We start from the raw sequence: 49,756 nt of genomic DNA on the forward strand, positions 1-49,756 counted from the left end.
CCTCGGCGCCGCTGAAACCGACTCTGCCCTCCGCCTCCGACTCCGCGAAGTACACGGCGGCACGATCGACGGCGACGAAGACGCCGCCCAGCACCACAGCGACGATCAGCAGTATTCGCAGTGCGCGCATACCCGTTGCTCCCCCACTCCCACGGCCGGGCCCTTGGTGCCCGTGAGCCTACTGCCGCTGTACGGCGCGCCCGGAGTGATCGACGTGGAACAGGCCCGGCCGGTTCCGTTCCCTCCGCACGCGATCGCGGGGAGGGGACTCGGAACCGGCCGGGGAACGCGGGTGGTCAGGCGAGGGCGCGGCCGATCAGATAGACCGCGGGAGCCGCGGCGGTGAGTGGCAGCGCCACACCGGCCGTCATGTGCACGAAGCGGGACGGGTAGTCGTAGCTCGCCACCCGCAGCCCGATCAGTGCGCAGCCGCCGGCCGCGAAACCGAGGAACGCGGCCTGCGCGCCGAAGTCCGTGAACCCGCCGGCTAGAGCACCGGCCCCTGCCGAGGCGAGCAGCGCCACCACGACCGAGACGGGGCCCGGCAGCGGCAGGGCCCGGACGAGCACGGCCACGGCGACCGCGATCCCCCCGACCGTCACCGCGTCCGGCACCGCGGCCAGATGCCCGGCGGCCAGCACGGCGAGCGCGGCCGAGGCGACGGTGGCCGTCAGGCCGTACATCCGCTCGTCGGCCCCGGCGTGGCTGCGCAGCTGGAGCACGAGGGTCAGCAGGACCCAGACGCCGAGCGTGCCGAGGATCGCCGCCGGGGCGTTGTCACGGCCCGCCACGAGCAGGACGGCATCGGCGACGAACCCGCCCGCGAACGCGAGCGCGATGCCCTGCCTGGCCGGCCACATGCCGTTGAGCCGGAACCAGCCGGCGGCCGTCACGGCCTGGAGCAGGACCAGCGGCACGAGCAGGGCGTACGGTCCGATCGCGGAACCGAGCGCGAGGAGCAGGCCGAGACCCGCGGTGACGGCGGCCGGCTGCATCCCGGGCGCGATGATCGGCGAACGCCCTTCGGCGCGGGCCCGCTGGGCGTCGGTGATCCGGCTGTTGCCCAGGGTGGTCGGGGCGCTGTACCCGGAGTCGTCCGCAGCGCCGGCCCGCGCCGCCTGCGCCCCCTGCCCGGCCTGAGCCGCCGGGGCGTCCGGAGTGCCCGGAGTGCCCGGAGCCTCGGGCGGCAAGGGGTACGTGGCCGGGGCGCCGCCCTGCACGGGATCGGGCTGCGGCGCCGGGCGGTACACGGCCTGCTGGTCGGGCCGGCCCTGCTGCTGCGGCTCGTCCACCGGCCGGTAGGCGGCCTGCTGCGGCTGGATCGCCGGCTGGTAACGGGTGTCCCAGGTCTGGCCCTGCCACGTCTGGGTCGCGCCGGGATCGGGGGCTCCCTGGGCGTGGCCCTGCGGGGCGTGCGCGGCGGGCTGCTGCGTCGCCTGCCCCTCCGGCCAGGCGACCGGGTCCGGCGTGCCCGCGTACGGCGCGGCATGGGCGTCGTAGGAGGGAGAAGGCCGGTCACCGGCCCCGAAGGGCTGCCCCTGCTGCGGGTACGGCTGCCCCTGCTGGCCGTAGGGCTGGCTGTGCTGCGGGTACTGCTGGCCCTGCTGCGGGTGGGGCTGGCCGTACTGCTGTCCCTGCTGCGGGTGGGGCTGGCCCTGCTGACCGTAGGGCTGCCCCTGCTGCGGGTGGGACTGGCCCTGCTGACCGTAGGGCTGCCCCTGCTGCGGGTGGGACTGGCCCTCATGCCCGTACCGCGGGTCGTACGGGTACGGATACTGCTGATCGCTGTCGCTCATGGTCTGCGGTTCACCCTCCTGCGAACGGCGGGAGCACCTCGACCGTGCCGCCCTCGGCAAGCCGTACGGTCTCATGCCCGCGGGTCCCCACGGGGTTCCCGTCGACGAGGAACGAGCATCGGAGCAGGACGCGCGTCAGCTCACCGGGGTGCCGTTCGCGCACCCCGTCGAGTGCCTCGGCCAGCGTCCGGGCCGTGTACGGCTCCTCGGCGGTCCCTGCGGCGGCCTTAGCCGCGGCCCAGTAGCGGATCGTCCCCGCTGCCATGGCGGCACCCCTTTCGTCGTGCGTCAGCTGTCCATGATGAATCACGCCGGAGCCGTCCAGTCGGCGATGCGCGTGAGCAGGGCGTCGTCCGCCGCGTTCTCGGCGTGGCCCATTCCCCGTTCGATCCAGAGCTCCGCGCCGCCCCCGGCGGCGGCCGCCAGCATCCGCGGATGGTCCAGGGGGAAGTACGGGTCCCGGTCGCCGTGCACGATCAGCAGCGGGGCGTCGATCAGGGGGGCCGCCTCGACCGGGGAGAGCGGGACGGGGTCCCAGTCCTCCCGGTGGATCCTGGTGCGGAAGCCGTACCAGCCGACGAGCCGGCCCGCGGGGCGGGTGACCACCCAGTGCAGGCGCCGCATCGGCGCCGTGCCCCGGTAGTACCAGCGGGCGGGGGCGCTCACCGCGACCACCGCGTCCGTATGCGCCCCTGCGCGCCTCTTGTGCGCCGCTGTGCGCCCGCCCACCCGTTCGGCCCCAGGAGCGGCGGAATCCTTTACGGCGGTCTCCCGCACCTCTCGCTCCGTATACAGCGCGGCGTGCCGCAACACCACGGAGCCGCCCATCGAGAAGCCGACCGTAACGACACGCCGGTGCCCCAGCGACCGCGCCCAGGTGACCGCGGCGGCCAGATCCAGCACCTCCCGGTCGCCCACCGTCGACCGTCCGCCGGACCTCCCGTGACCCCTGAAGGAGAACGTGATCACGGCCGCACGCTGGGCGAACACCGAAGCGGCCCGCTGCACGGCCGGCCGGTCGACGGAGCCGGTGAAACCGTGTGCGACGACCACGGCCGTCCGGTCGGCGACACCGCCGTCCCCGGGTGCGGAACCCGCCGTACACGGGGTGTACACCGCCTCGATCCGGACCCCGTCACCGGTCAGCAATGTGGTGCGGCGGGGGATCGGCGTGATCGAGGGAACAGAAGAACTCAGGAAACGACCCTCGGACACAGAACTCATGTGGGCTATTCTGCTGCGAAGAGGATCCGGGCAATGCAGCCCCCGGGTCCTTTTGTGCTTTCCGGGTGTTGTTACGGCGACGTTTCGACAACCTCAGCGGACCCTTGGACAGGGGGCCGCACCGTAAGAACCGTATGACGGTCGCCGCAAGGTGAACGGCCGTACGGGAGTACGAAGTAGTGCCGCATACTCCCCCGGGTCCGACCCGGGAGTGCCCCTCTCGCAGGGAACGAGGAGGACCGACGTAATGGGCGAGCGAACCGTGCACGATCGACCGACGACCCAGGCAGGTGGGCGGCGATGAGTTCACTGCTGCTTCTGACAAATGCCCTTCAACCGTCGACGGAGGTGCTCCCCGCCCTCGGCCTTCTGCTGCACAGCGTGCGGGTCGCCCCCGCCGAGGGCCCCGCGCTCGTCGACACCCCCGGTGCCGACGTCATTCTCGTCGACGGCCGACGTGACCTTCCCCAGGTGCGGTCGCTCTGCCAGCTGCTGCGGTCCACCGGACCGGGCTGTCCGCTGATCCTCGTGGTCACGGAGGGCGGCCTGGCGGCCGTCACCGCCGACTGGGGCATCGACGACGTCCTTCTGGACACGGCGGGCCCCGCCGAGGTCGAGGCCCGTCTGCGGCTGGCCACCGGCCGCCAGCAGATCACCGCCGACGACTCCCCGATGGAGATCCGCAACGGCGACCTGTCGGTCGACGAGGCGACGTACAGCGCCAAGCTGAAGGGCCGGGTCCTCGACCTCACCTTCAAGGAGTTCGAACTGCTGAAATACCTCGCGCAGCACCCCGGCCGGGTCTTCACCCGCGCCCAGCTGCTGCAGGAGGTGTGGGGGTACGACTACTTCGGCGGCACCCGCACGGTCGACGTCCACGTACGGCGGCTGCGCGCCAAGCTCGGCCCCGAGCACGAGTCGCTGATCGGCACCGTCCGCAACGTCGGCTACCGCTTCGTCACCCCCGAGAAGGCGGAGCGCACGACCGACGAGACCAAGGCCAAGGCGGCGCCCAGGACGGCCGGGGAAGTCCACACCCGTTCGGAGCAGTCCCCGGAGGCCGAGGCCACGGAAGAAGCCCCGGTCCGGCCTGCCAAGCGGTAGGTCGATCCGCGTAGACTGCCGCGCGTGGCCAAGGTGACGCGGGACGATGTGGCGAGACTGGCGGGGACCTCGACAGCGGTCGTCAGCTACGTCATCAACAACGGACCGAGGCCGGTTGCCCCGGCCACGCGCGAGCGGGTACTCGCCGCCATCAAGGAGCTGGGCTACCGGCCCGACCGGGTCGCCCAGGCAATGGCGTCACGACGCACCGATCTCATAGGAATGATCGTGCCGGACGCCCGGCAGCCGTTCTTCGCGGAGATGGCGCACGCGGTCGAACAGGCCGCGGCCGAGCGCGGGAAAATGGTGCTGGTCGGTAATTCCGATTACCGCGACGAGCGCGAGGTCCACTATCTGCGGGCCTTTCTCGGCATGCGTGTCTCCGGTCTGATCCTGGTCAGCCAGGGCCCCAGCGAACGGGCGGCGGCCGAGATAGAGGCCTGGGACGCCCGTGTCGTCCTGCTGCACGAGCGCCCCGAGGCGATCGACGACGTCGCCGTCGTCACGGACGACATCGGCGGCGCCCAACTCGCCACCCGCCACCTGCTCGAGCACGGCAACGCCTACGTGGCCTGCCTCGGCGGCATGGAGTCGACCCCCGTGGTCGGTGACCCGGTCGCCGACCACATCGAGGGCTGGCGCCGCGCGATGCAGGAGGCGGGGCTGGCGACGGAGGGGCGGCTCTTCCACGCCCCGTACAACCGCTACGACGCCTACCAGGTGGCTCTCGGGCTGCTGGCCGGGCCCGACAGGCCCCCGGCGATCTTCTGCTCGACCGACGACCAGGCCATCGGGGTACTGCGGGCGGCACGCGAACTGCGTATCGACGTGCCCGGGGAGCTCGCGGTCGCGGGCTTCGACGACGTGAAGGAGGCGGGTCTGACCGATCCGCCGCTGACGACGGTCTTCTCGGACCGCCCGGCGATGGCCCGGGCGGCCGTCGACCTGGTCCTGGACGACTCGCTGCGGGTCTCGGGGTCGCGGCGCGAGCGCCTGAAGCAGTTCCCCTCCGCGCTGGTGGTGCGGCGGTCCTGCGGCTGCGGGGAGCCGACGGCTGCCGCCCGGTAGCGGCACGGCAGCTTCCGTACCCCGGCGAGTGCGCTTAACTACGCCGGCGAGCATGCTTCCGTACGCCGGCCCACACGCATTCGTGGCACCGGCACGGCACGCTTCCTTATATCGGGCATACGCGGTTCTGCCGGGCTTCTCAGGACGCACTCAGGCTGCTCTCATGTTCGCTGGCCACTCTCGTAGACATGACCGACAGCCACCGCCCGAGCGGCGAGTACCCGATGTACCCCTCGTACGGCAACGGCGAGGCGGCCTACCCGCCGCCGCCCGCGTACGACCCCGGCCCGCAGCACGCAGCGCCCGGCGTCCACGCCTGGCCCGCCCCGGAACCCGTAGGGACCGCACCGGCGGGCGCCCCGGCTCCCGAACGCCGGGTCAAGCGGCCCCTGGCCCTGCTGGCAGCCGTGGCGATCGCCGCGGCGGCGGTGGGCGGCGGCACCGCCACCCTCATCGGCGAGCTCGCCGGAGCTGGCTCGAACAGCACCGTCTCCACCGGTGTCGTCAACGGCACCACCGTCTCGCAGAGCAGCGCGGGCACGGTGTCCGGTGTCGCGGCGGCCGTGTCACCGGCGATCGTCGAGATCAGCGCGAGCTCCTCGGCCGGCGACGCCACCGGTTCCGGTGTCGTCATCACGTCGGACGGCGAGATCGTCACCAACAACCACGTCATCTCCGGCGCCTCCCAGATCAAGGTGGCCCTCAGCACCGGCAAGTCGTACACCGCCGACGTCGTCGGCACGGACGCCGACAAGGACCTGGCTCTCATCAAGCTCCAGGGCGCGAGCGGGCTCAAGACGGCCACGCTCGGCGACTCCTCATCGGTCAAGGTCGGCGACGAGGTCGTGGCGATCGGCTCCCCCGAAGGCCTCACCGGCACGGTCACCAGTGGCATCGTCTCCGCGCTGGACCGCGACGTCACGGTCGCCAAGGACGACGAGCAGGAACAGCAGCAGCAACAGCAGCAGGGCGGCGGGAACTGGCCGTTCGAGTTCGGCGGGCAGCAGTTCAACGGCGACACCGGTACGTCCAAGACCACGTACAAGGCCATCCAGACCGACGCCTCGCTCAATCCGGGCAACTCCGGTGGCGCGCTCATCAACATGAAGGGACAGATCATCGGCATCAACTCCGCGATGTACTCGCCCAGTTCGGCCAGCACCTCCGGAAGCTCGGCGGCAGGCAGCGTGGGCCTCGGCTTCGCCATCCCGGTCGACACCGTCAAGGCCGACCTGGACGCCCTGCGCGCCGGCGACGGCTCCTGACGAGGAGGCACCGATGACCAGCAGCACCGACGCCGGCCCGTCCGGCCTGGCCCTTCCCCTCGGCCTGGCCGCCGAACCGGCCGCCTCGGCTCAGGCCCCGGTCGTTCCCCGCCCGGCCGAGGTCCGCACCGGCGCCGGCCGCCGGCGCCGTGCCGCGCGACGCCGCGCGGCGGCCGTGCGAGGCTGAGACCCCGGACACCCCCGCAGCCCCATGCCCGGACCGGACACAGGACCGGGCACGAGACGGAAGAGGACGACGTAGCGATGAGCCCCGCCGAAGACGATCCCCAGCGCGTCCTGATCGTCGACGACGAGCCCGCCGTGCGCGAGGCCCTGCAGCGCAGCCTCGCCTTCGAGGGATACGGCACCCAGGTAGCCGTGGACGGCTACGACGCCCTCACCAAGGCCGAGTCGTACGCCCCCGACCTCATCGTCCTGGACATCCAGATGCCCCGCATGGACGGCCTCACCGCCGCCCGGCGCATCCGGTCCACCGGCTCCACCACGCCCATCCTGATGCTCACCGCCCGCGACACGGTCGGCGACCGGGTCACCGGCCTGGACGCCGGCGCCGACGACTACCTCGTCAAGCCCTTCGAGCTGGACGAGCTCTTCGCCCGCATCCGGGCCCTGCTCCGCCGCAGCTCGTACACGGTCACGGCGGGCGGCGGCGCCCCCGACGACGACGTGCTCTCCTTCGCCGACCTCCGCATGGACCTGAACACCCGCGAGGTCACCCGCGGCACCCGCCGGGTCGAACTGACCCGCACCGAATACACGCTGCTGGAGATGTTCCTGGCCCACCCCCGGCAGGTCCTGACCCGCGAACAGATCCTCAAGGCCGTCTGGGGCTTCGACTTCGAACCCAGCTCCAACTCCCTGGACGTGTACGTGATGTACCTGCGCCGCAAGACGGAAGCCGGCGGCGAGCCGCGCCTCGTCCACACGGTGCGGGGCGTCGGGTACGCGCTGCGTTCCGGCGGCGGTGAGGGGTGAGCGGACTGCCCCGCCGGCTCCGCGCCCTGCCGCTGCGCTCACGGCTGGCGCTGCTGGTCGCCATGGCCGTGGCCGTCGCGGTCGCTGCGGTCGCTGCGGCCTGCTGGTTCGTGACGCGCGAGCAGCTGGACGGCCGGCTGGACAGCTCCCTGCGCAACTCCCCCCAGGCCGACAGGTCCCTGGTGGAGAACCTGCTCGCCAACTGCCGGGGGACCGGCCGCGAACCGGTGCGGTCCCCCGGTTCGTACGCCCTCCAGATCATCGACGCCTCCGGCAAGGTCTGCGAGGCACCCGGCTCCACCCCCATCGGCCCGACGGACGCCGACCTGGCCGTGGCCGCCGGGGACCGCCGCGACGCCCTGCACTCCGCCACCGACACGGACGGCGAGAAGATGCGGGTCTTCACCTACGGCCTGGAACTGCGTCCCTCCGGTGAGATCTACGCCGTGTCCGTCGCCCGGCCGGAGAGCGAGGTCACCGCCCCGCTCTCCACACTCGCCTGGGTGCTGTTCCTCGTCTCCGGCATCGGCGTCCTCGGCGCGGGTGCCGCCGGGTTGTGGGTCGCCCGCACCGGCCTGCAGCCGGTCGACGAACTCGCCCTCACCGTCGAGCACGTCGCCCGCACCGAGGACCTGACGATCCGGATCCCGGCCGAGGGCGACGACGAGATCGCCCGGCTCTCCCGCTCCTTCAACTCCATGACCAGCTCCCTGGCCACCTCACGCGACCGCCAGTCGCAGCTCATCGCGGACGCCGGCCACGAGCTGCGCACGCCGCTCACCTCGCTCCGTACGAACATCGAGCTGCTCGCCCGCAGCGACGACACGGGCCGGGCCATCCCACCCGACGACCGCAAGGCGCTGATGGCCTCCGTCAAGGCCCAGATGACCGAGCTCGCCGCCCTCATCGGCGATCTCCAGGAGCTCTCCCGCCCCGATGCCGCCCAGCCCGGTCCCCTGCAGGTGGTCGCCCTGCACGACGTCACCCGTACCGCCCTGCGACGGGCCCGGCTGCGCGGCCCCGAGCTGACCGTCACCGCCGACCTGGCCCCCTGGTACGTCCGGGCCGAACCGGCGGCGCTGGAGCGGGCGGTCGTCAACGTCCTGGACAACGCGGTGAAGTTCAGCCCGCCCGGCGGGACGGTCGACGTCGTGCTGCACCGGGGCGAGCTGACCGTGCGCGACCACGGCCCCGGCATCCCGGCCGAGGAACTCCCGCACGTTTTCGAACGCTTCTGGCGCTCCCCATCGGCCCGCCAGCTCCCCGGTTCCGGCCTCGGCCTGTCCATCGTGGCCCGCACGATCCAGCAGGCGGGCGGTGAGGTCACGCTGCGGCCGGTGGAGCAGGGCGAGGGAACGGTGGCGTCCATCCGCCTCCCGGGAGCACCCCAGCCGCCCCCGGAGCTGTGAAGGGCGTCCTTCCCCCTCACACCGCCGGATTGTGCCGGATCAGTGACTCGACCAGCCCGGAGCGCGTGGCCGGATAGTCCAGGGGGACGATGCCGAGCCCTGTCCGGCCCGCCGCCCAGGCCCCGTCCAGGAAGGAGTGGACCTGGGGGTTGAGCCGGTCGGCATTCCACCGGGGCGGCATCAGCGCGGCAGTGGACACGTAGTTCATGAACAGCTTGCCCGGTTGCTCGGCCGCCCTGCGGAACTGCGCTTCTATCTTTGGGTACTTGGCGAACGGCTCGGCCATGTAGTCGTCCTGGATGTCGAACACCTGGGGGTCGGCGTACCGGACCCCTGGCAGGCCCCCGTTGTCGGCGAGCAGCACGACCTTGCCGCGGGCTCCGCCCAAGCCGGGCAGTGTGGGTTCGAGGTGGAAGAGGGACCGCCAGCCCTTGGTGTCGAGGTAGAGGTCGAAGATCCGGCGGAAGGCGGAGTCGCTCTCCTCGGAGTACTCCTGCTTGACCCGCATCAGCACCGTCTCGCTCGGCCGGGCCGCCAGGAAGTCCCGGCAGGCGATCAGGACGTCGCCGAACATCAGGTTCTGGAACGAGGCCCCGTGATGGATCGCGAAGGAGTCGCCGGTGATCCGGCACCGCACGTCGAGGAAGCGGATGCCGCTGTTCAGCTGCTCCGCGATCGTGGTGTTCTGGCACTCGGTCCAGGGGCCGCCGAATCGGGCACCGGAGTTGTGCGAGCCCGGGATCGTCAGGCGGTGCAGCCCGGTCGTGCCGGGGATCGCGCCCATCCAGTCCTGCGGCGTGCGGCGGGCCGTACGCGGGGCGGCGACGGCGTGGCCGGCGCCGGCGAGGGCGGTGGCGGAGACGGCGAAGGCGCCGGCGAGGAAGTGACGACGCGTTCCGGTGTACGGGCTCATGCGGGGGTGCCTCCGGCGGCTGTGGGGGGATCAGCCCTCCGAGTGTGGCCGGTACACGTCATCCTGGACAGAGGGCCGCGCCCCGGCGGCCGGAAGCAGTGGTGGGGGCGGCGGGCCCTCCGGCCCGCCGCCCCCACCGGTTCCCCGCGTGGGGACGTCACTGCACGATCGTGATCCGGCCCGTGGCCGGCGGTGCCAGCGGCGCGGAGGCCGTGGAGTGCTGTGCCAGATAGGCGTTGAACAGGTCCAGGTCGGACGGGCCGACCAGCTTGTTCGTGCCCTGGCCCAGGGCGGCGAAGCCGTCGCCGCCGCCCGCGAGGAACTCGTTCATCGCGACGCGGTACGTCTTCGCCGGGTCGATCGCCGCACCGTTCAGCAGGATGGAGTCCGTGACCACCCGGTCGGCGCCCGACTTCGTCATGTCCAGGGTGTAGGTGAGGCCCTTCGAGATCTGCAGGATCTTCGGGGACGCCTGGTTCGAGCCGCTGACCTGCTGCTGCAGCGCGGCGACCAGCTGGGCACCGGTCAGGTCGACGACGTTCATCATGTTGGTGAACGGCTGGACCGTGAACGCCTCGCCGTAGGTCACCACTCCGTCGCCCTCGCTGCCGGACGCCGCGTACACCAGGTCCGAACGGATGCCGCCCGGGTTCATGAACGCGACGACCGCGCCGCCCTTGTCGGCCGGGGCCAGACCCTCCAGCTGGGCATCGGCGATCAGGTTGCCGAGGGGCTTCTCCGGGGCCGTGGAACCGCGGCCGTTGATGTCGGCGGAGATGAAGCCCTGCGGACGGCCCGCGACGGGCGCGGCGAGCGTGTTCCAGCGGGCGATCAGCGCGGTCATGTCGGTGGCCTTGGCCTGGTCCCGGCTGACGATGTGGTTCGCCGACCGCACCGACGTACGCACGATGTCCTTGGTGCGCCGGTCGTAGGTGAGGGTCGTGTCCGTGTAGAGCTTGCCGAACGACGAGGCCGAGGTGACCATGCGCGGCTTCCCGGACGGGTCCGGGACCGTGCAGACGTACGCCTGGTGGGTGTGGCCGGTGACCAGGGCGTCGACCTTCGGGGTGATGCCCTCGGCGATGTCCACGATCGGCCCGGAGATGCCGTCACCGGCGCCGGGGCTGTCGCAGTCGTAGTTGTACGAGGAGGAGGCCGGCGCCCCGCCCTCGTGGATCAGCGCGACGATGGACTTGACGCCCTGGCGGTCCAGCTCCTTGGCGTACTTGTTGACCGTCTCGATCTCGTCGTGGAACTTCAGGCCCTTGACACCGTTGGCCGTGACGATGTTCGGCGTGCCCTCCAGGGTCACTCCGATGAAGCCGATCCTGACGCCGTTCTTCTTCCAGACCGTGTACGGCTTGAGGATCGGCTTGCCGGTCTTCTCGTCCGTCACGTTGGCCGCGAGGTAGGGGAAGTCCGCGCCCTCGAACTCCTTGCCCTTCTCGTAGCAGCCCTCGACCGGGTGGCAGCCGCCGTTCTGCAGACGGGCGAGCTCCGTGGCCCCCTCGTCGAACTCGTGGTTGCCCACGGCCGTCACGTCGAGGTCGAGCCCGTTGAGCGCCTCGATCGTGGGCTCGTCGTGGAAGAGTCCCGACAGCAGCGGGCTCGCGCCCACCATGTCGCCGCCGGCCGCGGTGACGGAGTACGGGTGGCCCTTGCGCGCGGTGCGCAGCGAGGTCGCGAGGTACTCGACGCCACCGGCCGGGACGGACTTCACCGTGCCGTCGGCCTGCGTCTCACCGACCGTCCCGGCGGAACCGGCCGGCGGCTCCAGATTGCCGTGAAGGTCGTTGAAGGAGAGCAGCTGGACGTCGACGGTACGGGCCGGCCGGCCGTGTCCGTGGCCGTTGCCGTGTCCGCGGTCCTGGGCACCGGCCGGCAGGGCGGCGACGAGCGCGCCCACGGTGGCCAGCCCGGCCGCGGCGGCAAGCACCCGCCGGGACACACGGTTCTTCTGCGGAGTCGCTGACATCGGTCCCCTTGTAAGTGGCTGGATCCTGCGTGCGGCAGCCTAGGGTCAACGCGCGTAGCGCGACAGATGTTTGTGGTTACGAACTGGTTGCCGCCCGATCAGAAAGGGGTCGATCACCCGGAGGGCCCACATATGCGAGCAGAAACGTCACCGCCCGCGAAACCGTTGCACCGTCGCCGCGCCCGCCGGCCGGTCCGCTCCCCGTACGCTCGTACCCATGACGACAGACGTACCCCTCCCCGCCCCCGGACGTGCGATCCAGACCCTCGACGCGCTCACCCACGAGCAGGCCGACGCCGTCCTGGCACTGCTCGGCGAGGCGGCGGGGACCGACGGCAGGCAGGCCGTCTCCGAGCAGGGCCGGCTCCAGCTCCGGGGCGGGCACCGCGAGGGTGTGCGGCATCTCCTGCTCACCGCCGACGGCGTGCTCGCCGGGTACGCGCAGCTGGAGGACACCGACCCCGTGGAAGCACCCGCCGCCGAGCTCGTCGTGCACCCGGCCCACCGCGGGCACGGGCACGGGCGGGCCCTGGGGGCGGCCCTCCTCGCCGTCACCGGAAAGCGGCTGCGGGTCTGGGCACACGGCGGCAAGTCCTCCGCCCGGCACCTCGCGCAGGTGCTCGGCCTGTCCCTCTTCCGCGAACTGCGCCAGCTGCGGCGCCCGTTGGGGTCGCTCGACATCGCGGAGCCGGTTCTGCCCCCGGGGGTCACCGTCCGCACCTTCGTGCCCGGTCAGGACGACGCGGCCTGGCTCGCCGCCAACAGCGCCGCTTTCGCCCACCACCCCGAGCAGGGCTCCCTCACCCAGCGGGACCTGGACGACCGCAAGGCCGAGCCGTGGTTCGACCCGAAGGGCTTCTTCCTCGCCGAGCGCGACGGCGAGATCATCGGCTTCCACTGGACGAAGGTCCACACCGAGGAGGACCTCGGCGAGGTCTACGTGGTCGGCATCCGGCCCGACGCCCAGGGCGGCGGGCTCGGCAAGGCGCTCACCGCGATCGGACTGCGGCATCTGGCCGCCCAGGGCCTGCCCACCGCGATGCTCTACGTCGACGCCGACAACGCGGCCGCCCTCGCGGTGTACGAGCGCATGGGCTTCACCACGCACGAGACGGACCTGATGTACCGCACCGAGTCCTGACGGCACGTCAGAACTGGTCGGGGCGGCGTCGCTTGACGCCGCCCCTCCTTTACGCCACCCTTTCACTACTCAATTAGTGAAAGGGTGGTGAACATGGCAGAGTCCGCAGCGGTCGAATTCCGCATCGACCGGCGCAGCGGCATCGCCACCTACCTCCAGATCGTGCAGCAGACCAAGCAGGCCCTGCGCCTGGGTGTGCTGGAGCCGGGTGACCGGCTGCCGACGGCCCGGGAGGTCGTGGAGGCCACGGCCATCAATCCCAACACCGTGCTCAAGGCCTACCGCGAACTGGAACGCGAAGGCCTCGTCGAGGCCCGCCGGGGCCTCGGCACCTTCGTCCGCCGCACGCTCGGCAGCGCCGCCGTCACCACCGACGCCCCGCTGCGCGACGAGCTGACCGACTGGACCCGCCGGGCGCGCGCGGCCGGACTCGACAAGGACGACGTGCACGCGCTCTTCACCGCCGTACTGGACAGCACGTTCAAGGGGGACACGAACGCATGACAGGCGCCGCGATCGAGGCGAACGGCCTCGGCATGACCTACGGGCGAAGGCGCGGGTGGGCGCTGCGCGACTGCTCGTTCCGGCTGCCCACCGGACGGATATGCGCCCTCGTCGGGCCCAACGGCGCCGGGAAGTCCACGCTGCTCTCCCTCGCGGCCGGCCTGCTCCGGCCGACCGAGGGCACGGTCCGCATCCTCGGCTCCACGGACCCCGCCGAGACCCGCACCCGCATCGCCTACGTGTCCCAGGACAAGCCCCTGTACCCACAGCTCACGGTGGCCGACACCCTGTGGGCCGGCGAGCAGCTCAACCCCGCCACCTGGGACCGCGCCGCCGCCGACCGGGTCGCCGGCTCCCTGCCGCAGGGCGCCAAGGTCCGTACCCTCTCGGGCGGCCGGCGCACCCGGCTCGCCCTCGCCCTCGCCCTGGGCAAGCGGCCCGAACTGATGCTGCTGGACGAGCCGATGGCCGACCTCGACCCGCTCGCCCGCCACCAGCTGATGGGCGTCCTGATGGCCGAGGCCGCAGAGCACGCCACCACCATCGTGATGTCCTCGCACATCCTCACCGAACTGGAGGGCGCCTGCGACTACGTCCTGCTCGTCGACGGCGGCCGGGTCCGGCTCGGCGGTGAGAGCGAGGACATCGTCGCCGCGCACGCCGTCCTCACCGGCCAGGTCCGTGACCTCGCCCCGCACACCGTCGTCGAGTCCCGCTCGACAGGACGTCAGCTCACCGCACTGGTACGGAAGGAAGGCCCGGTGGACCTCACCGCCTGGGACGTCACGAACCCCTCCCTCGAGGAACTGCTGCTGGCCCACCTCCGCTCCCCGGACGCACCGCCGCTGCTCACCCCGAGCGCCTGCGCCGCCGAGGAGGTGACTGCGGCATGACGACCCTCGCCACCACCCGCCCCTCGCTCCGCGGCCCCGTCCGGGTCCTGGTACGCCAGCACCGCACGGCACTGTGGGCGGCGCTCGCGCTGCTGCTCGCCGGCGTCGGAGCCGTGGTCGCCATGCGGGTCTGGATCGCCGTGCGCAGTTCCGAGGAACTGTGCGCGGACGGAGATGTGACCCCGTGCGGCGACACCACCTACCTGACCACCTACGCCCGGACGTCGACCGAGACCTTCCTGTCCGAGGGCGGGACGACCATGGTGCTGCTCGCCGCACTCGTCGGTGTCTTCGTGGCCGGTCCGCTGATCGCACGCGAACTGGACAGCGGGACGTTCAGACTCGCCTGGGTGCAGTCGGTCTCCCCCACCCGCTGGCTCGTGGCGCGCCTCGCCCTCCCCCTGGTCCTCGCGAGCGCCGGATGCGTCGTCCTGATGGCGGTCTACCACTGGGGCCGGGCGTTCGCGTCCGACTACCCGTACACCTACAACCTCCAGTGGTACGCGGAGGGCGTCTACCCGGGCCTCGGGCCCGTGCTGCTCGGGTACACCGTGCTCGCGGTGTCGCTCGGGGCGCTCTGTGCCGTGCTCCTGCGGCGCACCCTCCTCGCGGCATCGGCCACCGCCCTGCTGTACGGACTGACGTTCGTCACGATGACCAAGGTGCGGCACCACCTGTGGCAGCCCGTGCGGCTCACCGGGGACGTGAGGCCCGAGGGCGCCGCCTGGTACGTGCGGTCCGGCATGCTCACGTCGTCCGGCAAGGAAGTCGGAAGGGAGAACTGCTACACGGTGGACGGATTCGTCGACCCCACGGCCTGCATGCGCCACCGCGGCGGTGTCACGTTCTTCCTGGACCACCACCCCGCCTCCCATTTCTGGCCCCTCCAGCTCGTCGAGACGGGCATCCTCCTGGCCCTCGCCGCCCTGGCACTCGCGCTCGCCTTCCGGATGCTGCGCCGCCGCCACGGCTGAGAACCCCCGTTCGGGGTTCCGGCCTCCGGGGGGAGCCCGGAACCCCGAACGGGTCATCACGCACCGTGAGCAACAGCGGCCCCGCAGCCACACCGCTTCCTTCACGTCATGTCGCCGTTACCGGCTATTCAGACACGCTTGCGATTCTCACGGAATGCAGCCAGCTGTGCCCATCCCCCGCAACGGGAGAGGCCGGGGTTCGCCGACCGCGCCCGCTTCTTCCGCGATCTTTAACGGCTCCGACGCGCCTGAGGAGCCGAACGCGCGGAAGAATAGGTCCATGAGCCAGCAGCCCAGCTCCGAGGTCCCGGTCCAGCCCCTCCAGCCGTCCGTCGGCTCCCTCGCGGCCCACCGGCCCCAGGCCGTCGCCGGATCCTCGTCCGTGTCCGCCGGTCTCTCCACGGCCGCCGACCTGGACCCCGATCTCGACAACGACGCGGACGCCTACGAGCCCGAAGGCGACGGCGACGAGCTGCCGCAGGGCCGTTTCCTGGACCGCGAGCGCAGTTGGCTCGCGTTCAACGAACGCGTGCTGGAACTGGCCGAGGACCCCACGACGCCCCTTCTCGAGCGGGCCAACTTCCTCGCGATCTTCGCCTCGAACCTGGACGAGTTCTTCATGGTCCGGGTCGCCGGACTCAAACGCCGCATCGCCACCGGAGTCGCCACCCGCTCCGCGTCCGGGCTGCAGCCCCGCGAGGTCCTCGACCTGATCTGGACCCGCTCCCGCGAGCTCATGGCCCGCCACGCCGCCTGCTACCAGCAGGACGTCGCGCCCGCCCTGTCCGACGAGGGCATCCAGCTGATCCGCTGGCCGGAGCTGACCGAGAAGGAACAGGCACGGCTCTTCACCTTCTTCCGCCAGCGGGTCTTCCCCGTACTGACCCCGCTGGCCGTGGACCCGGCCCACCCCTTCCCGTACATCTCCGGGCTCTCGCTCAACCTCGCCGTCGTCGTACGCAATCCGGTCAGCGGTCACCGCCACTTCGCCCGGGTCAAGGTGCCGCCGCTGCTGACCCGTTTCCTGGAGGCGTCCCCGCAGCGCTACGTCCCCATAGAGGACATCATCGCGGCCCACCTCGAGGAGCTCTTCCCGGGCATGGAGGTCCTCGCGCACCACATGTTCCGCGTCACCAGGAACGAGGACCTGGAGGTCGAGGAGGACGACGCCGAGAACCTGCTCCAGGCCCTGGAGAAGGAGCTCATGCGGCGCCGCTTCGGCCCGCCGGTCCGCCTTGAGGTCGAGGAGTCCATCGACCCGTACGTCCTCGACCTCCTCGTACGCGAGCTCAACATCTCCGAGACGGAGCTCTACCCGCTGCCCGGCCCGCTCGACCTCACCGGACTGTTCGGCATCGCGTCCCTGGACCGGCCGGAGCTGAAGTACCCCAAGTTCATCGCCGGCACCCACCGCGACCTCGCCGAGGTCGAGTCCGCCTCCGCGCCCGACATCTTCGCAGCCCTGCGCGAACGCGACGTGCTGCTGCACCACCCGTACGACTCCTTCTCGACCTCCGTACAGGCCTTCCTGGAACAGGCGGCGGGCGACCCGGACGTCCTCGCGATCAAGCAGACCCTGTACCGGACCTCCGGCGACTCCCCGATAGTGGACGCCCTGATCGACGCCGCTGAATCAGGCAAGCAGGTCCTGGTCCTCGTCGAGATCAAGGCACGCTTCGACGAGCAGGCCAACATCAAGTGGGCCCGCAAGCTGGAGGAGGCCGGCTGCCACGTCGTCTACGGCCTCGTCGGCCTCAAGACCCACTGCAAGCTGTCGCTCGTCGTCCGGCAGGAGGGCGACACGCTGCGCCGCTACTCCCACGTCGGCACCGGCAACTACCACCCCAAGACGGCCCGGCTCTACGAGGACCTCGGCCTGCTCACCGCCGACCCCCAGGTCGGCGCGGACCTCTCCGACCTCTTCAACCGGCTCTCCGGCTACTCCCGCCGCGAGACCTACCGCCGCCTGCTGGTCGCCCCGAAGTCCCTGCGCGACGGTCTGATCGCCCGCATCAACAAGGAGGTCACCCACCACCGAGCCGGCCGGCCCGCCTACGTCCGCATCAAGGTCAACTCGATGGTGGACGAGGCGATCATCGACGCCTGCTACCGGGCCGGGCAGGCCGGCGTGCCGGTCGACATCTGGGTACGCGGCATCTGCGCGCTCCGCCCCGGCGTCAGCGGACTCTCCGAGAACATCCGGGTCCGCTCGATACTGGGCCGCTTCCTCGAACACTCCCGGGTCTTCGCCTTCGGCAACGGCGGCGAACCCGAAGTCTGGTTCGGCAGCGCCGACATGATGCACCGAAACCTCGACCGCCGGATCGAAGCACTGGTCCGCGTCACCGACCCCGCGCATCGCGCCACGCTCAGCAGGCTCCTGGAAACAGGCATGTCCGACACCATCTCCTCCTGGCACCTGGGCCCCGACGGCAACTGGACCCGGCACGCCACGGACGCGGACGGCCAGCCGCTGCGGCACGTACAAGCGATGCTCATCGACACCCGGAGGCGCCGGCGTGCGACGCCCTGACCACCACACGACGACGCTGCCCGCGGACACCGTCCTCGCCCCCTACCTGCGCGGACAGGCCGCCGGCTTCCTCCGTGGCCTGCGCCTGCACCGCGAGCACAGCGCCCCGACGGACGCCGGCACGCAGGGGGCCGAGGCGGCCGTCGCGGCGCTGCGGCACGCCGCGCGCCGCATCAGCGGCACGCTCCACACCTTCCGGGGCGCGCTCGAACCGGCCTGGGCCGACCAGCTCCGTGCGGAACTGGCCTGGCTCTCGGGCACCCTGGCCCGCGAGCACGCGTACGCCACCCGGCTGGGGCGGCTGCTGGACGCCCTGCACCAGCTCTCGGGCACCGCGCTCCCCCCGGCCCGCACCGCCGTCCCGGCAGCCGCCCCGGCCCACGGCACCGCCCCCGGCGCCGACGGCGTCACGGAGCGAGCGGCACTCGGGGTCGGCACGGCCAGGGCCGGGGCGCTCCTGGAACGCAGGCTGACCCTCGCCCGGACCCGCGCCCACTCGGCGGCGCTCCAGGCGCTCGGCTCCTCCCGTTTCCACGCCCTGGCCGACGCCGTGGCCCTGCTCGCCTCCGAGGTCCCCCTCGCTCCCGCCGCCGCGGGTCCGGCGGCGGAGCTGCTGCACGCCCCTGCGGAGCTCGCCGAGGAGCGGATGCTCGCCGCGGTGGCCGCGCTGCCACCCGACGAGGCCACGGAGCCGTACAACGAGGCGCACGACGCCCTCTGGCACCAGGCCCGCCTGCTGCTGCGGTTGCACCGGTACGCGCACGAGGTGGTCCACGGCGCACCCGATCCGGTGCTGGCAGGGGCCGGGCGGGCGCTCGACCTGCACCGGGACGCCGCCGAGGCCGCCGAGGCGGCGGCAGCGGCGGCCCGCACCCCCCGGATCGCCCCGGCGACGGCGTACGCCCTGGGCGTGCTCCATGCCGATCAGCGGCACGAGGTGGAGGCGGCACGCGCCGTGTTCCGGGAGACCTGGCCGTACGCGGCGGCCGTGACCGCGCCATGAGCGATCCCGTCCTGGCCGCCGGCTGCGTACTGTGGCGTCGCTCCCCCAGCGGCGGCGGCCTGGAGATCTGCCTGGTCCACCGCCCCCGCTACGACGACTGGTCGTACCCCAAAGGCAAGCTGAAAGTGGGCGAGACCCCACTGGAGGCCGCCCTGCGCGAGGTCCTGGAGGAGACAGGCCACCACTGCGTCCCGGGCGCCGCCCTGCCCACGGCCCGGTACACCGCCAAGGGCCGCCCCAAGGAGGTCAGCTACTGGGCCGCCGAGGCGACGGACGGCACCTTCGTGCCCGGCGACGAGGTCGACCGGATCACCTGGCTCTCGCCCTCCGCGGCCCGCAACCGCCTGACCCGCCTCGGCGACCGTGTCCAGCTCGACGCGTTCCTGAACAGCCTCCCCGGGGCCTGACCGCGCCTCCACCCACCATGACCCGCTGAGGGGCGACGGCCGGTTCGAGGGCGTCCGGAAGGCCCCACGGGGTGACGGACCCATTCCGGTCACCGGGCCCCGAGCCGCCCGTCCGGCGCCCGAGGACGGAACCCCGCGCCCCGGACCGGGCCCACCTCACCAGGCCCGACCCGGACCGGAACCAGCCCGCCCGGCACGGTTCACCTGCCGTTCACCCTGCCCCGTAGGCCGCTTCACCTGTTCTGCCTAATTTCGGACGTACACGGTGCACGGCGCCAAGCCACCGCACCTTTCCTCATCGCACGCCGCCTCGCACCCACAACCGCGGCGGCTCCTGGAAGGAACACCCCGAAAGTGAAGCTTCAGCGCAAGAACCGGCTTCGTGCCACCGCGCTCGGTGCCCTCGCCGTCTCCGGCGCCCTGGTCCTCACGGCGTGCGGTTCGGACGACAACACCGGCACCGACACGGACGGCGGTAACAAGACCAGCGCCGCCGCGTCGAACATCAAGTGCGACGGCGCCAAGGGCCAGCTTCGCGCCTCCGGGTCCAGCGCCCAGAAGAACGCGATGGACCTCTGGGTCAAGAACTACATGGCCGCCTGTTCCGGGGTGGAGATCAACTACAACTCGTCCTCGTCCGGCGAGGGCATCGTCGCCTTTAACCAGGGCACCGTCGGCTTCGCCGGCTCCGACTCGGCGCTCAAGCCCGAGGAGGTCGCCGACTCCAAGAAGATCTGCAAGACCGGCCAGGGCATCAACCTCCCGATGGTCGGCGGTCCCATCGCGATCGGCTTCCACCTGGAAGGTGTCGACAGCCTCACGCTGGACGCCTCCACGCTCGCCAAGATCTTCGACACCAAGATCAAGAAGTGGAACGACCCGGCGATCGCCGCGCTCAACAAGGGCGTCGAGCTGCCGAACAAGGCGATCCAGCCCTTCCACCGCTCCGAGGACTCCGGCACGACGCAGAACCTCGGCAAGTACCTGGGCGCCGCGGCCGCCGACGACTGGAAGTACGAGGCCGAGAAGAAGTGGCCGGCCCCCGGTGGCCAGGCCGCGTCCGGCTCCTCCGGCGTCGCCTCCCAGGTGAAGACGGTCGACGGCTCGATCGGCTACTTCGAGCTGTCCTACGCCGCCTCGCAGGGCATCACCACCGTCGACATCAACACCGGCGGCGCGGCCCCGGTCAAGGCCACCTCTGAGAACGCCTCCAAGGCCATCGCCGCCGCCAAGATCAAGGGCACCGGCAAGGACCTGGCGCTCGACCTCGACTACACCACCAAGGCCGAGGGCGCCTACCCGCTGGTCCTGGTCACGTACGAGGTCGTCTGCGACGCCGGCAACAAGGCCGACACCCTCGGCACGGTCAAGTCCTTCCTCACCTACGCCGCTTCCGACGAGGGCCAGAAGGTCCTGACGGAGGCCGGTTACGCCCCGATCCCGGCCGAGATCAACACCAAGGTCCGCGAGACCATCAGCGCCCTCTCGTAACCAGGGGCCGCACGACACAAGGGCGGGGACGGTCCGGCACACCCCTCCGGACCGCCCCGGCCACCAGCCCATCCGGTGCACCGCCGCCAGGGGAGCCCGCCGCTCCCCCACACAGACCGGAAAGACCATGGCTTCCACCACACAGCTCGACATCCCACCGGCCCCGCCGGCCCGACGAGGGCGCACCGGATCCACCGGGCGCGCAGGCGACAAGATCTTCCTGGGCCTCTCGCGGGGTTCGGGCATCCTGCTGCTCCTGATCATGGCGTCGATCGCCGTGTTCCTCAGCTACCGGGCCGCCACCGCCATCTCGGAGGACGAAGGAAACTTCTTCACCACCTTCGACTGGAACCCGGCCGGTGACCCGCCGGTCTTCGGCATCGCGGTCCTGCTCTTCGGCACGGTCGTCAGCTCGATCATCGCGATGGTCATCGCGGTTCCGATCGCTGTCGGCATCGCCCTGTTCATCTCGCACTACGCGCCGCGCAAGCTGGCCGCCCCACTCGCCTACGTCGTCGACCTGCTCGCCGCCGTACCCAGCATCGTCTACGGCATCTGGGGCGCACTCGTCCTCGTGCCGTACCTGGAGGGCCTGAACCTCTGGCTCGACCAGTTCTTCGGCTGGACCTACATCTTCGAGAAGACCGAGGTCGGCGTCGCCCGCTCGCTCTTCACCGTCGGCATCCTGCTCGCCATCATGATCCTGCCGATCGTGACCAGCGTCAGCCGCGAGGTCTTCCTCCAGGTCCCGAAGATGAACGAGGAAGCGGCGCTCGCCCTCGGAGCCACCCGCTGGGAGGTCATCCGCCTCTCGGTCCTGCCCTTCGGCCGCTCCGGCATCATCTCCGCCTCGATGCTCGGCCTGGGCCGCGCACTCGGCGAGACGATGGCCGTCGCCACGGTCCTGTCGCCGAGCTTCCTGATCTCACTGCACGTGCTCAACCCGGGCGGTGGCACCTTCGCCCAGAACATCGCCGCGAAGTTCGGCGAGGCCGACGCGTTCGGCCGCGACGCCCTGATCGCCTCGGGCCTCGTCCTGTTCGTCCTCACCCTGCTGGTCAACGGCGCGGCCCGGCTCATCATCGCCCGCCGCAAGGAGTACTCGGGGGCCAACGCATGAGCAACGCCACCACCACCGACGTCCAGGACCGGCGGCCGCAGACACCGCCGGACACCCGCGGGACCGGGCTCAGCAGCCGCAGTGTCCCCCGGTGGGCCCCCCTCGGCTTCGCCGCCGTGGCGGTCGCGCTCGCCATCGGCATCAGCACGGCCGCCGGATGGCAGAGCCGCGTCCAGTGGGGCCTGATCGCCGCCCTGCTCTTCCTGGCCATCTCGTACGTCACCACGACCGTCGTCGAGAACCGGCGCCAGGCCAAGGACCGCCTCGCCACCAGCATCGTCTGGGTGTGCTTCCTCGCCGCCGTCGTCCCGCTCGCCTCGCTGCTCTGGACCACGATCAGCCGCGGCTCCGAGCGCCTCGACGGCTACTTCCTCACCCACTCCATGGCCGGGGTACTCGGCTCGGAGGCCACCGGCGGCGTCTACCACGCGCTGATCGGCACCCTGGAGCAGGTCGGCATCGCCACCGTGATCTCCGCCCCGCTCGGCCTGCTGACCGCGGTCTACCTGGTCGAGTACGGGAAGGGCGGTCTCGCCCGGGCCGTCACCTTCTTCGTCGACGTCATGACGGGCATCCCGTCCATCGTGGCCGGCCTCTTCATCCTGTCGATCATGCTGATCGCCGGCCTCGAACCGTCCGGCCTGATGGGCGCCCTGGCCCTGACCATCCTGATGATCCCCGTCGTGGTCCGCTCCACCGAGGAGATGCTCAAGCTCGTCCCCAACGAGCTCCGCGAGGCATCCCTCGCCCTGGGCATCCCCAAGTGGCGCACCATCCTGAAGGTGGTCCTGCCGACCGCGATCGGCGGCATCACCACGGGCGTCATGCTCGCCATCGCCCGCATCGCCGGTGAGACCGCACCGATCATCCTGCTGGTCTTCGGCAGCCAGCTGATCAACACGAACCCCTTCGAAGGCGCCCAGTCCTCACTGCCCTTCTACATCTACGAGCAGTACAAGATCGGCGAGGCCGCCTCCTACGACCGCGCCTGGGCCGCCGCCCTGGTCCTGATCGCGTTCGTCATGATCCTCAATCTGGTGGCCCGCGGCATCGCCCGCTGGAAGGCCCCGAAGTCCGGCCGCTGAGGCCACGCAGAAAGCAGTTGATTCACATGGCCAAGCGCATCGACATCGGCGGACTGACCGCCTACTACGGCTCCCACAAGGCCATCGAGGACATCTCGATGACCGTGGAACCCCGCTCCGTGACCGCCTTCATCGGCCCGTCCGGCTGCGGCAAGTCCACCTTCCTGCGCACCCTGAACCGCATGCACGAGGTGACCCCCGGCGGCCGCGTCGAGGGCAAGGTGATGCTGGACGACGAGAACCTCTACGGGGCCGGGGTCGACCCCGTCACCGTGCGCCGCACGGTCGGCATGGTCTTCCAGCGTCCGAACCCGTTCCCGACCATGTCGATCTTCGACAACGTCGCGGCCGGCCTCCGGCTGAACGGCTCCTACCGCAAGAACCAGCTGTCGGACGTCGTCGAGAAGTCCCTCAAGGGCGCCAACCTCTGGAACGAGGTCAAGGACCGCCTGAACAAGCCCGGCTCCGGCCTCTCCGGTGGCCAGCAGCAGCGCCTGTGCATCGCCCGCGCCATCGCGGTCGAGCCGGACGTGCTGCTGATGGACGAGCCGTGCTCGGCTCTCGACCCGATCTCGACCCTCGCCATCGAGGACCTGATCGGCGAGCTGAAGGAACGCTTCACGATCGTCATCGTGACGCACAACATGCAGCAGGCGGCACGCGTCTCGGACCGTACGGCCTTCTTCAACCTCTCGGCGGTCGGCAAGCCCGGCCGGCTCATCGAGATCGACGAGACGGAGCGGATCTTCTCCAACCCGTCCGTGCAGGCCACCGAGGACTACATCTCGGGCCGCTTCGGATAACCCCCAGACGGCCTTGGGGTGCTGCATGGCGGTGCCACCACAAGGCAACGGGTCCGCCCCCGCTCTCGGGTACGAGAGCAGGGGCGGACCCATTTGACATCCGCGCGAGAAGCCGTGCAGCGGAACGAGCCCGGCCGCGGGAAAGGCCTTGCGGCCGGAGAAGCCCCGGTCAGCCGAAGAGCAGGACCACGATTCCGTAGCTGGTCGCGGCGACCAGCGCCGCGGCCGGCATCGTGATGAACCACCCCAGGATGATGTTCTTGGCCACCCCCCAGCGCACCGCGTTCACCCGCTTCGTGGCGCCCACACCCATGATCGCCGAGGTGATCACGTGAGTCGTGGAGATCGGGGCGTGGAACAGGAACGCCGAGCCGAACATGATCGACGCACCGGTCGTCTCCGCCGCGAAACCCTGCGGCGGGTCCAGCTCGATGATCTTGCGGCCGAGCGTGCGCATGATGCGCCAGCCACCCGCGTACGTACCCAGGGACAGCATCGCCGCACAGGCGATCTTCACCCAGACCGGGATCTCGTCGTTCGGGCCCTCGACATCGGCGATGACCAGGGCCATCACCACGATGCCCATCGTCTTCTGGGCGTCCTGCAGACCGTGTCCGAGCGCCATGCCCGCCGCCGAGACCGTCTGCGCGATGCGGAAACCGCGCTTGGCCTTGTGCGGGTTGGAGTTGCGGAACATCCACATGATCGCGACCATCACCAGGTAGCCGACGACCAGGCCGACGATGGGCGACAGGAACATCGGGATGACGATCTTCTCGAGCACCCCGTCCCAGTGCACCAGCGTCCCGCCGGCCAGTGCGGCGCCGACCATGCCGCCGAACAGGGCGTGCGAGGAGGAGGACGGCAGGCCGTAGTACCAGGTGACGAGGTTCCAGATGATCGCGCCGACCAGCGCCGCGAAGAGGATGCCCATCCCCTTCTGACCCTCGGGCGTGGCGATGAGGCCTTCGCTGACGGTCTTGGCGACCCCTTGGCCCAGGAAGGCGCCTGCGAGGTTCATCACGGCGGCCATCGCCAGAGCCGCACGCGGGGTCAGCGCCCGGGTGGAGACCGAGGTGGCGATGGCGTTCGCCGAGTCGTGGAAGCCGTTCGTATACGTGAAGCCGAGCGCGACACCGACGGTCACGATCAGCGCAAAGGTGTCCACGAGGTTCAGGACTCCTTGACCGCGATGGTCTCCACGGTATTGGCGACGTGCTCGAACGCGTCAGCCGCCTCTTCCAGCACATCCACGATCTGCTTGAGCTTCAGCACGTCCATGGCGTCGTACTTGCCGTTGAAGAGCTGCGCCAGCAGCTTGCGGTGGATCTGGTCGGCCTGGTTCTCCAGGCGGTTGACCTCGATCCAGTACTCGGTGAGGTTCTCCATGGTCCGCAGGCTCGGCATGGCCTCGGCGGTCAGTTCCGCCGCCCGGGCCAGCACCTCGATCTGCTGCTCGACACCCTTCGGGAGTTCCTCGATCTGGTACAGCACGACCAGGTCGACGGCCTCCTCCATGAAGTCCATGATGTCGTCGAGCGAGGAGGCGAGGTTGTAGATGTCCTCGCGGTCGAACGGCGTGATGAAGGAGGAGTTCAGCTGGTGGAAGATCGCGTGGGTGGCGTCGTCGCCCGCGTGCTCCGCTGCCCGCATACGCTCCGCGATCTCGGCTCGGGAGGCAGAATCCGCCCCGAGCAGTTCCATCAGGAGTTTCGAGCCCGTGACGATGTTGTCCGCGGATGCGGAAAACATGTCGTAGAAGCTCGTCTCCCTGGGGGTCAGACGAAAGCGCACGTGGGGTCCTCGGGGTGCTTTGGATTCGGTCAGGCTGATGCTAGGCGCATCATCCGGCCACGGCTAACCGGCGTCATTCAGTGTCGCGCATCAGGCACAGTGATCAGCACGGGCCCCCGGTCACGTTTCGGCTCGATTCGTTACGATATACGGGGCGGGGGTATACACAGGGCGCGGGCCGGTATGCAGACCGCAGGCCAAGAGGACAACGGGAGGACCCCCATGACCACCACCGAGGCCACCGAGGCCACCGAGGCGGCCGGTACGGACGCGGTCGTCACCGACCACGACCGCGGTATCCACGGCTACCACCACCAGAAGGACGAGCACCTCAAGCGCCTGCGCCGCATCGAGGGACAGATCCGTGGCCTGCAGCGGATGGTGGACGAGGACGTCTACTGCATCGACATACTCACCCAGGTCTCGGCCTCCACCAAGGCCCTGCAGTCCTTCGCCCTCCAGCTGCTGGAGGAGCACCTGCGCCACTGCGTCGCGGACGCCGCCGTCAAGGGCGGCGACGAGATCGACGCGAAGGTCGAAGAGGCCACGAAGGCGATCGCCCGCCTGCTCCGCACGTGAGTTCCGGCACGGATTCCGCGCCCGGCTCCGGACGGTGCCGTACCGAAGGGTTCCGTAGGTCTTCCCGTACCGGCCGTTCCGTATCGGCCCTTCCGTACCGGGGCCCGGCGGTGCGGATGCGGGGCGGGAGCCCGATGTCATCCCCTGCGGTGCGACTGGCGGGGAATTCTCGGCGCCGGCCCGCACCCGGCGGTGCATGCCTCGGCGGCATCCGTCCCCCCGGGGAGCACCTCGTCGCCGCCCTGCCTGACGTTGAGCACCTCGTCGATACGATCGTGACTGAGCCGGTCCTCCGGCGCGGCCGACGCCGCGATCATGAGCTCACCGCAGAGTTCGATCTCGGCCAGAGCCACACGGTCCTGAGCGCTCGGAGCGCTGAGCGTCACCACCTGCGTACCTCTCTCTGCCGTCACCGGAACCTGGCGCACGACTCCCTAGCGTAGGGAGCGCGGCACCCACCGCGCATGGCACGGACGGGTCATTTCGACCCCCTCCCTACGGTGATTCCGGGCCACTCCGCCCTTGCTGGATGCGACCCGTGTAGATGTCGGCGCCGGGCGGCAGCTCCACGGTGACCGGCACCCCGAACCCGTAGAGCAGCATCGTCGACACCACCGCGGCCGTCGGCCCCTCGGCCGCGAAGCTGAAGCGGTGGCGCACCTTGCGCAGCAGGCCGTCGTCGTCGAGGTACGCGTCGAAGGACACCGCGTCCGTGCTGAACCCTTTCGCCGCCGCGGCCAGCGCGCCGCGCGAGGACGGCGAAGCAGCCAGCGCCGCCCGCCCCAGGTCGGAGGTCCCCCGGTAGTGACGTACCGGCACCCCGGCCAGCTCCGTCCGCCCCACGTACACCACCTTGCCCGCGCCACGCAGCAGTTCGGCGGCGGCCATGGGATCGGTCACCCCGCCGGTGACCAGGTTGCCGTCCGCCAGGGTCGTCGTGTCGATCCGGACCCACTTGCCGTCGGGCACGCCCGCGCCCCGGTCCTTCATGTACAGCGCTCCGGGCGCCAGCAACTCGGTGATCGGCCGGTGCTCGTCCGCCCCCGCCACGTCCTTCGGCAGCACCACCTTGATCCGGCCCAGCTGTCTGCGGAAGTCGTACGCTCCCTGGCCTCTGACGGTGACCCGGGTCCCGCCGGCCGCGGTCTCCATCGACGTACGCGTCTCGGCGGTGCCCGCCGCGGCCAGGGCATCGGCGGCCCGGTGGACCACGGCTGCCGGATCCCCGGCGACACCCTTTCCGGCCACGGCCCGTTGCCCGGCCACGTCCCCGCCCGCCTCGCCCCCACCGGAGCAGCCGGTCCCCGCCACCATCACGCCCACCACGGCCAGGGCGCACACAGCCAGTGCCCCGCCTTTGCACCTGTGCTGCCGCACCACCATCGCCTGCCAACCCCCAACGAGGTACACCTGACCGAGCTCCCACCCTCCACGCCTAACGACCACCGGAGCCCCCCGTCACGCCGGCGCGTCCCTTCGGGAAGCCGATCGGCCCACTCGTACCCGGGCGCGGGGCTCCGCCAGTACCGTGGACGCGTGTATGAGGACCCCGCGGACCCGACCGTCCACGCCCCCGCCCCGGCACACAGCACCACCACCGTCGAGCGGGGGTCGTTCTGTCTGGCCCGCTGCAGCTGCGGCTGGTCCGGAGCAGCCCGCCGCTCCCGCGACCGGGCCCGTACGGACGCCGAGGAGCACCACACCGCCACCGGCGGCCCGGCCGCCTGACCGGGGGCCTCCCACCCGGGTCACGCAGGGCTTGCGGTTGCCGTAGCGGCAGCTTCTACCGTCCTGGACAGGGCCGGAGGAACCGGTCCGCACACAGCGTTCGTGAGAGGGGACGGCGATGGCCTGGCCGATCTCGGAAGTCGCCCGCATGTCGGGCGTCACGGCCCGCACCCTGCGGCACTACGACGACATCGGTCTGCTGCCGCCTGCCTGGACGGGGAGCAGCGGCCATCGTCACTACGAGGAGCACCAGCTGCTTCGGCTGCAGCAGGTCCTCGTACTCCGGGAGCTGGGCGTGGGACTGCCCGAGATCGGGCGGATCCTCGCCGAGCAGGTCGACGAACTGGAGGCGCTGCGCGGTCACCACCGCCGGCTGCTCGCCGAGCGCGACCGGCTCGACACCCTGGCCGGCACCGTCTCCCGCACGATCGCCGAACTGGAGAGATCCAGGAAGGACGGCGCAACCTTGAACAGCATCAACCGACCGGAGAACCTGTTCGAAGGCGTCCGGACCACCCAGTACGCAGAGAGCCTGGCCGGCTTCCCCGAGCTGGCGGGAGAGGTGGAGCAGCACACCTCGGGCTGGAGCGACGCCGAGGCAGAGACCGCGCACCGCGAGCGTACGGCGCAGATGATCCGGCTGGCGGAGCTGATGGCCGCCGGCAGCACGGCGGACGCCGAACCGGTGCAGGCTCACATCGACGCCCAGTACAGGGCCCTGACCGCACTGCGCACCGTCACCGCCGACGAGTACCGCGCGATCGGGCGCTCCTGTGTGGACAACGCCCGGTGGCGTGCGGCGTACGAGGCGATCGCCCCGGGTCTCGCCGGATACCAGCGTGACGCCATCGAGGCGTACGCCGCTTCCCTGACCGGCTGAGCCCCGGCCCGGGCCGGGGGCCCCACGGCTGCATATCCGCGTCCGGGACCGAGCCCCGGCCCGGGCGGGGCCCCATGCTCGGGACCTCCTTCGGCATGGGATGAGGGGTGCCCCGTCCGGGACACCCCTCATGGCCGTCGTCGTGCACCTGCCTCTAGGCGGCGAGGTCCTTCTCGTCGGGCGTCCCGCCCCGTCCCGAGCCCGGGCGCGGCTCGGGAATGCCGCGTGAGTCACCCTGCCCGTCGGTCCCGGCGGTCGCCGGCCTGCGCGAGCGGACGAGCCGTCCGACCGATCCGGCCCGGGCCACGGCCGCCACCACGGGGGTCAGCAGCATCATCGCCAGCGGGGCGAGCAGCAGCGCCACGGCCGTACCGAGAGCGAAACCGCCGATCACGTCGGTCGGGTAGTGCACGCCCATGTAGACGCGGCAGAAGCCTTCCAGCAGCGCCAGCGCGATCGCCGCCAGACCGAACTTGCGGTTGGCCACGAAGAGACCGACGGCAATGGCCATCGCCATCGTCGCGTGGTCGCTCACGAAGGAGAAGTCGTCCTTGCCCGCCACCAGGACGTCCAGCCCCTGGTGATCGTTGAACGGGCGGGGCCTCTCCACGAACCCCCGGATCGGAATGTTGACGATCAACGCGATTCCGGCGGCGAGAGGCGCCCAGACCAGTCCGGCGACCGCTGTCACCGAGTCCTCGGCCGTCCCGCGTCGGCGAACGCTCCACCAGCACCACAGGACCACCAGGACCATGCCGAGCATGATCCCGTATTCACCGACGAACTCCATGACCCGGTCGAACCAGGTAGGAGCGGCCTTCGCCAGCCCATTGATGTCGTAGAGCAGGCTGACGTCCGGGTTCGACCCATCGAGTGCGAGTCCAGCCATCTGCTGCGGCCCCTTGCCTTGTCTTCTGCTGCGGCACACAACATCGTGCGACGCCTTGGTCGGACCCCCGTGGTCGGTGCGGATTCAGTACTGCGTGACGTCGCGATGCCGTGACGTTGCCCGCCCCGGCCCAGTCGCCGCGTGGTCAGTGCGCATGCTGTCCCAGTCCAGGAAACGGCCTCAAAGCTCCGTACGTTCCGCTCTCCACCGAATGATCACCATGACGTTATCGAAGAGTGACACATCGTCGCAGCTCAGGGCCCAGGCTTAACGGAGAGTTCCGGCCATGCCCGACTCGCCGTCAGCTCTTCCCCCGGGTCCATCTGTCGGCTTTGCCACGGATTTTCGAGGAGCCTTCCATCGGCTTTCCGTCAGCTCCCCATCAGCTGTCCGTCAGCTTTCCATCAACTCTCCGGGAGGGCGGTGGGAAGCGCCGCCGCCCCGTCCTTCGTGACCCTGGTCGCACCGAAGTAGTCAGGGGTGTCGATCTTGTCGAACCGGATGACGGCGCCGGTGTACGGCGCGTTGATCATGTACCCGCCCCCGACGTACAGCCCCACGTGGTGGATGGCCCGCGAGTTGGTCAGATCGTCCGAGAAGAACACCAGGTCCCCGGGGAGCAGCTCATCCCGTGAGGGGTGGGGGCCGGCGTTGTACTGATCGTTCGCCACCCGGGGCAACTCGATGTCCACGGTCCGGTACGCGGCCTGGGTCAGCCCGGAACAGTCGAACCGCCCTCCCTGGTCGGCCGTGCCGTTACCGCCCCAGAGATAAGGGGTACCGAGCTTCTTCTGTGCGAAGTAGATGGCCCCGGCCGCCTGCTGCGACGGCTGGACCCGACCGACCGGCCTCGCGAAGCTCTTCTCCAGGGAACGGATGATCTTGACGTAGTTCTGGGTCTCCTCGATCGCGGGTACCCCGCCCGCCCTGATCACCCGGTAGGCCCCGGCGTTGTACGCGGCGAGCATGTTGTCGGTCGGGTCACCCGGGACCTTCTTGACGTACCCCGCGAGCTCGCAGTCGTACGAGGCGGCCGAGGGAATCGCGTCGGCCGGGTCCCACACATCCCGGTCGCCGTCGCTGTCCCCGTCGATGCCGTGCGTAGCCCAGGTCCCGGGGATGAACTGCGCGATGCCCTGCGCCGCGGCGTTGCTCTGCGCGCGAGGGTTCCAGCCGCTCTCCTGGTACAACTGCGCCGCTAGAAGCGCGGGATTGATGGCCGGGCAGAGGGCACCCCACTTCTCCACGAGCGGCTGGTACCGCGCCGGCACGGCCCCCTTGGCCAGCCCTACGGCCCCGCCCGCCCCACTGATCCCGGCGGCGGCGGAGTACGTACCGACGACGAGCAGCGCAATGAAACACAGGCCGAGCCCGATCCCACCGCCGACGAACACCCAGTATTTCCGCACACCCCAACCATCCCCCATTCGAGGACCGTTCAGGGTGAGATTCGCTGGTGTGTACGGGTTGACGGAGGCATGAGGGGGCGTCAGGGGCGGCTACAGGGGGCGGTCAGGGGGTCAAGGGGCGCTGGCTGACCAGAAGGGGGAGCGGACGTTGGGGCGGGGGAGGGGGTAGACACCCTCGTAGGAGCGCCCTTTCGGTGGGGTGGTGGACTCGGCCACTTCAGACTTCTCGACGCAAGGGCTGTCCACTTCGAAAAACACCTGCCCTTCACCTCCTACGATCAAGCTGACGCCGAAGCCGTCCTTAGACTGAGCGAAGATGGCGGGAGAAGCTGAATCGTTGTTGATGGACTTCATCGTGTAGCCGCTCCTCCGCCAAGAGCGATCCACCACGCCCAGAAAGTTACCCCGGCGCTCGGCAGACACGATAGTCATGACGGCGCGCCTTCGTGTTACGTCGCAACTGCCCGCAGTGGTTGGCCCATGGGCCCACTGGACCTCCGGCTCAATATCCGCTAACAGAGCATCCAAGATTCCATCAGCCCGTTCCGCCGCTTCCTGCATATCCATCTCAGCCCTCTCGTCTCCATCGAAAGGCGCAACACTGTCTCCGCATCCGGCAAGTAGAACAGATACAAATAGCGTTGCAGTCACGAACCGGAGTGGAAGCGTCATCGATACTCCTCAGGCCTTACTCTGCCGGAACGTCCAGCTGCAATAAGGGCGATACTGTTTGCTGATGCTGGATCCCTGACTGGATCAAAATACTGGGAATGGGCGTCGAACGAGACTCCATGCGCACCAACTAGATCTGGGCCCTCAGCAACAGAAAAGCGTCTTGCACCAAATGCCTTGCTTGCAGGGTCCTTGCCGAACCATAGGTCGTCATCTCCCTCGTCCGCGACGTCTCCCGCCCAATAGGCGAATGGCCCTGTCGCCGCACCAACAATCACCTGTTGCTTAGATGGCAGCTTGGTCACCACATCGTTGTCCGCAGCGCCGACGAAAACATGCCCTCGTTCCACTCCCAGGTCCGACGAGCGTTCCACGCCCACTCCGGGGCTCCCCAAGAGCACAATGTCGTCGACTCCCGGCGTCCCGCCGCCCTGCTGCGTTGCGGCGCCAACCGTACGGGAGCCGTACGAATGACCAATGGCCGTCAGGTGCGGATTCTCGTTTTCATTCGTAGCCACCAGGCCGCCCATGAAACCATTGAAGGAACGCCCACCCACCATTGCCTTTTCGTCGCCCATCACTGCCAGACTATCCATCCCGTCCACCAACTGGGGTGCGTCGTACCCTAACCATGCAATTGCCGCACTAGATGGATCATGATATAGGGCACCAATTGCCGTGTCGCGGGCGCGCTTGAGGTCATTCTCTGCGAAGCCTCTATCCAATGAGGTATTCAGCCCCGGCACATAAGCCGCCACATTCCTCGCCGTATCCGGGTTCCCGTACGAAACGATCGCCCGCCCGTTCCCCTCATCGCTGATGCCCAGCAGGAACATCGGCGGCTGGGTCCCCGCCGACAGCTGCCGGTCGATCTCCCGTAAGCCCGCCAGTTGCGTGACCGACTTCCCGTCGTCCCGGCCCTCCAGCTTGCCGATCAGCAGCTGCAGGTTGTCCCGGTTCGCCGCATCCCTGACCAGGGCCGGGATGCCGTCCAGGTTGCCGATCTGGTCCGGGTACACGGCGAGGTACTCCTCGCGTTGTTCCTTCGACAGGCCGAGCCACCAGTCCCGCCGCTCCGCAGGCGTCGCGTCCTGGGGGATGCCCGACTTCAGGTAACCCGCCGCCGCACCCCGTACCGCGGCTGCGTCGCCCGCCGCGTCCTTCCACGTCGAGTCCGGGACCTTCAGGCCCGCCTCGGCCTTCAGGTCCCGCAGGATGCGGGCGAAGCGCCAGTCGATCTCGGCCGCCGTCCGTACGGCTGCCCCGACGCGGTCCGCGATGTCCTGCGCCTTGGCCGCGTTCGGGTTGGGCGCGACCAGCCCGGAAGGCTGCACCAGGTCCGGGAACGCACCCGAGGACGCCGTACCGCCCCGGAGCGGCTTCCCGTCAACCAGCCCCTCCCCCGCCGCCGGATACGTCACCGACCCGTCCGCGTGCACCGTGAACCGCAGCGCGGCGGCGTCGCCCAGCGCGTCCGCCAGCGCCTTCTGCTGGGCCTTCATCTCGTGGGCCAAGCTGTTCAGCGTGGTACGGATCAGCCCGCACTCGGTGTACACGTACTGGAGGTTGCGGCTCAGCTGCCGCAACCGTGCGACTGCGGACTCAGCCGCTTCACCCTCCTGGGTGGTGCGCAGCCCGGTCAGCAGGTGCTGCTCGATCCGGTCCCGCGCCGCGTCCGCACGATTGCTCGCCCGGCCCCACCCGTCGGCCGCGCCTTCCAGTTCGGTGCACTTCACGTCCCGCAACTGCACCCAGGTGAGTGCCGGCGTCACCGTTCGCCACCGGGTCGCGCCGCGACCGGGGCGAACGACGACCGCACGGCCTCGTTCGTCTCACCCTGTGCCCGGGCCACGGCCCGCAGCTTCCCCGCCAGGCTGCCGCACTCGCCCCGTGCGGCCTCGATCCGCCGCTGCCAGGACTCCCGTACGGCATCCAACTCGGCGAGTGCCTTCAGCGCGCCGGCCCCCGCGATCAGCCCCTCGTGCGCGGCCGCCAACTCGGCACGCACCGGCCCCAGCTGCGTACCCAGCCCCTCCGCGCTGCCGGCGGCACGCAGCCACGGGCCGTCGCTGTGCCGCAGCACCTGCAAGCCACCACCCGCGCCCGGCCCCGCCAGATCACTCAGCCTCCGCACGACGGACACACCGCTCACCCCGTTCCTGATCACGGAGCGGCACTGTGCCAAATCCGGCGTACCCGACACGCCGGACGGACCGGTACCGGGGCGCCTCGTCCCCGTCCCCCCAAGGGAATGTCCGCGCCCGACGTCACCCGAACGCGCGACTCGGAACCGACTCCCGTTGATCCACCGTCCACCTCGGCAACCGCAGGATCCGCCTCACAGCTGAGAGACCGCACCGTGACCGCAGCCGCCACCCGCTACCTCTACATAGCCCGCCACGCCGAAGCATCACCGGACGAGACCGAGCTGACGGAGAACGGCCGGCGCCAGTCCGTACTGCTCGGTCGGCGCCTCGCGGACATCCCCCTCTCCGCCGTCCATCACGGTCCGCTCCCGCGGGCCGCGCAGACCGCCCGCCTGGTCGGCGAGCAACTGGGTGACATCCCCCTGCACGTCTCCGAGGAGGCCGGAGACTACGTCCCGTACGTCCCGCAGCGCGAGGAACTCCCCCCGGATTCGGCGGACCGGCTGCTCGGCTTCGTGGAGCGGTTCCCCGCCGCGGAGCGTGCTCGCGGCCCCGAGCTGACGCGTGCCGCGACCGCCCGTTTCACCGGCCCCGTCGACGGACGCGAACCCCGGTACGAACTGCTGATCACCCACGCCTTTCTGGCGGCCTGGCTGGTGCGGGACGCCCTCGACGCTCCCGCCTGGCGCTGGCTGGGCCTCAACCATGCCAACGCGGCGCTGACCGTCATCCGGTACACCCCCGGCAGACCCCCCGCACCGGTCCTGGTCAACGACATGGGGCACCTCCCGCCCGAACTCCGCTGGACCGGCTTCCCGCAGGAACTCCGCGCCTGAGCCGGGCCGGCGCGAACACCGCTCCCGGATGCACATGCCGAACCACCGGCACGGGCTCTACCTGCGTGCCCACGTCCCCCTGCACGCCGGGGAGCTCGTCCCCGGTCCGGTGAAGCCGGAGGACCACACCTCATCCACGGTCACGCCAAGGCGCCCCACGACACTCCGGTTCGCCTACGCATTCGACCCACAGCACCTTGCCGCCCTGACCCGGTAGACCACCCCTGATCGGGTACGCACCCCAGCTGTCCGCGTATTCCTGCACGAGGTACAGCCCTCGCCCCCGCTCGGCGAGCACCTCAGGCGCCTCTGCCACGCCTCCCCCTCCGAACGGATCCGGGATTTCCGGGCAGGAATCCCACACACCGACCCGGACCCGGTTCCGCCCGGCCCCACGCAACCGGAGCGAGTACGGCCCCGAGGAGTGCCGGTAGGCGTTGGTCACCAACTCGCCGGCCAGCAGCTCGGCGGTGTCGACGAGATGCCGCATCCCGTGCACACGCAGCACCGTCCGCAGCGTGGCACGGGCGACCCCGGGCCCCCGGGGATCCTGCGGAAGTTGGAGGGTGTACGCCCAGGGCGGCGTTACGGTGGCCAGAGCCATGGAAGTCTCCGTTCACGGAGGAGCGTCGAGGTGTGCGTCGAGTTGCCCAGTGACCAGGTCGCTCCGTCGAGCGGGGTACTTCCGGGCGGGTGGCCTGAGAGTGAGACTAGGCACCCGCAAGCATTCCTTGTGCCGATCAGGCGGAATCCTTGAGTCGAACCACTCGTGTGAGTGACGCCGCAACTCCGGCGAAAGTAGGGACGGTTCACATGACAGGCAGGGCGGCTCCCACCGCACGCCGGGCGCGACTGGGTGCGGAGCTGCGCAAACTACGTGAACGCGCGGGGATGACCACCACGCAAGCGGCGAAACTGCTCGGCACGAGCTCGGGTCAGCTGAGCAACATAGAGGTCGCCCGGTTCGGCGTCAGCGCGGAGCGTGTCCGGGTCGCGGCGGGCGCCTACTCCTGCACCGACCAGGCTCTGATCAAAGCCCTGGTGGCCATGACCGGTGACCGCCGACGCGGTTGGTGGGAGGAGTACCGGGAAATCCTGCCACCCAGACTCCTCGACCTGGCCGAGATCGAGGATCACGGTACAAGCCTGCGGGCAGCCCACAGCATGCATATCCCCGGCCTTCTCCAGACGGTGGATCACGCGCGCGAGATCCACCGTCAAGCCGTCCCGGAAATGTCACCGCCGGAGATCGAGCACCGGGTCTCGTACCGCGTGAAGCGCCAGAACGTGCTGTACCGAGCGAACGCCGTCCCCTATCGGGCCCTCATCCATGAGGCCGCCCTGCGGATGAGGTTCGGGGGCCCGGCTGTCGCCCGCACCCAGCTCCGGCACCTGCTGGATGTCGGCGAGCGAGACCACGTGACGGTTCGAGTGATCCCCTTCACGGCCACGAACTACCCGGGCTCAGGCCAGTCCGTCTACTACGTGCACGGCCCGGTTCCCCGTCTCGACACCGCTCAGCTCGACCAGTCACACGGGCCGGTCTTCATCGACTCCGAGACCCAGCTGGCCCAGTACCGGCTTCTCTTCGAGCGCCTCGACGCCGCAGCGTTGACCCCTGCCCGTTCACGCGACCTCATCCACGAGATCGCTCAGCAGCTGTGAAGGACGTGAAGGACATGACGATGACCGTTTCCGACTGGCAGAAGTCCTCGTACTGCGCGCAGGGCGAAGCCTGCGTACACGTCGGCAGTTCTCCGGGGACGGTCGCCCTGACCGAGAGCAGCGACCCCACAGGGGCGATCCTCCGCACCACCCCGACCGCATGGGCAGCCCTGATCCGGAGCGTCAAGGAAGTCCAGCCCCGTGGATGACGTTCCGGCCGGCCTCATGTGGACCAGGGCCGCCCCTGAGGGCGCCGAAGGCCCCGGGCCCTGGATCGAGATCGCCTTCGGCCCCGGTGACCTCGTCCTCCTCCGCGAGACCAGCGATCCCGACACCGTCGTCACCACCACCACACAGAAGTGGGACGCGTTCACCAGGGGGGTCATGGCCGGCGAATTCGACCGCTTCGCCGAGCCGGACGGTGGACAGCCCGACCGTGGGCAGGGCAACGGTGGACAGCCCGATCACGGACAGCCCGATCATGCCTGAACGGCCGGAACCTGTCCCCTCCCGCCTTCGAAACCATGGCCCTGGGTGAGAAGATCAGATGATGACTTCATCCGTGGGAATGGTCAACGCATCGGCATCCGGCACCTGGAAGCTCGGTGACCTGGAAGTCAACCGGCTCGGGTTCGGCTCGATGCGCCTGGCGCAGAACGGTCCGGCGTTCGGAAGGGGCGACTCCAGCGAACGGGGCCGGGCCGTCGCCGTCCTGCGGCGAGCGGTCGAGCTCGGCGTGAACCACATCGACACAGCCGCGTTCTACTTCTCACCCCTGCGATCCGCCAACGAGCTCATCAACAGCGCGCTGGCCCCCTACACCGACGACCTGGTCATCACCACCAAGGTCGGCCCCGGCCGGGACCCTTCCGGCGAGTGGCTCTGGGCCGATCCGGAGCAGCTGCGCGGGCAGGTCGAGGAGAACCTGCGCCAGCTGGGCCGCGATCACCTCGACGTGGTGAACCTGCGCATCGCGCGGAGCCACACGTCCCGGTCCGTCGCCGACCACTTCGGCGCACTGGCCGACCTGCGCGACGCCGGACTGATCCGTCACCTCGGCATCTCCAACACCTCGCCGGAACAGCTCGCCGAGGCCCAGGACATCGCCCCCGTGGTCTGCGTACAGAACATGTACGGCATCGACTCCCCGCCCGAGCACCACGCGTTCCTGCGCGCCTGCGGCGACCAGGGGATCGCCTTCGTCCCTTACTGGGCCATCGCCGGCGCCGGGCGTGAGACCGGCGCGAGCCATACCGACGACGAGAAGCTGCTCACCGTGGCACGCGCCCACGACGCGACGCCCGCGCAGGTGCGGCTGGCGTGGACGCTGCACCAGGGACCGCACGTGCTGGCCATCCCCGGCACCGGCAACCCCGACCACCTGGCCGAGAACGTGGCGGCGGGCGCCCTGCGGTTCAGTGACGCCGAGTTGGCGCTGCTCACGTCATGACCGGACAGCCCGGGCAGGTCCTCCGCTGGAACCTCTTCATCGGCGGCCACCTGAGTTCCTCCGTCCCCGTACGCCTGGTCGAACGCACGGACGAGGGCCAGCTGGTCTGGCTGCAGACGGGAACCCCCATGTGGCGTACGGACCTGCCCGGCGGGGGGCACCTGAGGGACCTCCCTCCGGAGGAGCGCCCCGCCCAGGGCTACGCCGTCACGCCCGACCGGTGGCCCATGGGCAGCGCCCTCATCCACCAGCCGGCCGGAGCGGGGCACGCGGTGTTCTGGTTCTTCGGACGGAAGCACAAATTCCGCGGCTGGTACGTGAATCTGGAGCGCCGGCTCCATCACGGCGAGGACATCGACGTCGCCGACCACGAACTCGACATCACCGTGTCACCGGACCGCTCCTGGCAATGGAAGGACGAGCGATCGTTCGCCGAGAAGACCGGCCACCCGGCTTACTGGTCGTCGCACGAGGCAGCGGCGATCCGTGCCGAGGGCGAGCGCATGGCCCGCTGCGCCGAAGCGAGGGCCTTCCCGTTCGACGGCTCGTGGTGCGACTTCCGGCCACCGCCCCACTGGGGCGTCCCGCCCCTCCCTCCGGCTCCCGCCCGGACGGTTCTCCGACCCGGCGGGTGACGACGCTTTCCCCGAAGGGCAGCTGATGAAGCGTCGGCCGGAAGCCACCGGCGCGCTCACGGCTCTCGAACAGCGCGTACGAACCCTGCGCCTTCCGCGAACGCTGCAACCGCATCCCCAACCCATGGCCACATGCGTTGCTAGCGGTCACCGCGCGTGATACACAGAGTAACCATGCATATGCGCCCGGATCTCGACGGGAGCCGCAGGTCAGGGCGGCCGTCCCGGTCAAACGTGCGAGATCCGGGTAAAGAGACCCGGGAAGGCGTCGTGCGAAGGCGGTTTCATCAGCGAAGATAGAGACCGACCCGTGCCGCACGGCGCGGGCGGCGAACTACCCAACAGGGGCGGTGACTTACATGATCCTGGCAGCTGAAAAGGGCGACATCACCACCATCATCGGCGGAATCGCCCCGAACTGGGGACCGTTCGGGACCCTCGGCAACGAGGCACGCATCATGATCGAAGTGGTGATGGCGGTAGCCATCCTGCTCTGCCTCGGCATCGCCATCTGGGGCGCGGCGAAACAGCGCATCGGAGCGACGGCCCTGCGCGACACGTTCAGCGCGGAGCAGGGCAAGGGCCTCATCGTGGCGGGTCTGACCGGCGTCTTCATCATCGGCTCGCTCGGCACACTGTTCACCATCGTGTACGGGATGGCTGTCTAACCCATCGTCAGCTCTCCTGCCCCGGGCCGTCCCCGCCCACCCCACCATCCGTCCGTCGTGCCCACCGGCAGAGGTTGCGTCCCCTGATGTCGAGTCACCACACCGCACAAACGCGGGAAACAGCACAGCTACCGCCGTACCACGCGGAACTGCAGACGGCTGAGGGGGCGTACGCGGCATGAGCCTGGGCGACGAGCGCGGCTACGGCGACGAGCCGGGCGGCCGCACGGAAGACGCGTACAGCACCCTCGGCGGGACCCGCCAGACGCGCACGCGTCTGCCCGGTGGTGACGACAGCGACGGTTACGGCCGCCGGCCCCCGCGCAGTTCCCGCTCGCTGGTCATGGTGGTGGGCGTGGTGGTGCTGCTGATCGCGGCGATCGCGTTCGCGAACCGCGGCGGGGGCGAAGCCTCGGGCGACGGTGGGGGCGGCTCCGGCGAGAAGGCGGAAGCGTCCTCGACGGCACCCACGGGCACGAAGCCGGTCCAAGGGCGCAACGGCCTGATCGCCACCGGCTTCGCACATGACGAGCAGGGGGCGCAGAGCGCGGCGGCGAACTACGCGGTGGCGCTGGGGTCGGCGGACATGTTTGACAAGACGAGGCGCGACGGCATTCTTCAGGTCACCCATGACCCTGCGGTCGTCGCAGACCTTCAGGCCGATATGGCCCAGGCTTACTCGCCCGGCTTCCTGGCGAATGTCGGTCTGAACGAGGACGGCAGCACACCCAGCGGTCTGACGTTCGTCTCCCGGACCATGCCTGTCGGTACCAAGCTGACGACCCGGAGTGCAGACTCCGCCACCGTTGAGGTGTGGTGCACAGGGCTTGTCGGCATGGCTGGCCAGGGCTCCACCAAGCCGGTCACCGCAACGTGGTTCACCATCACCGAGAAGCTCAAGTGGATCGAGAACGACTGGAAGATCGAGTCGTCGACCCAGTCGGAAGGCCCCACGCCGGTCAACAGCGACAACCGGGCCTCGACTGCCGACGACATCGCAGACGCGGTCGACAGCTATGGAGGCTTCACCTATGCGCGGTAGCCGCCATATCCGTGCCCGTTCACTGACCGGGGCGCTCGCCGGACTTCCGGCGGCGATGGTCCTGCTGGCGTCCCGCGCGTACGCGGCGCCGTCGCCCACTCCCACGCCGAACCCTTCACCCAGCACGAGCAATGACCCTTGCGACCTCATCGTCGGACTCGCCAAGGACTACTGCGAAGGCGGCGAAAGCGCAGGGAACAACTCCACACCCCCCGCAACAGACAACGCCCTGGACCCCCTCTCCTCCCTGGCCCGCGGTTGCGCCGACGCCGCGTCCTGGACCGTGGGGAAGCTCAGCGAGGCCGTGGAGGCCACCGCCACCGTCGACTTCACCAACGCGACCTTCCGCCAGCAGTACGCGGTCGTCTTCGCGGCCTCCACCGTCCTCACCCTCGTCCTGTGGCTGTTCGCCGTGGCCAAGCGCGCCATCAGGGGCGTCCCGCTCACCACCGCGATCTCCGAGGCTGTCGGGTTCCTCTGGCTCACCGTCCTGGCGTCCGCCTTCACCCCCCTCATCCTCTACGTCGTCGTATCGGCCACGGACGGCGTCACCGAGATCATCGGGGCCGCGACCGGCAGTGACTCCGACGTCTTCTTCGGATCGTTCGCCGAGGCGTTGAAGAAGGGTGACGACATCGGCGGCGGGCCGATCATGCTGATCGTCGTCTCGCTCGTCTCCGTCCTCGCCGCCGGCATCCTGTGGCTGGAGCTCGTCATCCGGGCCGCCCTGCTCTACGTAGGCGCCCTCCTCGGCGTCGTGGTCTATGCCGGGCTCGTCGACAAGAACATGTGGGGCCACGTGCGCCGCTGGGCGGGCATCATGATCGCCGTGATCATGGTGAAGCCGGTGATCGTCATCGTGCTCGGCCTGGCCGGCGCACTCTCCGCGGACGACGGGCCGAACGCCATGTCCGCCGTCGTGTCCGGCCTCGCCATCATCCTGCTGGCCATCTTCGCGTCGGCCATGATCTACCGCTTCGTACCCGGCTTCGGCGACGAGATCCAGGGTGCCCGCACCAACCGCAAGCAGGCCACCGACGGCTCCCAGGCCGCCGCGCTCATCAGCTCGCCGGCCGCTCTCGTCTCGCAGGGCATCAAGACGCATAGCGGACGCGGCGGCGGCGCGGAGGGAAGCAGCAGTGGCGGCGGAGCCCGGCCCGCCAACCCGGTCAGCGGCGGTGTCGCCGCGCACAGCTCCCGTAACGCAGGAGGTGGCGGGTCCGTCCCCTCCGCCGCACCCGCGCCCCGCAGCGGGTCCGGGCCCACCTCCGGCACCCCCCACGGCAGCCGCTCCCCTCGCGGCGGTTCAGGCAGCACAGGTAACACGAGCACAGGAGGTGGAGGGCGTTGACGATCCAGTCCCACACGATCACGCCCCGCCGTACGTATCTCATCGGCCGCGCCCGGCCCAATGCGATCGTCGGCAAGAACCGTGAGACGGGCGAGATCGCGCTGATCATCGCCGGGGCGTTCCTCGGCATGATGAGCGGGCTCCTCGTCCCCGTACTCTCCCTGCGGATCGTGACGCTCGTCGGTTTCCCCATGCTCGCCCTGGCCGTCGTGTACATGCCCTACAAGGGCCGCACCTTCTACAAGTGGTTCGAGATCAACCGCAGCTTCAAGCGCACCCTGCGCCGGGGCACGACCTACCGCTCCACCGCCATGGAAGCCGGCGTCAGCGCAGACGGACGTGAGGTGGAGATCGGGCCGCCGCCCGGCATCGGCCGGATCAGCTGGCTCGCCGCGCCGTTCGGGCCGGACGAGATCGCCGTGCTCCTGCACGCCGACCGCCGCACGGTGACCGCCGCCATCGAGATCGAGGGCCCCGGTGTCGGGCTGCGCGACAGCGAGGACCAGGAGGCTCTCGTCGACCGTTTCGGCACGCTGCTCAAGCACGTGGCCAACGGCGACGGCTTCGTGACCCGCCTCCAGATGCTGGCCCGCACCCTGCCCGCCGACCCGGACGCGCACGCGAAGGACGTTGCCCAGCGCGGCGACAGGACCGCGCCCGGCTGGCTGCAGGACTCGTACGACCAGCTCCAGTCGATGGTCTCCACCTCGAGCGAGCAGCACCGTGCCTACCTCGTCGCGTGCATGCACTACAGCCGCGATCTGGCCGCCGAGGCCAACGCCATGGCCCGTGCCATGCGCCCTCGGGGCGGCCGCAAGGTCGACCGGGACGCCGGGCTGGCCGTCGTCATGGCGCGGGAGCTCACCGACATCTGTGCCCGGCTCGCCGAGGCCGACATCCGGGTGCGCCAGCCACTCGGCCAGAGCCGCGTGGCGTCCCTCGTGCACTCGATGTACGACCCCGACCACCCGATCGACCACATCCAGGCGATGACCAAGCGCAACGCCTGGCCCGCCGAGCTGGACGCCGTCGAGCCGACCTTCCTCCAGGCCAAGACCCGTGAGTCGACGACGCGCGCTCCCTGGTGCCACGCCACGGCCTGGGTGAAGGAGTGGCCGATGACCCCTGTCGGTGTCAACTTCCTCGCTCCGCTGCTCGTCCACACGCCCGACGTCATCCGTACCGTCGCGGTCTGCATGGACCTCGAGCCCACCGAGGTCGCCATCGAGCGGATGCTGACCGAGAAGACGAACGACGACGCCGAGGCCAGCCGCCAGGCCAAGATGAACCGCACCGTCGACCCGCGCGACATCGCGGCCCACGGCCGCCTCGACCAGCGGGGTGAAGATCTGGCGAGCGGCGCGGCCGGGGTCAACCTGGTCGGGTACATCACCGTGTCGTCGCGTTCCCCCGAAGCTCTCGCCCGCGACAAGCGGACGATCCGGGCCTCGGCCGGCAAGTCGTACCTGAAGCTCGAGTGGTGCGACCGTGAGCACCACCGGGCCTTCGTCAACACCTTGCCGTTCGCCACCGGTATCCGACGCTAACGAGAGGGCAGTCACGCCATGCGAGATCCGCTGTCCGTGTTGTCGGACGCCTTCACCGCCTTCCTCTTCGGGAAGGTGGAGACGACCCGGCTGCCGGTCCGCACGTCGACGGGCCAGGCCCAGGCCGTCTACCTGCCGACCGCCGCGCCCGGCCTCGGCGACTCCGGCGTGATCATCGGGCGTGAGGTGTACTCCGGCAAGGGCTACATCTACGACCCCTTCCAGCTCTACGGGCAGCAGCTCCCCGCCCCGCACTGGCTGGTGCTCGGCGAGTCGGGGAACGGCAAGTCCGCTCTGGAGAAGACGTACGTGCTCCGCCAGCTGCGCTTCCGCGACCGCCAGGTCGTCGTCCTGGACGCCCAGGGCGAGGACGGGGTCGGCGAGTGGAACCTCATCGCCGAGGAACTGGGCATCACCCCGATCCGGCTGGACCCGACGGCCGCGCTGAACGACGGGATCCGGCTCAACCCGCTCGACCCGTCGATCACCACCACCGGGCAGCTCGCCCTGCTCCGCACCATCATCGAAGTCGCCATGGGGCACGGCCTCGACGAGCGATCCGGCTTCGCACTCAAGGTCGCACACGCGTACGTCAACGAGACGATCGCCGACCGTCAGCCTGTCCTGATGGACATCGTGGAGCAACTGCGCCACCCGAAGCCGGAGTCCGCCGAGGCGATGAACGTCGACATAGACGACGTACGTGCCTGGGGCCTGGACGTCGCCCTCGTCCTGGACCGGCTGGTCGACGGTGACCTGCGGGGCATGTTCGACGGCCCCACGACGATCGGCATCGACCTCGACGCCCCGCTGATCGTCTTCGACCTCTCCCACATCGACCGCAACTCCATCGCGATGCCGATCCTGATGGCGATCGTCGGCGTGTGGCTGGAGCACACCTGGATCAGGCCCGACCGGAAGAAGCGCATCTTCCTGGTCGAGGAGGCCTGGCACATCATCAACTCCCCGTTCGTGGCCCAGCTCTTCCAGCGCCTGCTGAAGTTCGGGCGGCGCCTCGGGCTGTCCTTCGTGGCGGTCGTCCACCACCTCAGCGACGTCGTCGACGGCGCCGCGGCGAAGGAGGCGGCGGCCATCCTGAAGATGGCCTCGACCCGCACGATCTACGCCCAGAAGGCCGACGAGGCCAGAGCGACGGGCAAGGTGATCGGCCTGCCCAGATGGGCGGTCGAGATCATCCCCACCCTGACCCCGGGCATCGCCGTCTGGGACGTCAACGGCAACGTACAGGTCGTCAAACACCTGATCACCGAGGCGGAGCGTCCCCTCGTCTTCACCGACCGCGCGATGACCGAGGGCTCCACGTCGGACCTGCTCCCCGAGGACGTACGAGCCGCGGAGCTGGAGGCGGAGCAGCGAGCGGCACGGATCGAGAACCAGCAACGGCTGAACGAGTCGTCCGAGTCGACGGTGGCATGACATGGCACGCCAGGCACCATCCGGTACGGAACGCGGCGGCGAGGGTGGCGGAATTCCCGACGGCCTGCTGATCGGCCTCCTGGCCTTCCTGTTCGGGCTGACCGTTCTGGCATGGACGGCGACCGGCCTGGCCGGACTGTTCGCCCACGGGGCCTGGCCGGACGGCGTCACCTTCACCCGTACCCCGCTGGCACTGCGCGCCCTGGCGGTCGAACCGCAGAACCTGCCGGGTGCCTGGCCCGACACCCCGCCGGACGCGCTGTCCGGATACGGCCTTTTCTGGGGGCTGTTCATCAGCGAACTGATGGTCCTGCTGGTGCTGACGGTCTTCGCGATCGGCGTGGTGGCCCGCTGGCGTCTGGTCCGGAAACGAAAGCGGGCCGAGGTCCAGGCCCCACCGTACGAGGCCGAAGCGGAGCCCGTACGAGCCCGCGGACCGGAGCCCGTACACGGCCCCGATGCGGCTTCCGCGCGCGGTCGCGAGCGGGAGCGCGAACCCGAGCACGTGCACCCGGCGGCCGTGGCGCCGTCGTTCGTCGAGGCAGCCCCTGCCCCGGCGGCGGCCGTCGCCGCCCCACCCGCTCCTCACGTGAACCCGTACGACGAGCCGGCCGCCCTCGTACCGTCCCCCCGTGTCCCCCTCCTCGTCTACGGCGGACCGGCGACGCGCCGGCCCACCGTCGTCCAGGCCGTCCGGGACGCCGAGGGCCCCGTGCTCGTCGTCACCTCCGACCCCACGGTCTGGGCCGAGACGAAGGACGCACGCGGCAAGCTCGGCCCGGTCCTCGTCTACGACCCCGGCCACCTCTGCGACACGCCCGCCCGTCTCCATTGGTCCCCGACCGCCGGTTGCGAGGACCCCGCCACAGCGGCCGCACGGGCGGCGGCCCTCCTCACCCCGGTCCGCCCCCTGGCCAAGGCCGACGCCGCCGTCGCCGACACGGCCCAGACGCTCCTGCAGTGCTGGCTGCACGCCGCCGCCGTGGACGGCCGACCCTTCCGGCAGGTCCACCGCTGGGCCTCGGGAAGCAGCGCCCACGAAACGGTGCGCCTGCTCCGGACGCACCCGAAGGCCGCCTCCGGACTCGCCGGGCTCCTGGAGTCCGCGCTGACCGCGTATCCCGAACGCCGTGAGGCGGCCCAGGAACTGACCGTACGAGCCTTCGCCGCACTCTCCTCGGTCCACATCCGCGAGGCCTGCATGCCGAACCGCACCGATGCCCTCGCACTGGCATCTTTTGCGGGCGAAGGGGGAACGCTCTACGTGGTGGGTGAGCCCATCGAGGATCCGCGTCACCGCCCCGGTGCGATGCCCCTGCTCACCGCACTCGCCTCGCACGTGGTCGAGCACGGCCGCCGCATGGCCGCACGGTCAACCGACGGTCGGCTCGACCCACCAATGACGCTCGTCCTCGACGACGTCGCGGCCGTGGCGCCGCTCGCCCAGCTCCCCGAACTGCTGTCGGCCGGCCAGGCCCAGGGAATGCCCACACTGGCCCTCCTCCGCTCCCAGGAACAGGCCAGGTCACGTTGGCAGGACCACCTGCCGACGCCCGGAACGCGCTGACTCCGCGTCGGGAAGCAGGGCCGTCGGCCGGCACGACCATCGGACGGCGACCACGGCACACACCCGGCCCGTCCGACCGCCCTGGCTCCTAGTGCGGGGTCGCCTGGCGTCGCACCTCGTACTCGATCTCGCTGGACGACGGGTCCCCCGGTACGGGCTCGGTTCGCCCGGACGGTACGAAACCGAGCCGGCGGTAGACGGCGGCGGCCCGCGGGTTGGCCTCGTGCACGTAGAGCCGCACCCGGTCGATCCGTGGATCGGTCAACGACCACGACCATTCCGTCGCCTCCCGGAACAGGGCCTCGACCACCCCTCTGCCCCGGTCCTGCGGTCGGACGAAGACGGCGACCACATGCGCCTGATCGGTCTCGGCGACGGACCCGAACCGGACGGCGTCGTCCGCCGCCCGCTCGACGAGGACCGTTACGGTGCCCGCGAGGCTCCCGTCCGGCCTCTCCGCGACGAACTGACGGCTCGACCGGCCCTCCGCAGCCGCGTCCGTACGCCCCTGCCAGAAGGCATCCGGCTTTCTGACCGCTTCCTCGTACGCCTCCAGGAACGCGACGGGCGCGGCCGGGTCCTGGAGCGCCTCCAGCCGCAGCTGCCGGGCCTGCTGCCAGTCCTCGCTCCGCACGGCACGCACTGTGTAGTCCATACCCGATGGTGCCCCGCGCCCGGGCGGGCGGACAAGCCGGTTTCCGTGGCCCGGCGTCGCATCCCGGTACTACATGCCGGTACTGCTCTCCCGGCCGGGTCGTGAACGCAGAAAAGCCCCGTGCCACAAGGGCACGGGGCTTTCCCGGAATAATTGTTCGGCGGCGTCCTACTCTCCCACAGGGTCCCCCCTGCAGTACCATCGGCGCTGAAAGGCTTAGCTTCCGGGTTCGGAATGTAACCGGGCGTTTCCCTAACGCAATGACCACCGAAACACTATGAAATTAACCAACACCGGATGAAAACACGGCCGTTCGTTATTTCAGAACTAACACAGTGGACGCGAGCAACTGAGGACAAGCCCTCGGCCTATTAGTACCAGTCAGCTCCACCCGTTACCGGGCTTCCACATCTGGCCTATCAACCCAGTCGTCTACTGGGAGCCTTAACCACTCAAGGTGGTGGGAATACTCATCTTGAAGCAGGCTTCCCGCTTAGATGCTTTCAGCGGTTATCCTTTCCGAACGTAGCCAACCAGCCATGCCCTTGGCAGGACAACTGGCACACCAGAGGTTCGTCCGTCCCGGTCCTCTCGTACTAGGGACAGCCCTTCTCAATATTCCTACGCGCACAGCGGATAGGGACCGAACTGTCTCACGACGTTCTAAACCCAGCTCGCGTACCGCTTTAATGGGCGAACAGCCCAACCCTTGGGACCGACTCCAGCCCCAGGATGCGACGAGCCGACATCGAGGTGCCAAACCATCCCGTCGATATGGACTCTTGGGGAAGATCAGCCTGTTATCCCCGGGGTACCTTTTATCCGTTGAGCGACAGCGCTTCCACAAGCCACTGCCGGATCACTAGTCCCGACTTTCGTCCCTGCTCGACCCGTCGGTCTCACAGTCAAGCTCCCTTGTGCACTTACACTCAACACCTGATTGCCAACCAGGCTGAGGGAACCTTTGGGCGCCTCCGTTACTCTTTAGGAGGCAACCGCCCCAGTTAAACTACCCATCAGACACTGTCCCTGATCCGGATCACGGACCCAGGTTAGACATCCAGCACGACCAGAGTGGTATTTCAAGGACGACTCCACAACCACTGGCGTGGCCGCTTCAAAGTCTCCCACCTATCCTACACAAGCCGAACCGAACACCAATATCAAACTATAGTAAAGGTCCCGGGGTCTTTCCGTCCTGCTGCGCGAAACGAGCATCTTTACTCGTAGTGCAATTTCACCGGGCCTATGGTTGAGACAGTCGAGAAGTCGTTACGCCATTCGTGCAGGTCGGAACTTACCCGACAAGGAATTTCGCTACCTTAGGATGGTTATAGTTACCACCGCCGTTTACTGGCGCTTAAGTTCTCAGCTTCGCACACCCGAAAGTGCACTAACCGGTCCCCTTAACGTTCCAGCACCGGGCAGGCGTCAGTCCGTATACATCGCCTTACGGCTTCGCACGGACCTGTGTTTTTAGTAAACAGTCGCTTCTCGCTGGTCTCTGCGGCCACCCCCAGCTCATGGAGTAAATCCAATCACCAGTGATGGCCCCCCTTCTCCCGAAGTTACGGGGGCATTTTGCCGAGTTCCTTAACCATAGTTCACCCGAACGCCTCGGTATTCTCTACCTGACTACCTGAGTCGGTTTAGGGTACGGGCCGCCATGAAACTCGCTAGAGGCTTTTCTCGACAGCATAGGATCATCCACTTCACCACAATCGGCTCGGCATCAGGTCTCAGCCTTAATGTGTGACGGATTTGCCTACCACACGGCCTACACCCTTACCCCGGGACAACCACCGCCCGGGCTGGACTACCTTCCTGCGTCACCCCATCGCTTACCTAATACAAGTCTGGTTCGTCGGCTCCACCACTACCCTCAACTCCGAAGAGATCGGGCCGGCTTCACGGACTTAGCATCGCCTGATTCAGTATTGGGCGTTTCAAAGCGGGTACCGGAATATCAACCGGTTGTCCATCGACTACGCCTGTCGGCCTCGCCTTAGGTCCCGACTTACCCTGGGCAGATCAGCTTGACCCAGGAACCCTTAGTCAATCGGCGCACACGTTTCTCACGTGTGTATCGCTACTCATGCCTGCATTCTCACTCGTGAACCGTCCACAACTCGCTTCCGCGGCTGCTTCACCCGGCACACGACGCTCCCCTACCCATCCATACTCCCGTTGGGGATATGTGTATGAATGACACGACTTCGGCGGTACGCTTGAGCCCCGCTACATTGTCGGCGCGGAATCACTTGACCAGTGAGCTATTACGCACTCTTTCAAGGGTGGCTGCTTCTAAGCCAACCTCCTGGTTGTCTCTGCGACTCCACATCCTTTCCCACTTAGCGTACGCTTAGGGGCCTTAGTCGATGCTCTGGGCTGTTTCCCTCTCGACCATGGAGCTTATCCCCCACAGTCTCACTGCCGTGCTCTCACTTACCGGCATTCGGAGTTTGGCTAAGGTCAGTAACCCGGTAGGGCCCATCGCCTATCCAGTGCTCTACCTCCGGCAAGAAACACACGACGCTGCACCTAAATGCATTTCGGGGAGAACCAGCTATCACGGAGTTTGATTGGCCTTTCACCCCTAACCACAGGTCATCCCCCAGGTTTTCAACCCTGGTGGGTTCGGTCCTCCACGAAGTCTTACCTCCGCTTCAACCTGCCCATGGCTAGATCACTCCGCTTCGGGTCTAGAGCGTGCAACTCAATCGCCCTATTCGGACTCGCTTTCGCTACGGCTTCCCCACACGGGTTAACCTCGCTACACACCGCTAACTCGCAGGCTCATTCTTCAAAAGGCACGCAGTCACGACTGCATGTGCAAGCACATACAGCGACGCTCCCACGGCTTGTAGGCACACGGTTTCAGGTACTATTTCACTCCGCTCCCGCGGTACTTTTCACCATTCCCTCACGGTACTATCCGCTATCGGTCACCAGGGAATATTTAGGCTTAGCGGGTGGTCCCGCCAGATTCACACGGGATTTCTCGGGCCCCGTGCTACTTGGGTGGTTCTCAAGCAAGCCGTTGATGTTTCAGCTACGGGGGTCTTACCCTCTACGCCGGACCTTTCGCATGTCCTTCGCCT

The 49,756-nt window shown here is 69.4% G+C and carries 49 protein-coding genes and 2 rRNA genes (2 of these 51 cut by a window edge); 32 read left to right on the plus strand and 19 right to left on the minus strand.

Going from position 1 to position 49,756, the window contains the following annotated elements:
- The 4 genes from QFZ58_RS16885 to QFZ58_RS16900 all read right to left on the minus strand — a co-directional run.
- On the minus strand, nucleotides 1-130 hold the beginning of the coding sequence (locus QFZ58_RS16885) for a DUF2993 domain-containing protein (RefSeq protein WP_307125746.1). The gene continues 566 nt to the left of window position 1, outside the view; 130 of the gene's 696 nt are visible here — the first part of the coding sequence; it begins with the start codon at nucleotides 128-130; its stop codon lies off the left edge, out of view.
- A gap of 166 nt (nucleotides 131-296) precedes the next feature.
- Nucleotides 297-1,796: a hypothetical protein gene (locus tag QFZ58_RS16890; protein ID WP_307125747.1), complete on the minus strand. Its 1,500-nt coding sequence runs from the start codon at nucleotides 1,794-1,796 to the stop codon at nucleotides 297-299.
- A 10-nt stretch (nucleotides 1,797-1,806) separates the two neighbouring features.
- Nucleotides 1,807-2,061, minus strand: coding sequence for a MoaD/ThiS family protein (locus tag QFZ58_RS16895; RefSeq protein WP_307125748.1), 255 nt, complete (start codon nucleotides 2,059-2,061; stop codon nucleotides 1,807-1,809).
- Between the two features lie 41 nt (nucleotides 2,062-2,102).
- A complete protein-coding gene (locus QFZ58_RS16900) occupies nucleotides 2,103-3,020 on the minus strand; it encodes an alpha/beta hydrolase (protein ID WP_307125749.1) in 918 nt (305 codons plus the stop codon).
- A 300-nt stretch (nucleotides 3,021-3,320) separates the two neighbouring features.
- On the opposite strand from QFZ58_RS16900, the gene QFZ58_RS16905 reads away from it, so the two are divergent.
- From QFZ58_RS16905 to QFZ58_RS16930, 6 genes are all read left to right on the plus strand, one after another.
- On the plus strand, nucleotides 3,321-4,124 hold the full coding sequence (locus QFZ58_RS16905) for a response regulator transcription factor (protein ID WP_307125750.1): 804 nt from the start codon (nucleotides 3,321-3,323) through the stop codon (nucleotides 4,122-4,124).
- A gap of 24 nt (nucleotides 4,125-4,148) precedes the next feature.
- A complete protein-coding gene (locus tag QFZ58_RS16910) occupies nucleotides 4,149-5,192 on the plus strand; it encodes a LacI family DNA-binding transcriptional regulator (RefSeq protein WP_307125751.1) in 1,044 nt (347 codons plus the stop codon).
- A 188-nt stretch (nucleotides 5,193-5,380) separates the two neighbouring features.
- Nucleotides 5,381-6,457, plus strand: coding sequence for a S1C family serine protease (locus tag QFZ58_RS16915; protein WP_307125752.1), 1,077 nt, complete (start codon nucleotides 5,381-5,383; stop codon nucleotides 6,455-6,457).
- Between the two features lie 13 nt (nucleotides 6,458-6,470).
- Nucleotides 6,471-6,644 (plus strand): hypothetical protein, encoded by a 174-nt coding sequence (locus QFZ58_RS16920; protein WP_307125753.1) that lies wholly within the window; start codon nucleotides 6,471-6,473, stop codon nucleotides 6,642-6,644.
- 77 nt (nucleotides 6,645-6,721) lie between these two features.
- On the plus strand, nucleotides 6,722-7,453 hold the full coding sequence (locus QFZ58_RS16925; protein WP_307125754.1) for a response regulator transcription factor: 732 nt from the start codon (nucleotides 6,722-6,724) through the stop codon (nucleotides 7,451-7,453).
- On the plus strand, nucleotides 7,450-8,862 hold the full coding sequence (locus tag QFZ58_RS16930) for a cell wall metabolism sensor histidine kinase WalK (protein WP_307125755.1): 1,413 nt from the start codon (nucleotides 7,450-7,452) through the stop codon (nucleotides 8,860-8,862). The genes QFZ58_RS16925 and QFZ58_RS16930 overlap by 4 nt, the downstream gene beginning before the upstream one ends.
- A gap of 16 nt (nucleotides 8,863-8,878) precedes the next feature.
- On the opposite strand, the gene QFZ58_RS16935 is transcribed toward QFZ58_RS16930, so the two are convergent.
- Nucleotides 8,879-9,775, minus strand: a complete 897-nt coding sequence (locus tag QFZ58_RS16935) for a phosphatidylinositol-specific phospholipase C (RefSeq protein WP_307125756.1) — start codon at nucleotides 9,773-9,775, stop codon at nucleotides 8,879-8,881.
- 157 nt (nucleotides 9,776-9,932) lie between these two features.
- Nucleotides 9,933-11,750 (minus strand): bifunctional UDP-sugar hydrolase/5'-nucleotidase, encoded by a 1,818-nt coding sequence (locus tag QFZ58_RS16940; protein ID WP_307125757.1) that lies wholly within the window; start codon nucleotides 11,748-11,750, stop codon nucleotides 9,933-9,935.
- Between the two features lie 217 nt (nucleotides 11,751-11,967).
- Between QFZ58_RS16940 and mshD the strand changes: the two genes are divergently transcribed.
- From mshD to pstB, 11 genes are all read left to right on the plus strand, one after another.
- Nucleotides 11,968-12,891 (plus strand): mycothiol synthase, encoded by a 924-nt coding sequence (mshD, locus tag QFZ58_RS16945; RefSeq protein WP_307125758.1) that lies wholly within the window; start codon nucleotides 11,968-11,970, stop codon nucleotides 12,889-12,891.
- A 93-nt stretch (nucleotides 12,892-12,984) separates the two neighbouring features.
- The gene (locus QFZ58_RS16950; protein WP_307125759.1) at nucleotides 12,985-13,395 is read left to right on the plus strand and encodes a GntR family transcriptional regulator; all 411 of its coding nucleotides are present in this window, start codon (nucleotides 12,985-12,987) and stop codon (nucleotides 13,393-13,395) included.
- Complete coding sequence (locus QFZ58_RS16955; RefSeq protein WP_307125760.1) at nucleotides 13,392-14,288, plus strand: ABC transporter ATP-binding protein; 897 nt, start codon at nucleotides 13,392-13,394, stop codon at nucleotides 14,286-14,288. Before QFZ58_RS16950 ends, QFZ58_RS16955 begins: the two co-directional genes overlap by 4 nt.
- Nucleotides 14,285-15,262: an ABC transporter permease gene (locus QFZ58_RS16960; protein ID WP_307125761.1), complete on the plus strand. Its 978-nt coding sequence runs from the start codon at nucleotides 14,285-14,287 to the stop codon at nucleotides 15,260-15,262. The genes QFZ58_RS16955 and QFZ58_RS16960 overlap by 4 nt, the downstream gene beginning before the upstream one ends.
- 280 nt (nucleotides 15,263-15,542) lie before the next feature.
- Nucleotides 15,543-17,795, plus strand: a complete 2,253-nt coding sequence (locus QFZ58_RS16965; RefSeq protein ID WP_307125762.1) for an RNA degradosome polyphosphate kinase — start codon at nucleotides 15,543-15,545, stop codon at nucleotides 17,793-17,795.
- Nucleotides 17,782-18,798 (plus strand): CHAD domain-containing protein, encoded by a 1,017-nt coding sequence (locus tag QFZ58_RS16970; protein WP_307125763.1) that lies wholly within the window; start codon nucleotides 17,782-17,784, stop codon nucleotides 18,796-18,798. The genes QFZ58_RS16965 and QFZ58_RS16970 overlap by 14 nt, the downstream gene beginning before the upstream one ends.
- Entirely contained in the window at nucleotides 18,795-19,205 is a 411-nt protein-coding gene (locus tag QFZ58_RS16975) for an NUDIX hydrolase (RefSeq protein WP_307125764.1), read from the plus strand. Before QFZ58_RS16970 ends, QFZ58_RS16975 begins: the two co-directional genes overlap by 4 nt.
- 354 nt (nucleotides 19,206-19,559) lie before the next feature.
- Entirely contained in the window at nucleotides 19,560-20,696 is a 1,137-nt protein-coding gene (gene pstS / locus QFZ58_RS16980) for a phosphate ABC transporter substrate-binding protein PstS (RefSeq protein WP_307125765.1), read from the plus strand.
- A 127-nt stretch (nucleotides 20,697-20,823) separates the two neighbouring features.
- Complete coding sequence (gene pstC / locus QFZ58_RS16985; protein ID WP_307125766.1) at nucleotides 20,824-21,816, plus strand: phosphate ABC transporter permease subunit PstC; 993 nt, start codon at nucleotides 20,824-20,826, stop codon at nucleotides 21,814-21,816.
- Nucleotides 21,813-22,901: a phosphate ABC transporter permease PstA gene (gene pstA, locus QFZ58_RS16990; protein WP_307125767.1), complete on the plus strand. Its 1,089-nt coding sequence runs from the start codon at nucleotides 21,813-21,815 to the stop codon at nucleotides 22,899-22,901. Before pstC ends, pstA begins: the two co-directional genes overlap by 4 nt.
- A 26-nt stretch (nucleotides 22,902-22,927) precedes the next feature.
- A complete protein-coding gene (gene pstB, locus QFZ58_RS16995) occupies nucleotides 22,928-23,704 on the plus strand; it encodes a phosphate ABC transporter ATP-binding protein PstB (RefSeq protein ID WP_307125768.1) in 777 nt (258 codons plus the stop codon).
- 169 nt (nucleotides 23,705-23,873) lie between these two features.
- Here the strand turns inward: pstB and QFZ58_RS17000 are convergent, their stop codons facing one another.
- Nucleotides 23,874-24,872, minus strand: a complete 999-nt coding sequence (locus QFZ58_RS17000; RefSeq protein WP_307125769.1) for an inorganic phosphate transporter — start codon at nucleotides 24,870-24,872, stop codon at nucleotides 23,874-23,876.
- A gap of 5 nt (nucleotides 24,873-24,877) precedes the next feature.
- Nucleotides 24,878-25,498: a DUF47 domain-containing protein gene (locus tag QFZ58_RS17005; RefSeq protein ID WP_307125770.1), complete on the minus strand. Its 621-nt coding sequence runs from the start codon at nucleotides 25,496-25,498 to the stop codon at nucleotides 24,878-24,880.
- A 222-nt stretch (nucleotides 25,499-25,720) separates the two neighbouring features.
- Here QFZ58_RS17005 and QFZ58_RS17010 point away from each other — a divergent pair, with 222 nt between their 5' ends.
- Nucleotides 25,721-26,077: a metal-sensitive transcriptional regulator gene (locus tag QFZ58_RS17010; RefSeq protein WP_307125771.1), complete on the plus strand. Its 357-nt coding sequence runs from the start codon at nucleotides 25,721-25,723 to the stop codon at nucleotides 26,075-26,077.
- Nucleotides 26,078-26,214: 137 nt separating this feature from the next.
- Here QFZ58_RS17010 and QFZ58_RS17015 read toward each other — a convergent pair whose 3' ends face one another.
- Nucleotides 26,215-26,505: a hypothetical protein gene (locus QFZ58_RS17015; RefSeq protein ID WP_307129098.1), complete on the minus strand. Its 291-nt coding sequence runs from the start codon at nucleotides 26,503-26,505 to the stop codon at nucleotides 26,215-26,217.
- A 67-nt stretch (nucleotides 26,506-26,572) separates the two neighbouring features.
- A complete protein-coding gene (locus QFZ58_RS17020; RefSeq protein WP_307128896.1) occupies nucleotides 26,573-27,460 on the minus strand; it encodes a hypothetical protein in 888 nt (295 codons plus the stop codon).
- 153 nt (nucleotides 27,461-27,613) lie between these two features.
- Between QFZ58_RS17020 and QFZ58_RS17025 the strand changes: the two genes are divergently transcribed.
- Both QFZ58_RS17025 and QFZ58_RS17030 read left to right on the plus strand, forming a co-directional pair.
- Complete coding sequence (locus QFZ58_RS17025; RefSeq protein ID WP_307125772.1) at nucleotides 27,614-27,805, plus strand: hypothetical protein; 192 nt, start codon at nucleotides 27,614-27,616, stop codon at nucleotides 27,803-27,805.
- Between the two features lie 118 nt (nucleotides 27,806-27,923).
- On the plus strand, nucleotides 27,924-28,685 hold the full coding sequence (locus QFZ58_RS17030) for a MerR family transcriptional regulator (RefSeq protein ID WP_307125773.1): 762 nt from the start codon (nucleotides 27,924-27,926) through the stop codon (nucleotides 28,683-28,685).
- Between the two features lie 154 nt (nucleotides 28,686-28,839).
- Here the strand turns inward: QFZ58_RS17030 and QFZ58_RS17035 are convergent, their stop codons facing one another.
- The 5 genes from QFZ58_RS17035 to QFZ58_RS17055 form a co-directional block, all read right to left on the minus strand.
- Nucleotides 28,840-29,574, minus strand: coding sequence for a phosphatase PAP2 family protein (locus QFZ58_RS17035; protein WP_307125774.1), 735 nt, complete (start codon nucleotides 29,572-29,574; stop codon nucleotides 28,840-28,842).
- Nucleotides 29,575-29,978: 404 nt separating this feature from the next.
- Nucleotides 29,979-30,968 carry a bifunctional lytic transglycosylase/C40 family peptidase gene (locus QFZ58_RS17040; RefSeq protein ID WP_307128897.1) on the minus strand — a complete coding sequence of 330 codons (990 nt, stop codon included), beginning with the start codon at nucleotides 30,966-30,968 and terminating at the stop codon, nucleotides 29,979-29,981.
- 126 nt (nucleotides 30,969-31,094) lie between these two features.
- Nucleotides 31,095-31,655, minus strand: coding sequence for a hypothetical protein (locus tag QFZ58_RS17045; RefSeq protein ID WP_307125775.1), 561 nt, complete (start codon nucleotides 31,653-31,655; stop codon nucleotides 31,095-31,097).
- Nucleotides 31,652-33,427, minus strand: coding sequence for an alpha/beta hydrolase (locus QFZ58_RS17050; protein ID WP_307125776.1), 1,776 nt, complete (start codon nucleotides 33,425-33,427; stop codon nucleotides 31,652-31,654). Before QFZ58_RS17050 ends, QFZ58_RS17045 begins: the two co-directional genes overlap by 4 nt.
- Nucleotides 33,424-33,822 carry a hypothetical protein gene (locus QFZ58_RS17055; protein WP_307125777.1) on the minus strand — a complete coding sequence of 133 codons (399 nt, stop codon included), beginning with the start codon at nucleotides 33,820-33,822 and terminating at the stop codon, nucleotides 33,424-33,426. Before QFZ58_RS17055 ends, QFZ58_RS17050 begins: the two co-directional genes overlap by 4 nt.
- A 192-nt stretch (nucleotides 33,823-34,014) precedes the next feature.
- Here QFZ58_RS17055 and QFZ58_RS17060 point away from each other — a divergent pair, with 192 nt between their 5' ends.
- Entirely contained in the window at nucleotides 34,015-34,638 is a 624-nt protein-coding gene (locus QFZ58_RS17060; protein WP_307125778.1) for a histidine phosphatase family protein, read from the plus strand.
- Nucleotides 34,639-34,768: 130 nt separating this feature from the next.
- On the opposite strand, the gene QFZ58_RS17065 is transcribed toward QFZ58_RS17060, so the two are convergent.
- The gene (locus QFZ58_RS17065; protein ID WP_307125779.1) at nucleotides 34,769-35,242 is read right to left on the minus strand and encodes an ATP-binding protein; all 474 of its coding nucleotides are present in this window, start codon (nucleotides 35,240-35,242) and stop codon (nucleotides 34,769-34,771) included.
- A gap of 209 nt (nucleotides 35,243-35,451) precedes the next feature.
- Between QFZ58_RS17065 and QFZ58_RS17070 the strand changes: the two genes are divergently transcribed.
- The 11 genes from QFZ58_RS17070 (at nucleotide 35,452) to QFZ58_RS17120 (ending at nucleotide 46,000) form a co-directional block, all read left to right on the plus strand.
- On the plus strand, nucleotides 35,452-36,303 hold the full coding sequence (locus QFZ58_RS17070) for a helix-turn-helix transcriptional regulator (RefSeq protein ID WP_307125780.1): 852 nt from the start codon (nucleotides 35,452-35,454) through the stop codon (nucleotides 36,301-36,303).
- 14 nt (nucleotides 36,304-36,317) lie between these two features.
- Entirely contained in the window at nucleotides 36,318-36,512 is a 195-nt protein-coding gene (locus QFZ58_RS17075; RefSeq protein ID WP_307125781.1) for a DUF397 domain-containing protein, read from the plus strand.
- Nucleotides 36,505-36,792, plus strand: a complete 288-nt coding sequence (locus QFZ58_RS17080; RefSeq protein WP_307125782.1) for a DUF397 domain-containing protein — start codon at nucleotides 36,505-36,507, stop codon at nucleotides 36,790-36,792. The genes QFZ58_RS17075 and QFZ58_RS17080 overlap by 8 nt, the downstream gene beginning before the upstream one ends.
- Nucleotides 36,793-36,850: 58 nt before the next feature.
- Nucleotides 36,851-37,753, plus strand: a complete 903-nt coding sequence (locus QFZ58_RS17085; RefSeq protein ID WP_307125783.1) for an aldo/keto reductase — start codon at nucleotides 36,851-36,853, stop codon at nucleotides 37,751-37,753.
- Nucleotides 37,750-38,388 (plus strand): DUF402 domain-containing protein, encoded by a 639-nt coding sequence (locus QFZ58_RS17090; protein ID WP_307125784.1) that lies wholly within the window; start codon nucleotides 37,750-37,752, stop codon nucleotides 38,386-38,388. The genes QFZ58_RS17085 and QFZ58_RS17090 overlap by 4 nt, the downstream gene beginning before the upstream one ends.
- Before the next feature lie 359 nt (nucleotides 38,389-38,747).
- Nucleotides 38,748-39,056, plus strand: coding sequence for a hypothetical protein (locus QFZ58_RS17095; RefSeq protein WP_014047394.1), 309 nt, complete (start codon nucleotides 38,748-38,750; stop codon nucleotides 39,054-39,056).
- Nucleotides 39,057-39,234: 178 nt separating this feature from the next.
- Nucleotides 39,235-40,098 carry a hypothetical protein gene (locus QFZ58_RS17100; RefSeq protein ID WP_307125785.1) on the plus strand — a complete coding sequence of 288 codons (864 nt, stop codon included), beginning with the start codon at nucleotides 39,235-39,237 and terminating at the stop codon, nucleotides 40,096-40,098.
- Nucleotides 40,088-41,449, plus strand: a complete 1,362-nt coding sequence (locus QFZ58_RS17105; protein WP_307125786.1) for a hypothetical protein — start codon at nucleotides 40,088-40,090, stop codon at nucleotides 41,447-41,449. The genes QFZ58_RS17100 and QFZ58_RS17105 overlap by 11 nt, the downstream gene beginning before the upstream one ends.
- Nucleotides 41,446-42,996, plus strand: coding sequence for an SCO6880 family protein (locus QFZ58_RS17110; protein WP_307125787.1), 1,551 nt, complete (start codon nucleotides 41,446-41,448; stop codon nucleotides 42,994-42,996). Before QFZ58_RS17105 ends, QFZ58_RS17110 begins: the two co-directional genes overlap by 4 nt.
- Nucleotides 42,997-43,014: 18 nt before the next feature.
- Nucleotides 43,015-44,433 carry an ATP-binding protein gene (locus QFZ58_RS17115; protein WP_307125788.1) on the plus strand — a complete coding sequence of 473 codons (1,419 nt, stop codon included), beginning with the start codon at nucleotides 43,015-43,017 and terminating at the stop codon, nucleotides 44,431-44,433.
- Between the two features lies 1 nt (nucleotide 44,434).
- A complete protein-coding gene (locus QFZ58_RS17120; RefSeq protein ID WP_307125789.1) occupies nucleotides 44,435-46,000 on the plus strand; it encodes a type VI secretion protein in 1,566 nt (521 codons plus the stop codon).
- A gap of 88 nt (nucleotides 46,001-46,088) precedes the next feature.
- On the opposite strand, the gene QFZ58_RS17125 is transcribed toward QFZ58_RS17120, so the two are convergent.
- From QFZ58_RS17125 to QFZ58_RS17135, 3 genes are all read right to left on the minus strand, one after another.
- Nucleotides 46,089-46,655: a GNAT family N-acetyltransferase gene (locus QFZ58_RS17125; protein WP_307125790.1), complete on the minus strand. Its 567-nt coding sequence runs from the start codon at nucleotides 46,653-46,655 to the stop codon at nucleotides 46,089-46,091.
- 155 nt (nucleotides 46,656-46,810) lie between these two features.
- Nucleotides 46,811-46,927: ribosomal RNA gene (gene rrf / locus QFZ58_RS17130) — 5S ribosomal RNA — on the minus strand.
- A 79-nt stretch (nucleotides 46,928-47,006) separates the two neighbouring features.
- A 23S ribosomal RNA gene (locus QFZ58_RS17135) occupies nucleotides 47,007-49,756 on the minus strand (it continues 375 nt past the right edge of the window).

This window comes from Streptomyces sp. B1I3 (assembly GCF_030816615.1).
Lineage (GTDB): Bacteria > Actinomycetota > Actinomycetes > Streptomycetales > Streptomycetaceae > Streptomyces.

Coding starts and splice junctions, on each gene's coding strand:
- QFZ58_RS17100 (WP_307125785.1), top strand. CDS start 39,235: ATGAGCCTGGGCGACGAGCGCGGCTACGGCGACGAGCCGGGCGGCCGC.
- QFZ58_RS17045 (WP_307125775.1), bottom strand. CDS start 31,655: ATGACGCTTCCACTCCGGTTCGTGACTGCAACGCTATTTGTATCTGTT.
- QFZ58_RS16960 (WP_307125761.1), top strand. CDS start 14,285: ATGACGACCCTCGCCACCACCCGCCCCTCGCTCCGCGGCCCCGTCCGG.
- QFZ58_RS17075 (WP_307125781.1), top strand. CDS start 36,318: ATGACGATGACCGTTTCCGACTGGCAGAAGTCCTCGTACTGCGCGCAG.
- QFZ58_RS16920 (WP_307125753.1), top strand. CDS start 6,471: ATGACCAGCAGCACCGACGCCGGCCCGTCCGGCCTGGCCCTTCCCCTC.
- QFZ58_RS16925 (WP_307125754.1), top strand. CDS start 6,722: ATGAGCCCCGCCGAAGACGATCCCCAGCGCGTCCTGATCGTCGACGAC.
- pstA (WP_307125767.1), top strand. CDS start 21,813: ATGAGCAACGCCACCACCACCGACGTCCAGGACCGGCGGCCGCAGACA.
- pstB (WP_307125768.1), top strand. CDS start 22,928: ATGGCCAAGCGCATCGACATCGGCGGACTGACCGCCTACTACGGCTCC.
- QFZ58_RS16895 (WP_307125748.1), bottom strand. CDS start 2,061: ATGGCAGCGGGGACGATCCGCTACTGGGCCGCGGCTAAGGCCGCCGCA.
- QFZ58_RS16935 (WP_307125756.1), bottom strand. CDS start 9,775: ATGAGCCCGTACACCGGAACGCGTCGTCACTTCCTCGCCGGCGCCTTC.
- QFZ58_RS17010 (WP_307125771.1), top strand. CDS start 25,721: ATGACCACCACCGAGGCCACCGAGGCCACCGAGGCGGCCGGTACGGAC.
- QFZ58_RS16900 (WP_307125749.1), bottom strand. CDS start 3,020: ATGAGTTCTGTGTCCGAGGGTCGTTTCCTGAGTTCTTCTGTTCCCTCG.
- QFZ58_RS17095 (WP_014047394.1), top strand. CDS start 38,748: ATGATCCTGGCAGCTGAAAAGGGCGACATCACCACCATCATCGGCGGA.
- QFZ58_RS16890 (WP_307125747.1), bottom strand. CDS start 1,796: ATGAGCGACAGCGATCAGCAGTATCCGTACCCGTACGACCCGCGGTAC.
- QFZ58_RS17070 (WP_307125780.1), top strand. CDS start 35,452: ATGACAGGCAGGGCGGCTCCCACCGCACGCCGGGCGCGACTGGGTGCG.
- QFZ58_RS17030 (WP_307125773.1), top strand. CDS start 27,924: ATGGCCTGGCCGATCTCGGAAGTCGCCCGCATGTCGGGCGTCACGGCC.
- QFZ58_RS16915 (WP_307125752.1), top strand. CDS start 5,381: ATGACCGACAGCCACCGCCCGAGCGGCGAGTACCCGATGTACCCCTCG.
- QFZ58_RS17120 (WP_307125789.1), top strand. CDS start 44,435: ATGGCACGCCAGGCACCATCCGGTACGGAACGCGGCGGCGAGGGTGGC.
- QFZ58_RS17090 (WP_307125784.1), top strand. CDS start 37,750: ATGACCGGACAGCCCGGGCAGGTCCTCCGCTGGAACCTCTTCATCGGC.
- QFZ58_RS17020 (WP_307128896.1), bottom strand. CDS start 27,460: ATGGTGGTGCGGCAGCACAGGTGCAAAGGCGGGGCACTGGCTGTGTGC.
- QFZ58_RS16940 (WP_307125757.1), bottom strand. CDS start 11,750: ATGTCAGCGACTCCGCAGAAGAACCGTGTGTCCCGGCGGGTGCTTGCC.
- pstC (WP_307125766.1), top strand. CDS start 20,824: ATGGCTTCCACCACACAGCTCGACATCCCACCGGCCCCGCCGGCCCGA.
- mshD (WP_307125758.1), top strand. CDS start 11,968: ATGACGACAGACGTACCCCTCCCCGCCCCCGGACGTGCGATCCAGACC.
- QFZ58_RS17105 (WP_307125786.1), top strand. CDS start 40,088: ATGCGCGGTAGCCGCCATATCCGTGCCCGTTCACTGACCGGGGCGCTC.
- QFZ58_RS16975 (WP_307125764.1), top strand. CDS start 18,795: ATGAGCGATCCCGTCCTGGCCGCCGGCTGCGTACTGTGGCGTCGCTCC.
- QFZ58_RS16965 (WP_307125762.1), top strand. CDS start 15,543: ATGAGCCAGCAGCCCAGCTCCGAGGTCCCGGTCCAGCCCCTCCAGCCG.
- QFZ58_RS17035 (WP_307125774.1), bottom strand. CDS start 29,574: ATGGCTGGACTCGCACTCGATGGGTCGAACCCGGACGTCAGCCTGCTC.
- QFZ58_RS16950 (WP_307125759.1), top strand. CDS start 12,985: ATGGCAGAGTCCGCAGCGGTCGAATTCCGCATCGACCGGCGCAGCGGC.
- QFZ58_RS16955 (WP_307125760.1), top strand. CDS start 13,392: ATGACAGGCGCCGCGATCGAGGCGAACGGCCTCGGCATGACCTACGGG.
- QFZ58_RS17085 (WP_307125783.1), top strand. CDS start 36,851: ATGATGACTTCATCCGTGGGAATGGTCAACGCATCGGCATCCGGCACC.
- QFZ58_RS17115 (WP_307125788.1), top strand. CDS start 43,015: ATGCGAGATCCGCTGTCCGTGTTGTCGGACGCCTTCACCGCCTTCCTC.
- QFZ58_RS17125 (WP_307125790.1), bottom strand. CDS start 46,655: ATGGACTACACAGTGCGTGCCGTGCGGAGCGAGGACTGGCAGCAGGCC.
- QFZ58_RS17065 (WP_307125779.1), bottom strand. CDS start 35,242: ATGGCTCTGGCCACCGTAACGCCGCCCTGGGCGTACACCCTCCAACTT.
- QFZ58_RS16905 (WP_307125750.1), top strand. CDS start 3,321: ATGAGTTCACTGCTGCTTCTGACAAATGCCCTTCAACCGTCGACGGAG.